The sequence below is a fragment of the Kitasatospora sp. NPDC002551 genome (assembly GCF_040296005.1).
Classification (GTDB): domain Bacteria; phylum Actinomycetota; class Actinomycetes; order Streptomycetales; family Streptomycetaceae; genus Kitasatospora.
The window spans coordinates 1-56,624 of sequence record NZ_JBEOWI010000046.1 but is presented as its reverse complement, the minus strand read 5'-3'; the positions used below and the strand labels follow the sequence as shown (position 1 = coordinate 56,624).

The following is a 56,624-nucleotide window of genomic DNA, read 5'->3' as shown; positions in this document are numbered from 1 at the left end:
CCCGGGCCGCCTGACGGCCCGGCCGGCCCGGGCCCGAGCACACCCTGCTGCCGGGCGCGGGATCCGATCCCTACGCCCAACCCGTCCGGAAGGACCGTGATGACGTCATCACCCGACCCGCTGACCAGCGCGAACGAGCTGTGGCGGAACCTGGTCGAGCACCGGCCCGCCGTCGCCGCCGCCCTCGCCCTGCAACTGCGCGAGCTGCCCGACACCTGGGCCCAGCGCGAACTCGGCGTCGCCCGCCCGCACGCCGCGCTGGACCTGCAGCCCGTCAGCCGCGTGCCGATCGAGGTCGCGCCGCACTCCCAGGACTGGGAGGAGTGCGCGGCCTGCGACGAGGCTGCGGGGCTGTGCCGCTACCACACGGGCCTCGCCACCGGCTACGAGGCGCTGCACCGCCCGCTCCGGGAGATCTCCGCGGCCGACCCGGCGGTGACCCTCGTGGATGTCCTGCAGCGCCTGGAGGAGGCGGACGAAGCCGCCGAGAACGGCGTGCTGGCCGCCGCCGTCGCGCGGCTGATCGAGGAGCAGGGATGACGGCGCCCAGCACACCGGACACCGCCGAAGCCGCGGCCGGCGTCCTGCCCCCGCCCGCGTGCCCGGACTGCTCGGCCCCCACCTCCCCGCTGTCCGTCGAGAGGGAGCAGCTGTGGGTGTGCCTGTCGTGCGGCCGCCGTACGTACGGCACCGGCGACGAGGACGACGACGCCGACCTGCCGCCGTACACCGAGACCGGCCCCGACGGCGCCGTGTTCGTCTACCACGGAACCGGTGAGGTCGACATCGAGGCGACCGCCGAATGGGCCACGCAGGACCGCGCGGACGAGGACGGCGACGAGGAGGAGGACCCGCACGCCGGGTGCTTCGAGCCGCACCGCACGACCGACGGCTACGCCGACTGCGACGGGAGGGAGCTGTGACCGAGCCCTCCGCACCGACGGGCCGCAGCGCGCCCGAAGGCCCCGCACCCGCACGACGGCCCGGTGACGGCCCGCCAGGCGGAAGCCCGGGCGTGAGCGCGGCGGACGGGCCGCCGCGCCTGGACCGGGCGCAGAAGTACGCCGAGGTCTCCCACCGTATCTACCGCGACCGCCGGGCCGCCCCGTCGGCGAAGGAACTGCTGCTCGCCGTGGCCTACGCCCTTTTCGTCGCCCCCGGCGTCGAGGAGGGCCGGGTGCTCAACCGGGCCGCCCAGGTGCTGGGCCGGGACGCGGTCGGACAGCCCCGCTACGACCGCCTGGTCGCCGACGACGCGCCCCGCTACGAGCCGCCCCGCGAGGCCGGCGACTGGGGCCCGAGCCAGGCCCCGGGCTGCGAGGCCCCGCGCATCCGCCCGTACGAGTACCGGCGGCGAACCGCCGCTCCGGTGGTCGACGAGGCGGTGGTGTTGCTGCGGCGCCCGCCCGCGCCGGTCCTGCACGTCCCTGCGGGCTACGTGCCGCCGGTCGACTTCCGCAACGAGCGCGGGATCTGCGGCGCCGACTCCCACCACCGGGTGCTGGAGCTGGACCCGCGCACCGGCTGGACGATCGCGCACTGGTACTGCAAGCGGCACGCCGACCACGCCGAGCGCGTCACCGAGCAGCTGCGCGAACAGAACGCCTCCGCACCCCCGCCGATTCCCAACACCGGCGGCCTGCTGCCCGCCTACTTCCGGGCCCCGTGGGAGGGCGTCTACCGGCGCCACGCCCCGGCCACCTGGAAGCCCCCGGTCTACGGCCTGTCGGCCGACGACTGGCCCGACCCGGGCAACCCGCCGCCGGCACGCCCCCGCCGCCTACGGGCCCTGTGAACTCCAGCACCGCCCTCGGGCCGGCCACCCCTCCGGCCCGAGGAGCCGACCGCCCGCTTCCCGCGACGAGGCCGCACACCTTCCCCAACCGATCCGACCGCCCAGGAGCCCCCGTGACCCTCTTCGCCACCAACCCGCTCACCCCCGACACCGGCGACCGCCAGACCGCCTACTCGGTGCGCGCCCTCGCCGCCGCCCGCCAGCCCATCGGCTTCGTCGTCACCGGCGCCCCGGGCGCCGAGCCCGACGTGGTCCGCTACCACCCGGAGAGCGACCCCGTCACCGAGGCGCTCGCCTGCGCCGCCGTCCGCGACGCCTACCCCGACCTGCCGTCGGTGGGCCGGCTCATGGTCCAGGCCGCCACCGAGTACCACCTGTGGCAGGACGCCCGCCGCGCCCCCGGCGCCGACCCGGCCCTGACCCGCCAGCACCACCGCACCCACCTGCTGCTGCACGCGGTGGCCCTGGACATCGTCGCTCTCCAGTCCCAGCGCGACATCCACAGCGCCGCCCAGTGCGCCCAGGCCGTCAACGAACTGCGCCACCTGGACGGCATCGGCGCGGCCGAGCGGGAGACCGCCCGCGCCTGGCTGCGGATCACCTACCGCACCTGGCAGACCGAAGGACCCCACCCCTGGAACTGCGAGGGAGGCTGCGCCGGGGAGGGGTTCGTGATGGCCTACATCCACGAGGACGGCGTCGCGGTCCACCAGGAGCCGGACACCTGCGACCGCGGCAACCCGGCCCCGCCCCACCCGCATGACTGCCCCGCCTGCGGGGGCACCGGATTCGCCGGCGACGGCAACGGCTGGTCCCACCCCTGCCTCGGCTACCTGGAGATCGAGGACGACACGGTCGCCGCCGACGATCCGTGGAACCGGCCCTGAACGGCGCCCGCCGGGTGCCCGCGGCCAACCGCCGCGGGCACCCGGCGGCGTGCCGGTCCGACCTCCGACCGCGACCGGATTGCCCTAACGTGATGGGCGAGCGCTCACCCGACGTCGAGGAGAACCCGTGACCGACACCGGCACTCCCGGGCTGGACCCCGTCCTGGGCGCCCTGTTCACCGCGAAGGGCTCTCTCGTGCGCTTCACCGCCGGCGAGACGCTCATCCACCAGGGCGGCCTCACCGACGACGTGCTGGCCCTGCGCACCGGAGCCGTCAAGGTGCTGCGGCACGGCGACAGCGAGGACACGGAGATCGTCGTCGCCCTGCGGGAGCCGCCCGAGATCGTCGGCCATCACGAGGCCATCGCGGGCGGCCCCCGGAGCAGTTCGGTGGTCGCACTGACCGAGGGGACCGCCCTGGCCGTCCCCGGCGCCGACTTCCGCGCCCTGGTCAACGCGGACTCGGCGGCGGCCCTGGCCGTCTACCAGATGGTCTCGAAGCAGCGGAGGGACGCGGACCAGGCCTACGTCGAGCAGCTCTCGTGCACCGTCACCGAGCGGGCAGCGGCCCGTCTGCTGGCCCTGATGCCCCGTGTTGGCGTCACCGACGAGGCGACGGGCGCCGTGAGCCTCCAGCTCGGCCAGCTGGAACTGGCCCAGTGGGTGGGGGCCTCCCGCGAGGCGATCGTCCGAACGCTGCGCCAGCTGCGCAAGCAGGGGGCCCTGACCACCAGCTACGGCACGATCGTCATCCACGACGTGGAGGCGCTGCGCGCCGCAGCGCCCGCCTGACAGGCCCGTAGCGGGGTTCCACCGCGTCAGCCCGTCGAGCGCCGGCCCTGCCCGGACGGTCGGCGGGCTTTCGTACGTCCCGGACCGGCTGCACGGAGGTCGGTCAGTCGGCCTCCAGGAACCGGCGCGTGCGCGCCTCCTTCTCCGAGTCTCCCGTTATCTGGGGCGGGGGCGGTAGTTCTACGGCTTGAAGCTGGGATCGTCATGTAGACACATGAGGCACGTCTGTACGCAAACGTTTCGACCGAAACGTTTGTGCACAGAAGGCAGGACCGCTGAGCAGCCCTGTTCAGACCAGGGTGAGAGCGCCGATCCGTACGGCGTGCGCGAGACGGCCCAGGGCGTGCGGCAGCCGGCCCCGGAGCTCGGCCATGTCGTGGACATCGCTCTCGGCACCGGCCGCCGTGGTGGCAAGCTCTGCGTCCCGGCCCCGCAAGCGGCGCAACAGGTAGGAGTGCCCGTTGATGTCCACCGCCGTCACCATCCGCACCTCGACCCGGTCGGCCCGCTCCTTGAAGGTCCGCTCACCGAGCGCGCGGCGAGCCCGATCCTGGGCCGACAGTTCGGTGCCATCCGGAGCGGCCCACCCCTCGTACATCATCGCCACCCCGGCGAACCCGTCCGGCGAGTCGGCGAAGGCCAGCGGCTCGACCGCCGCCGGCTCCGGGAAGCGCATCGCCCAGGCGCTCAGGCCGTCCGCCGGGTTGCGGTGACCGCCGGTCCACAGGCGCGGCGGGATCACCCGCAGCTCGATCGCCCCGGAGTCGATGTGCGCCAGGTGCAGCGCGAACAACCGCGCGGGCTGGTCCCAGCCCCGGCGCTCCCCTTCCCGGGCCTCGATCGCCTTCACCGCCGTCGCCAGCGCGTCCCGCTCCGCATCGCCTGTCGCCGCCACCGGCTCGCCGAACAACACCGTCCGCCGCTCCAACCCCATCGCCAACTCCCTCCGTCCGGCCGCAACCACCACGGCCCACCCTGCCAACGAATCACCCTGGCAAACCGGACGGCTCAGGCCGTGAGCGCCACCGCTGATGTGCCTCACGGCAGGTGGGCGCCCAAGATAGCCAGGGCCGCGACGATTCGCGGGTGCTGTGCGTCGAAGGTGCCCAGCCGCGCGAGGGCCTGCGCGAGCCGCGCCTCGTTGGCCGGCTGCTGCTCGCGGTAGTAGAGGCCCAGCTCACCGCTGTTCTCGGCGCGCTCCCGCTGCGCGTCGTCAGCAGCGGCAATCGCGTTGGCCGTCTCCTTCAGGCCTGCCCGCTCCCCGGCCCGGGCCCTTCCTTCGTGAGTCCGCAGGATCGCTGTCGCGGCGGCCTCCGCCGCCTGCAGCTCCTCCTGGGCCCGGCGCCAGGCGGCAAGCCGCTGCCCATCGGGGGAGGCCGTGAAGGCCTCCTCGGCCTTGGCGCCCAGCGCCGTCAGCCGCTCGGCCGCGGCGGCCGTGAACCACAACCGGAGCGGCCCGTCTCCCACCGGCCGCCCGGCCCGCCACCACTGGCGCCTGGAAGCCAACTGCCGATCTCCCCCAGGGAGAAGACCCCTCGCTGAAGAGGAAACGGGCAACACCGGGTTGGCCCTTCCCGGTGGTCCCCAGGTGCGGTGAAATGAGTGCGTTCCCACCCGATCCCGCCGGATCCCGGCGGTCGCAGCGACCCCCGATACCCGAAAGGCTGTGTACAAACATGCCCGTTCTCGCCGAGCGTGACCGCCTCCTCCTGAACCCGGAGGGCACCGAGGCCCGCTACGGGAAGGACTGGACCGTGGTGCGCGGCACTGTCGTGAGCTTCGGCTACGGCCACCGCCCGCTGTCCGGAGACCGCCTGGACCGCTGCGTTCCCGCCGAGTGCCGGCACGTCCCGCGGGCCGATGCGACCCTCGACGCCACCGTCCAGTACTACAACCCGCACCACGACCCCCGGATGCGCCACCTGACCGGCCTGGACGACCTGGTGCTGGAGCAGGTGCTGAACACCCCCGGCGCCGTGGGCACCATCGACCGCACCGTGTCGCTCGCCGTCGATCTGCTCAACGACGTCGCCAACCGCAAGTGCCGCCAGGTCCGGCTCGCCGTCGGCTGCGTCGGGGGCCGCCACCGATCGGTGGCGATGGCGGAGGAGATCGCGCACCGCCTGTGGACCCGGCACGAGATCACCTTCGACGTCGCCCACCTGGACGTCGGGAAGGAGCTCCTCCCTCCCCGGGACCACGGTCTTCGTTCCTGACGGTGGCCGAGCCCCTGAACGGATCCTGCTCGGGCGCCGGACAGGACGACCAGCACGGCCATAGCGTCGCCCGCGGCGGTCCCGCGCTCTCCGGGCCGCCGGGGTGCGTCTTCTGCGCCATCGTGGCCGGCACCTCCGCGGCCCGGATCGTCCGCCGGTGGCCGGATGCCCTGGCCCTGCACCCCCTCGGCCCGGTGACGCCCGGCCACCTCCTCGTGATCCCCCTGCTCCACGTCCAGGACGTCACGACCGATCCCGAGATCAGCGCGGCGGTGATGCGCCGGGTCGCGGAGATCGCAACGCCACCGTGCAACATCATCTCCAGCGCCGGAGCGGTCGCGACCCAGAGCGTCTTCCACGCGCACGTCCATCTCCTGCCGCGTTCCGCAGGCGACGGCCTGCTGCTGCCCTGGAGCCTCCGGCAGCCGCCGGAGGCGGGCGGCACCCGCACCGGCACAGGGCGGCGTGAGCGCCTGAAGAGGCGTCAACTGCGCTGTCTGGAGGCGTTGTTGCAGTTCAGAGGCCGTGGCAGAAGTGGATGAAATCTCGTACAGTTGACTGTACGAGATTTCATCAACGCCTGAGGGGGCGACATGGCGCTGCGCTACGACTACGGAACCGCCGCACAGCACGGCTTCGGCATGACGATCGACCTGCTCCCCACCGAGACCCGCGCCGTCGGCCGCGCCGACGCCGACGAAGTCGCCTCGATCCTCGGAACGGCCCTGTGGGCACTCACCCTCCTGCGCACCGGCAAGGACGGGCGCGCCGGCCGCGACAACGAGCCGCCGCAGGCCCGGCCCGTGACCGTCGAGAACTGGCACCAGGTCATCAGCACCCTGGAAACCGCCCGAACCACCCTCCTGTCCGGCATCACCGCCGCCGCCATCCGCACCCACCGCATGGCCGGCGGCAGCATCGCCGACCTGGCCCGGGCCATGGACGCCCCCCGCTCCACCGCCCAGGCCCGCCAGACCAAAGTGGTCAACTCCGCGGTCAGCGAGTGGGAGGCCTGGGCCACCGGGCTCCCGGACGAGAACCCGCCCGCCACCGAGACCTGGTCCTACACCGTCGGCGTCGGCCTGGAACGATCCGGATCCGTCGTCAGCGACGCCGGACTGCTGGCGGACTGGATTGACACCGTCCTGTGGGGACTGACCCTGCTGCGCACCGGCTACAGCCACCGGCACGGCCTGCGCCCGGCGGCCCTGGGGTCCTGGCAGGGTCTCATCAACGACCTCGTACACCGGCTGGAGCCGCGCATCAAGGGCATCATCGACGCCGCCGTGCGGACCCACGCCAGCATGCCCGGGGGAACCGTCGCCGACCTCGCCCTCGCCATGGGCGTCCCGGCCAAAACCGCGAAGTCCCGCCGCGACAAGATCCTCGGGGAATTCCCGGGCGGTTGGGAGCGATGGGCCATCGGCACCCTCCTGGAGCCCACCGACGACGACAGCGCCAACCCCGCTCTCAACGTACCGCTGCCCGAGCACCGCACCGAGGTCGGCGAAGTCGCCGCCCGCGACGGACGCCTCGGGACCACCTGCAACTGCGGCTGGACATCCCCGGAACGCACCACCGACAACGCCGAGGCCGAGCGCTGGGGCGAGGCCCACCGCCAGGAGCAGACCGTCAAGGACACCACCATCAAGCGCCACCCCCGGCGTCCGGCCGCCCAGCAGGTGACCGAGCCCGCGGTTGAGCCGGCCCACAAGACGGACGTCTATGACTGGCAGGACGGCCTTGTCATCTGCCGCTGCACCTGCGGCGAATGGGAAGGGACCCCGACCTCGAACATCGTCGGCGCGGCGCTCGAAGGCAAGCAGCACCGAGAGAACGCGGGATCCTGACCGGCCGCGCACCGACTTCCCCCTGGGGCGGCCGCTGTCCGGCCAAGGCGTCGCGGCCGCCCGGGACTCCACACCCGATCAGAGCTGGAAACCGGAACAGGAGCACCGCCATGCTGCACCAGCCTCCCCCCGCTGTCACCCAGTGGGACACCGCCGTCCGAGCCAGCGTCGTCTTCACCGTGCTGGGAGCCGTCTTCGAAGGCGTCCACGACACCGCCGACCAGTGGGGGCAGGCCTCCAGGGACGCCGTGAACAAAGGCCGCTACGGCGACGAGAAGGTCCTGCGCGACGGCTCGCTGGCCAGCCCCGAGGACATCGCCGACCCGCTCGTGTGGACGATGAGTGCAACCACCCTCGGCCGGATCAGCGCCGCCCGGCACGTCCTGTGCTACGGCGCGGTGCAGACGGTGGCCACCGTCGCGGTCACCCGCGCCCTCGGGCTGCGGATCAGGCCCGCGGCGCTGGCGGCCGGAGCGGCCATCAACCTCGGAACCCACCTCGTCATCGACCGGCGCCTCCCGCTGATGCGCAACCCAGCGGAATCGCATCGGATGCAAGGTGGCGACAGGGGGCGCGTCGTTGAGCTGCGCAGAGTCTAGCGCCAAGCCGACGGCTCCGTCCGCTCTCCTGGAAGGTCTCTGACCAGGGCATTTGATCGAGATCTCTCGTTAGATGCATGATTCTTCCGCTTGGCGAGAGGGGTGGAAGTGGCTGACGGTAGATCCGAGATCGAGGGTTCGGCCCGGCTGGAGCTGATAGCTGGAGTGCGCCTGCTGCATCCGGAGGATGCGGTACTGGAGGCGATGCTGAAGGGATGGGAACGCCAGCAACTGGGTGGGAAGGGGCTCCAGGACAAGACCGTTGGCGGCCGCCGTAGTGTCGTGCGGCAGTTCATGGCATTCACGGACAAGTACCCCTGGCACTGGCGGGCCGCCGACCTCGACGAGTGGATGGCCGAGCTGGTCAGCAAGCAGAATCGGGCGACCTCGACCCTCCGCACCTACCAGGGAGCCGTGGGCCTGTTCGTCGACTACCTGCTCAACCCGGTCTACGAATGGGTGCAGGTCTGTGAGGAGCACTTCGGTACCCACCCGGTGCCGATCCTGCACGACGGCAACCGGCGCGAGCACCTGGCGGACTACGAGGGGGACGAAGAGCGGCGCCCGATGACCCGGGATGAGTGCCAGCTGCTCTTCGACCACATCGACGAGCGGGTGGAGCGAGCCATCCGCCGGGGTAGGAAAGGGGCTCTGACCGCCTACCGGGACTCGACGCTGTTCAAGACGATCTACGGCTGGGGGCTGCGGGCCTCCGAGGCGTCGGGACTGAACGTCGCGGATCTCTACCGGAACGCGAAGGCGCCGGAGTTCGGCCGGTACGGCATGATGCACGTCCGCAAGGCGAAGGGCAGCAAAGGCACCGGTCCGAGACGGCGCAACGTCGCCAGCATCATGCCTTGGGCCGTTGAGGCTCTGGAGGACTACGTCGTCAACATCCGGCCCCGCTACGGCTTCGACAGTCACCCCGCGCTCTGGCTGACCGAACGCGGAGGCCGGCTGAAGCCCAGGGACATCGACGACCGGTTCGCCATCTACCGCAAGGAGCTCAAGCTCCCGGAGGAGCTCGTCCCGCACTGCCTGCGGCATTCGTACGTCACGCACAACATCGAGGACGGCGTTGACCCTAAGTTCATCCAGGACCAGGTCGGCCACCTCTACGCCTCGACGACCGCTCTCTACACCGCGGTCAGTAGCGACTTCGCGAACACCATGATGCGCAAGGCCATCGACCTGGCTTTCGACAACGAAACCGCCCGCACGGGCACGGCAAGGAGCGGACGACGATGACGGCCAAGCTGGACTACCGCTGGCACCTGCGCGAGGTCATGGCGACCCGGGGCATGTTCTCCACCACCGACCTGCGGCCGCTCCTGGCCGAACGGGGTATCGACCTGTCCGCCAGCCAGATCTACCGCCTCGTGGTCGAGACGCCCGAGCGGCTGAACCTGAAGGTTCTGATGGCACTGCTGGACATCCTGGGGTGCTCGATGGACGAGCTCATCGAACCGGTCTCCACCGGACGGGCCCGGGCCAAGAAGACCGCTGACGGGACCGAGGCCATCGGCGTCGGCGAGTTCCGGCCCAAGCGGGCCCGGATCACCGGGCCGTGAGCGCGTGGGCCGAGCGGATAGCCGCCGATCCGCACGCCGTGCTCGTCGAACTGGTCGCCGCGATCGAACCGGGCCTGGCCGCAGCCAGCGTCCGGGCCGCCATCGAGGAGGTGACCAGCTCGAAGGTGTCGGTGGTTCGTCTGGCCCAGGCCGCGGACCGCGGCCTGCTGACGTCTGGCCGGGGTGAGGGGCCGCCGACCGTCGAGCGGTTCATCCGGGCCCTGCAGACGATCGGCGCCGCCAACGTGGTCCTGCCGTTCTGCGGCGACTGCGGCCATCAGCGGCCCCTGGTGACCACCAACCCGGCAGGCCGCCGGATCTGCGAACTGTGCCAATCCAGCCGTCACCGGGACGGCCGGTGCGAAGCCTGCGGGACGACCGCGAAAATCCACTGGAGGCTGGACCGGGCCGGGCGCCGGGTCTGCCCCACCTGCTACAAAGCCGAAGGTTCCCCAGATCCCGGTCCCGAGCTCCTCGACTACCTGGGCGGCCTTGGGCTGGGGCTCGACCGCGCCGTCCTCCAGGGCCTGATCACCGAGATCACCAAGGACCGCGACGCCGTCACCCGCAGGCTCCTCTGGGACCTCCAGAACCAGCCGGGCCTGCTCGGCGGCACCGGCCAGCACCGTTCGACCAAGACCGCGATCCTCGCCGAGAAGCTCCTCCAGGCCGGCGCCCAGGGCGTCCCGCCACTGGAGTGCCCGCGCTGCCAACGTCAGAGGCGCCTGACCCACACCATCAAGCGCGTTCGCGTCTGCGGGACCTGCTACAACCGCTCCACCGCCGAGCCCTGCAAGTGGTGCGGCAAGTCCCGGCCCGTCGCGGGCCGTGACGACGCTGGGACCGCGATCTGCATGAACTGCCGGACCAAGGAACCGGCCTACCAGCGTGCCTGCTCCGGTTGTGGCGAGATCCGAGCCATCCACCGCACCGGCAAGGACGGACCGCTGTGTCAGAGCTGCACCAAGCCGCCGGTCACCACCTGTGGCTACTGCGGCACGGTCCGCCCCTGTTACATCCGGACCACCGGCAAGCCGCGTTGCCGGCCCTGCTCGCGGGTCCTGGAGCCATGCATCAACTGTCAACGGCCCAAGGTCGTCGTCGCCCGCACACCGGACGGACCGATGTGTGAGAACTGCTGGGACAAGGACCCCCAGTCCCACAAGGCCTGCCGGAACTGCGGCACCGTCGAGCGCCTGTTCCACCGAGGACTCTGCAACCGATGCGCCTGTGACCAACAACTGGACCAGGTCCTGACGCCGCCTGATGGAGCCCTTCGCCCTGAACTTGCACGTGTCAAAGCCGCGTTGATGGACCGCGACCATGTCCGGACCCTGCTCTGGCTGCGGGAGTCCAAGGCCGCCAGCTTCCTTGACGACCTCGCCGACGGAACCTGCGACCTGACCCACGAAGCCCTTGATCAGCGCGTCGAAGAGGACGGGCACCTGGCCATCGACTACCTGCGGGCCGTCCTGGTCGCCGCCGGCGTTCTACCGCTCCGGGACGAATACGTCGCCCAGGCGGAGAGGTGGACCACCCGCAAGATCGCAACCATCGAGGACCCGGAGCATCGACACCTCATCGCCGCGTTCGTTCGCTGGGAACTGATCAAGGGGCTCCGCCGACGCGCCCGCAATCGACCCGCCCGGTCCACCCAGGTCGACTTCGTGCGCACTGCGACTCAGAAGGCGCTGGACTTCCTGGCCTTCCTGAAGACTCACGGAGAGACCCTGGCGTCCTGCAAGCAGGCGCTGGTCGACCTCTGGCTAACCGATCGAGACGATCAGGGAAACTACGGAGCCCAGCCGTTCGTGACTTGGGCAGTCCGAAACAACCACGCCATCGGAATCACAATTCCAAAGCGCCCCAAGCTAGTTCACGAGGTTCCGCTCGATGCCGACGAGCGATGGGCCATCGCGCGACGACTCCTGAACGACGGCTCGATCGAGCTCAAGGACCGGGTCGCCGGCCTGCTGGTCCTGCTCTACGCCCAGAAGGCCCCCATGATCTGCCAGCTCACCACCGCGCACGTGATCCAGAGCGAGCGAGGCGTCGCCCTGAAGCTCCAACAGCTTCCCCTTGAGCTACCCGAACCCCTCGACAGCCTTGTTCTCCAACTCGTCGACCAGTGCCGGGACCATCCGGCCGTCGGCAACGAGCACGACGCTCCCTGGCTCTTCCCGAGCCAGCGGCCGGCACGACCGTTGACCGCGCGCCGCCTCGGCGCCCGGCTTCGAACGATCGGCCTTCCACCTGGGGTCGGTCGGAAGGCAGCTCTGCTTGATCTCTCCGCTCAGATGCCTCCCGCCGTCCTCCATCGGCTCCTGGGGATCAGCATCGCCAGCGGTCAGTTCTGGTCGGCAGGAGCCAACAGGAACGAGTACGCAGCTGAGCTGGCTCGGCGACTATGAGCATTCCCAGAAGAAGCGTCCTTCGCGGTGATCAGGGCTGACGAAAGCGAATCCGTAGCCGTAGCCGAAGTTGAGGAAGTACGGATCGTCCTCAGCTTCGCCAGCGTCGCTGATCTTGAAGAGGAATTGCCAGGGGGACTCGACCCGCGCGTCGCAGTTGGGGTAGCAGGCGGAACCGCCGAAGTAGTCGTGCAGATCTTCGCCGCCAGGAAGCTCGACGTCAGGACCCTCGCCACGCATGCTCCGCTCCCATGCGGCCTGCTCATCAATCGAACGGTCGACCTCTGGCGATACCAGTTGCAGGTCGACGTGCCACTCGACAGGGATCTCCGACTCGTCAGGCCCCCAGCGCCAGAGCGTCCGACCGTGCGTTCCCGGCGGCCCGATGACGGCGAAGGAGGGGATACGGCCGCCCGGCTGAATCAGCAGCACGCCGTCTCCGGCCTCCGGGTTCATCCCACCCATGATCTGGTCCTCCTCGTCGAGGAAGAGGTAGGCCAGACGGAGCTCGTCGCCGGGGATGGGGAACTGACCGATGAACACCAAGGGGACCTTGGTGCGCGGGTCCACGGGCCAGGTTGGTTCGGAGAGCCAGACAGGCTCTCCGCCGAGCTTCGCCACTGGATCAGTGATCGGTCGCTCGGGCGCCCGAAGGACTATCTGCTGGCGCGGTAGGAAGGCGGCGTCGTACGGCCCATCCGCCTGCCCTGTGGGACGCGTGATCATGCCGTGGACCTTACGACATGGTGCTGACGAACCTTCGCCGACCACTGCATCCGAGCGCCTGGTGCTGACCTATTCAGCACCACCGAATATCGGAGACCACCAGTACTGGCCGCCGTCCTGGGCAAGGGCGAATACGTCAAGACCTGCACGGTGGTGCGCGGCGAAGGGAAGGGAGCCGACCAGGCGGGACCCGGGACCGCCCTGTTCGCGCTCGACCAGGCCCTCCACCGGGGGATCGGCGTGGCCGCCGCCGCCGTGAGTGCCGTACTGGCGGCCCGTGCCTCCCGCTAGCCGCACCACCTCCGGCGCCCCGGCCGGCGCCGGCGTCCACCCGCACAACCCGAACCAGCGGCCGAAGGCGCAGCAGACCTCCGGCCGGGCAAGGAGACCCTAGTGTTCAGCGTCCACGCCTACCCCTCACCGACCGACCCCCTGGAAGGGCAGAGCCTGACCTTCGAGATCCTCGACGGCAACGGTGCCGTCGTCCTCGACGACTACGAGGTCTGCGACCACCCGGAGGTTCCCCTGACGCAGGAGCACCGCGATGCCGTCCTGGCCCGGCTGCAGTACCGGCGCACCGGACCGTGGACGCAGGACGGCGCGTCCTTCGACGCCCCGGTCGAGCCGGTCGGCCGATCCGGAGCGGCAGCGAGCGGCTGAACCGCCGCGTGCGCGGAACGGGCCCGTAGGATTCGTGCGGCGGCCGGAGGCAGAGCAGCAGCCTCCGGCCGCCGGCGCGTCAGCAGCCGTGGACGCGCAGGATCTCGGCCGAACCCGCATCGGCGGCGGCCAGGTGCTCCAAGCCTCCCCGGACCGCGTGGTCGAGCACCAGCGGCGGCACGCCGCGCTCCAGCGGGGTGACCACCATCCGGCCGGGCCCCGGGTAGGTGACCTGGGCGGCCCGGGGGAACGCGCGGTCGGAGGCGTACGGGCTGGAGCTCAGGCACCGGCCCGGACCGCCGAGTTCGCGCTCGAAACGCTCCATCGGGTCCGGGAAGACGTAGCGTGCGGCCCCCGGAGCGGCCGTCACCAGCCAGAGCATGCCGGCCACCGCGAGGGCGACATGCCACCAGCGCACCCTGAACCGCCTCAGCGCCCACCGGGCCGGGAAGAACGTCACCACGGCCGCCAGGCCACCCGCCACGACCTCCGCCGCGATCGCGGCGCCACGGTGGTCGTCCCAGAGCCGCGACTCCCAGACGAAGGCGAAGACGCCCACGCCCGCGAGCATCGCGGCCGTCCCCGCGAACGACAGGGCCAGCATGCCGTTCTCGTCCCGCCTGTCGACGTACAGCCCCCGTGTCACCGCGCCGTGCTCCACCGAACTCTCCTTGCTTCCCACCTGCTGACAGGCCCGCACTCTAGACCGCACTACCCCTTCGAGCCCTCCCCTTATCCCGAAGGCCCGCGCCGGGCGGCACCGCCATGGAGTCGAACGGTCCCCGGTCAGCCGACCGCCCGGAGGGCTGCTCGCCGCGCCCGGCCAGGGCGGGTACCGGGTACTGGTCCCACCTCCACGGCACGTGCCGGCTGTGCCGCCGGTGGTACCCGCAGGCCCGGCAGCGGGAGGGCGCGATCCGCTGCGGCCTGAAGGCGTGCACCGGGTCGAGCCACTGGCCCTCGGCCTGGAAGTGATCGGACCGGTGCCGCCCGCACCCCCGGTACGCACAGATCCAGTAGCCCGAGGCCGGATCGGGTCCCTCGCGGAACCAGTGGTCGAGGATCAGAGGGAGGCGGGAGCTCATGACCGCAAGCGTACGGCGTACACCGAAACGCACCCGCAGCGCCTTGCCGTCAACTCCACTGATACTCAAGGGCGTTGATGCAGCCACGCTGCACAGCCCCGTCCGGAACGGCCGCGCCGGATGAGCACAGTATGAGGTCATTAGTGCGATGTTCAGAGAGAATAGGATGAGGCGTTCTTGGAGCGCTTTCGTGATACTGTTTCAGGTAGGAGGTATGAGATGTCCGAGATTTTCGAGGCGGTGGATGCGCTGTTGGCCAAGGCTCGCGACGGCGGCGACCTGCCGGAGCCGGCCGAGCGGGAGCGACTGCGCAAGGCCGCCGGCCTGACCCGGGTCGAGGTGGCCGCAGCCCTGGACACCCGTCGGGAGACGTTCGCGAAGTGGGAGTCCGGTGCCGCGCAGCCGCGGGCGCCCAGGCGCGGCGCGTACGCGTTCCTGCTCGCGGGACTGGCCGACATCCACGGCACCCAGGGCCCGGACGGCTGGCTCACCCGTGCCCGCCGCGCCCGCCCCCTTGACACCGACACCGACACCACCACCGAGGGGGAGTGACCCGCTGATGGATCGCAAGACGTACAACGCCGAACTCGCCAGCCTGCGCGAGCTGCGCGCCGAGATCACGGCCGCCGAGAAGGCCGTCGCCACCGCGCAGAAGGCGCTGGACAAGCTCACCGCCCAGCGCGCGCGCCGGGTGTCCGGGCTCGCGGCACACGAGGACGCGAAGGCCGACGCCGTCGCGAAGGCGTCCGGGCTGCCGATCGGCGACGTCGTCCGGATCGCCCCGCTGCTGGACCCGACCCCGCCCGCCGTCCGTGCCGCCCAGACCAAGGCCCAGGTTGTGCCCGCCCAGGCGCCGAAGGCCGCGCCGGCGTCCGAGCCGGCCACCGCGGTCGCCCCGGCGCTGACCCGCCCCGCCGTCGTCGTCGAGCAGCCGGCCCCGGCCGTCGAGGCGCCCACCGAGACCGAGGCACAGCCCACCCCGGCTGCGCCCGTCGCCGCCGCGCCGGTCGTCCCGACAGCTCCGGCGGCTCCGGCCGCAGCGATGGTTCGTTCGGCCGCGGCATCCGGTCCGCGCGAGCTGCCCACCCTCCCCGAGGGCCCGGCCGGTGACCGGTTCGAAGCCGTGACCACCGGCCTGGTCTCCAAGCGGCCGAACTTCGTCCAGCAGGCCCGCAGCACGGTCTTCCTCGACGCGGCGACCGGCGAACTCACCGTGCGCGACCGCGTGGTGCGCCTCGACCTCGGCGCCCGCACCCCCGGGGAGATCCTGGACGCTGCCCTGCACGCCGCCCCCGGCACCGAGCGGATCTACATCACCGCCGGTGCCCCCTGGCACGACGGCGCCGAGCGCTACTCCACGCTCAAGGACGCCGTCGCCGCCTGGCTCAACACCCCGAGCGAGCGGTGGACCACGGCCGTCGGGAGCGGCCGGGACAAGCTCGCCGGCCACTTCGTCCACCAGCGCCAGCCCGTCGGCCGCTACGCCCCCGCCGCCGCGCCGGACAGCGCCACCACCGAGATCCGCTCCGTGGGGGAGTGGTTCGACCCGGACGGCGCCGACGTCGTCACCTGCCGCCAGGCGTTCACCCTGCTGTGGCAGGCGCTGCGCCGCCACTGGGACGACGCCGTACTCCTCGGCTCCCCGTCGCAGACCGGCCGGGACCTGTGGTCGCGCACCATCCCCACCACCGGCAAGTGGGCCGGCGGCTATCCGGTCCTCAGCGAGGAACTGCGGAGCCTGCTGCACGTCACCGGCGGCCAGGGCCGCACCGAGCTGATCCTGCCCCCGCGCGTGCCGGAGCAACTGCCCGCCCTGGTCGAGTACGACCGCACGTTCGCCTACGCCAAGCACCTGTGGAAGAGCCCGGTGGGCACGCCGCGCCGGATCACCGCGGCCATGTTCGCCGCGATGACCGAGCAGGAGCAGGCGAAGGCGCTGATGTCCTGCTCGCACTGGAACATCAAGGTGACCGTCCCGCAGGGATGGAACCACGTCGGCCTGCTCCCGGCCCCGGTGACCGGTGACCGCGCATGGGTCTACCCGTCGGAGCCCGGTACGACCTTCACCACGTGGGCGGGCGGGGCAGAGGTCCACCTCGCGCTGTCGAACCACATCGCACCGTGGCGGATCGAGATCCTCGGCGGCCTGCTCTTCGAGGACGGCAAGCCGCTCGACGAGTGGGGCAAGCGCCTCAAGGCCGCCTGGGCCGACCTGACCAACCTCTCCCGCATCCACGCCGACGAGCGGCAGCGCACCGCCGCCTACCTCGCCAGCCGCGCCGTCCGCTCGGTGCTGCTGTTCGGCCTCGGCGGCTTCGCGCAGCGCCCCCGCCTGGTCTCCGGCACCACCCCGCTCGGCGAGGCACTCCCGGACGGCGTTGAGATCCTCGGCCAGGACGAGACGGTGGTCACCTGGCAGCGGCAGGCCGGCTTCCGCCGCGACCCCTACGCGCACCCCGAGTGGGCCGCCTACGTGTGGTCCGGGGCCAGGGCGGCGCTGCTGGACGTGAAGTACCGCGAGGGCAAGGAGGTCATCGGCTACGCCGGCGCCCTGCACGCGAAGCCTGGCAGCGTCGTGTACTTCGGCACCGACGGCATGGGCCTGACCGAGCGCCAGCCCTGGCCCTACCGGGGGGAGCCCGGCGACTACCTCCTCAAGGGACACCTGACCGGCCCCATCGAGCACCCGAAGTCCCAGGAGGAGTACCTGAAGCTGCGCGGCCTGGGCCGCGCCGAACTCGCGGCCGGAGGTGAGCGGTGAGCCCTGCCGACCCGAACCGGCCGAACGAGGCCGCCCGTCTCACCCAGGAACTCGTCGACCAGGGCTACACCAAGCGCCAGGTCGCCGCGATGCTCGGTCGTGACGCCTCCCTGGTCTCCCAGTTCTTCACGAAGGGCAAGGGAGCCAGCATGGTCGCCGCGCTGCGCCAGGTCGTGCGCGCGGTACGCGGGGGCGAGCGCGACCCCGAGGCGCTGTCGGCCGTCGCGCGGGAGAACGTGCAGCGCCGCCGCACGAGGACCGGGCAGAAGGCGCGGGTGCGGGGCAAGGACGTGATCGGCAAGCCGGGCGGGAGCATGGCCGGCCGGGCCGGGAGGCAGGCGATCAGGTCCGGCGCGGCGCACCTGGCCGGCGTCATCCATGCCGCCGCGGCCGCGGACGGCCGGGTCGCCCTGACCGTGCGCATGCTGTCCCGCTACTTCACCCTGCCGGCCGGCTCCCGGGAGGACTCGCCCGGCGTCCGGCGCGGCGTGGTCCCGCGCGCGGACGGCACCCAGGAGCGCAGCTACGGCTCCTCCGCCACCGGCGGCTTCCTGGCCACCGAGTGGTCCCGACGGGTCGCGGCCTCGCACGGCGACGTCGTCCATGCCGTGAAGACCTGGCTGGTGGAGACCGGCCGAGCCACCGAGGACGCCGAGATCGTCTACCTGGAGATCCGCACCTGGACTCCCACCGGCCACCAGAGCACCGAAGTCCCCATCGTCTGACGACCAGCCGGCCGTCGGGCGCCCGCCCGCCCCGGGCCACCTGGATCCGACGCAGAGCAGGCCGGTTGGCTGCGCGCCCACACCGGTGGGCTTCCGGCGCAGCCCTTCACCGCCGACACGGCGAAGGAGCACCCGGTGGGGACGTGCCGCACCGTCGGGGACACCACCATCCAGTGACTTCAGATCCGCGGGAGGGTCGCGGCGCCCCCGCCCTTCCCGCGGCCGCCGCTGACTCTGTTGCACCGTCCCAGGAGGCACCCCGATGCGCAGGAAGTTCGACTTCGACGCCGAGACCCGCACCACCACCTGCCGGACCTGCTGGCGCTCCGGCTCGGACACGGCCACCGAGGAGGAGGCCAAGGTCTGGCACGCCGGCCACCGCTGCCCGCCCCCGGCCCCGGAGGGCGACGCGAAGATCCTCCCGCTGCGCCCCAGGCAGCCGCGATAGACCGATGATCACACTAAGTGCCGCCCATGCTGCTCAGGGTTGCACCCCCGGGGGTCGGCTTGCCATAATTGGCAAGCCAGTTGCTATCCATGGCAAGGAGTATGAGCCGTGCTTCCCTCGCATCTGCCCTACGTCGAAGGCCTCGTCCCCAGCCCCTCCACGGACCAGAAGACCCCGGCCTTCCACCTCGGGCTGACCCCCCTGCAGACGTTCTGCCAGGTCCCCGTCCTCAAGACCCTCGACGGTCACCTGCCCGCCGACGCCGACCCCGCCGACGCCCGCCCCGGCCTGTGCACCCACTGCCTCGACGCCCTGGAGGAGTACCGCCGGCTGACCTCCACCACCAAGCGGGCCTCACTGACCTGGAACGAGGCGCTCAACCCCGGCGGCCGCCGCACGGCCGAGCTCGTACGCGCAGCCCTCGACGCCCGCGAGCACCTCTCCCTGATCAACCACCGGCTGTACGCCGCCCCCGAGGACCAGCGCGCCGACACCCTGCTCGCCCTGCTCGGCCACGTCTCCGACGCCCAGAAGGAGTTCGACGCCCTGGCCGACGAACTCGTCCTCGCCCTGCGCGACGTCTGCACCCCCGCCCCCTCCTGGGCCCGCATGGGCCAGCGCCTCGGCGTCACGGACAGCGCCGTCCGCAACCGCTATGCCCGCGGCTCCCTCGCCCACCCCGAGCGCCTCCAGCTGTGCACCATCGGCGGCACCGGCTGCGGCGAGCTCCGCCCGGCCACCCGACCCGGCGGCTTCGACCCATGGAAGCACCACGACCTCGACCACGAAGGCAACCCCGAGCTGCCGCAGGGCGACGACGACAACGACAACCCCCGAACCCATTCCGTCGACAGCGTCCGGCTCCTGGGGGAGGGCGTCGACATCGAGGCCGCGGACGAGCGCCCCTTCACCAGCCCCGGGAACACCCCCGGCGACGAGAACAACGGCTGACCCCGTACGGAAGAGGAACCCTGACCGTGGACACGTCCTCCACCACCGCGCAGACCCCCGAGCGAGAGCTGGGCGAGCCGGCCCGCGCACTGCCGGGGCCGGCCCGCCGCCGCGGCGTCCCGCGGATCACCGTCACCCCGCTGCGGGACTACCAGAAGCGCCTCGCTACCGAGGCGTGCCGGGAGGTCAAGAACGGCGGCCGCGCCACGGTCGAGATGACCTGCGGCTCCGGCAAGACCGCCGTGTCGGCCGAGTGCGCCCGCCGCCTCGCCCGCTACGGCCGTGTCCTCGTCCTCGTGCCGACCATCGAACTGCTGGAGCAGACGGCCAACGCCTGGAGCACCCGCTTCGGCCGCCGCGGCCTGGCCGTCGCGGCGTGCTCGCGCGACGAGGCCCTGGAACGCGCAGAGGCCGGCGGCCACATCGAGGCCGAGGTCACCACCGACGCCGCACGCCTCGCCGACCTCCTCGCCTCCGTCCGCGGAAGCGGCGGCAACGAGGCGCTGATCGTCTCGGACAAGCCCGACCAGCCGATGACCGTCTACGCGACCTACGCCTCCCTGGAACGCCTCGTCCGCGCCCACCGGGACTTCGGCCTGCCCGCCTGGGACCTGGTCGTCATCGACGAGGCCCACCGCACCGCGGGCGCCGTCGACAAGCCGTGGGCGGCCATCCACGAGGACGACAAGGTCCCGGCCCTGCGCCGCCTCTACTTCACCGCCACCCCCCGCATCGCCGCCCCGCGCTCCGGCTCCGACGACCTGAACGACCTGGTCGTCGGCACGGCGACGCCCGCCCTGTACTCCATGGACGACCAGCGGGTCTTCGGCCGGCCCATCACCCCCTACACCTACGTCCAGGCCCAGGACGAGGGCTGGGTCGCGGACTACCGGGTGCTGGTGCCCGTCGTCACCGACGAGGACCTGGCGAACCTGCTGATGCTGCCGGCCGTCGCGGACCTGCGCTCCCAGCGGACCAACGAGGACCTCCAGCGCCTCGCCCTCCAGGTCGCCGTGCTGCGCGCGGTCGCCGACCTCGGGCTGCGGCGCGTCATCACCTTCCACTCCCGCATCAGCGCCGCCCGGAAGTTCTCCGACACCCTCCTGGAGACCGCGGACCTGCTCGTCGACAAGGCGCGCCAGGCCGCCGGCGACCCGCTCGCCGACTGGGCCCGGCCCGAGCGGCTGTGGACCGCGGCCATCGCCGGCAACGACCGCCTCAAGGACCGCCGTGCGGCGTTCAGCCGGTTCTCCGCCCACACCGGCGAGGACGGCGAGGAGTGCGGCATCCTCTGCAACGCGAGGCTCCTGGGCGAGGGCATCGACATCGAGGCCGTCGACGCCGTGGTCTTCGCGGACCCCAAGTCGAGCGAGATCGACATCGTGCAGGCCTTCGGCCGGGCCGTGCGGCAGAAGCCGAAGCAGGGCAAGATCGCCTACATCATCGTGCCCGTCTACCTGCCAACGCCGGACGCCGAGACCGACGGCAGCGAGGCGGACGACCTCGCCACCTCCGACCCCGCCGACGTCATCGAGGCCGGCGCGGCCGTCCAGGCCGAGGCCGAGGATGCGATCACCGCCAGCCCGTTCAGGCCGATCCTTCAGGTGCTGCGCGCCCTGGCCTCCGTGGACTCCCGGGTGGTCGGCCGGATCACCGAACTGCGCACCCGCCGCGCCGGCACGAGCGGCCTGCACACCCTGCCGAAGGCCGGAGCCACCCCGCAGGCCGCCACGGGCGGCGCTGACGGCGACCTCCCGGACGAGGCGCTTGAGGAATCGCCGGTCAGCTGGCTGCGGATCGACGCCGGAGACCACGAGGACGAGATCCTGCGCGCCCTGAAGCTGCGCGCGTTCTCGCCCCGCGCCCAGGAGTGGGAGCGCCTGTACAGGATCGCCGCCTCCTTCCACACCGAACACGGCCACCTCGACGTCACCGACAAGGAGAAGCACCGCGAGCTCATCACCTGGCTCGACCAGCAGCGCTACCTCAACGCCTCCGGCACCATGGCCCCCGCCCGGAGGACAGAGCTCGACGCGATCGGCATGATCTGGTCCAAGCACGCCAACGCCTGGGAACGCGGCCTCGCCTACGCCCTCGCCTTCCACCGCCAGGAAGGACACCTGGCGATCCCGAGCACCCGCACCATCGACGGCTACAAGGTGGGTGCCTGGATGGGACGCCAGCGGCTCAGCCCTGACGCACTCACCGCCGACCAGCGCGCCCGCCTGGACGAGCTGGACCCGCTGTGGCGCCAGGACCTGGACTGGAACCGCTCCGCCCGCCGCTACGCCGCCTACCTCGCCGCCGGCGGGACCGTCGAAGGCCCCGTCAACCGCCCCGGCCTCGGCGACGACCCGAAGTTCCGCCCCGGAAAATGGCAGGCCAAGCAGGTCGCCGCAGCGAAGGACGGCACGCTCGACGCCCAGCAGATCGCCGTCCTGCGGTTCCTCGGCATCCTGCCGGCCAGCACCGGCACGGCGCCGATCAACCCGCTCGCCCTCGCGCCCGCGACCGCCGGGCGCACCGAAAACGAGGCCGGGGGAGCGGGGGAGTGAACCGCGACCTCGACGCCAGCGACTCCAAGGCGTGGCGGGCCATGGCCCGGGAAGTGCTCCGGGCCTTCGACCTCGACATGACCCCGCCCTGCGGCATGGGCGCCGAGCAGCGGAGCAAGGCCATGGCGGCGCACATCGAGCGCGGCCGTGAACTCCTGGACGAGATCATCGACCAGCACGTCGCCGCCGCGCGCACCGCCGTGGGCCGGGCCTCGCGCCGTCGCCGGGCGCAGCGCGGCATCTACGCGGCGGCCTTCGACGAGGCCGCCGCGTACGCCCGGGCCGTCCGGGACGGCCAGGACAGGGTTCTCCCGGCCCCGGCCCTGTTCAGCCGGGGCCGGCTGCCGCTTCTCGACCGTCACACCCACGACCGCACCGTGCTCTCGGAGGGGGCTCGGTGACCAGGCAGGAGAACGACGCCGAGCAGCGCCGGGACCTTGGCGCGCGCATCCGCTCTGCGCGCCGAGCGGCCGGCCACTCCCAGGGCCGGATCGCCGCCGTCCTGCGCGTACCCCGGTCCGCCGTCAGCGACATCGAGCACGGGCGGCGCGGCCTGGACGCGGTCGAACTGCGTCGGCTCGCCGCCGAGCTAGGCGTCACCGCGGACTGGCTCCTCGGCTGCGACGACCCCGGACCCTTCGCCGCACTCCACCCGGCCGACCAGCGCTCCGCCGAGCTGTACGCCGGCTACCTGCTCTGGCGCCGTACACCGACGACCTGACCGGCTTCCCGCCAGAGGACAAGCATCCCGGTCCGGGGGGAGACCGTCACCCGCCCACCTGCGTCAGGGGAGACATCCAGTGGACAGCCCGAACCCGACCCTCGAATCCGCCGAGAAGCGGCGGCTGGTCGAGGGTGCCACCACCGCGCTGGGCCTGGAGCCGCGACTGCTGCGCCTGCTCAGCGCCGTACACGAGGCCGGGCACGCCATCGTCGCCCACACCGTCGGCCTGTCCGTCACTGGTGCCGCCGTGACCAGCTACGAGCTGATCGGCCTCGGCGGCGACCACATCGCCCTGGACTACTCCGCCTACGGCAACCGCATTCCGCTGCCCAGCCTGCTGGCCATGCGCGTCGGCGGCTTCCAGGCGTCCTTCCTGTGGATGGAAGGCCGCGGCATCGACGGAACCACCGAGCCGTACCAGGAGGTCCTGAACGGCCTGGCCGGCGGTGACCTCAACTGGTGCGCCGACGCCTGCCGGAACCTTCTGCCCCACGCGCACGCCCAGGACACGATCGAGATCGCGGGCCGCATCCTCCTCTACCGCTGGCGCTCGACGCTGCGTCTCGCCTACGACCTCGCCAAGGCCGGCTCGATGGGCGAGTCCACCCTCCGGCCGTACCTCGAAGCCGATCCGTTGCAGGCGCTCAAAGCGATGGATTCCTACCAGACCTGGCGGAAGGAGACCGCCGCCCACTGGACGGCCGCGACACAGCAAGGAGATACGCGATGACGGACCTGCCCCGACACCCGCCCAGGGAGAAGTCCATGACGGTACCCGCCGACCCGCCCGCCACGTCCCCTGCCTGGCCTGCCGTGTGGGGCGAGGGCCTGTACAGCAGAACCGCCCTGCTGTTCTGGCTTGTGCTGAAGGCACAGAACGACCAGGACGCCCAGGCCCTCGTCGCCGCGTTCGAGGCCGACATCCTGGACATCGCCCACCACCTCAACGACGTGATGCTCGGCATGGACCGAGTCCACGGCGAGGACTACGCCCGCGGCTGGAACGCCGCGAACAAGGCCCTGTACGACAAGCTGGGACCGCGCATCGACGAACTCCGCGACCAGGTCCGCGACTGGCAGCAGGGCCGCGGTACCCGCCTGGCTGACCAGACGTCCCACACCTGGACCCGGAACGGCATCACCGCCAGCGAACTGCTGCACACCGCCCTGCCCCTGTACGCCGAACTCGCCGGAGCCCGGCCCTTCGACCTGGAGCTGACCACCACCATCGCGGACACCCTGGCCGCAGCGATCGCCGACGACGCCACCGCCTACACCGCCCGGCTGTGCGCCTTCACGGCCGCCCACCGCAGCCGGATCGAGGCGCTGCTGGCCGACTACGGCCCCGGCAGCAGCCACGACCGGCCCGGCGGCCGGTTCCAGCTCGCCCGGCAGCCCGAGCTCCTGCCTGTGCTGGAGCGGCTGCACACCGAACCGCTGAGCCTGCTCGGGGCGTTCGAGGACGTCCTACCCTCCACCTTGCTGCTGGACCTGGCCGCCGCCTGGGGCGTCTACCTGCCCGAACGTCCCTGACTCCCTGCCTGAACCCTCACCCGGAGCCCACCGTGACCACCCAGCCGTCCGCCGTACCGACCACCGCGACCACCGTCACCGTCCAGCCCCGCCCCCTGCTGCTGGTCGACATCGACGGCGTCCTGTCGCCCTACGGCGCCGCCGCGAACCTCCCCGGCTACACCGCCCACCCGGTCAGCCCCCAGGCCTGGAAGGACTACCCGGCCTACCCCAAGCCCAAGTACCACTGGGTGCACCTCAATCCCGAGATCGGCGCCCGCCTGGAGGCTCTGCCGCTGGACCTCGCGATGGTCGGTCCCTGGCAGCCGAAGGAGCTCGAAGAGCTGCTCCCGGCGGCCGGTCTGACCCGTCTTCCCGGCTTCATCCCTGTGCAGGACCGGTCCTTCTTCGCCCGCCCGGACGACCCGGGCAGGTCCCTGTGGGACCCGAAGGCCACGATCCGCGACCGGAGTCAGGACGTGGTCGCCGCCACCTGCCTGGAACGCACCGGCGCCGACCTGCCGTTCGCATGGCTCGCGGCCGGCTTCCCCGAGAACCTGCAGCGCGAACTGTCCCGCAACCACGGCGCACCGGTGCTCCTCCACGTGGTGAACCCGCGCACCGGACTCACCGATGCCGACTTCGCGGCGCTCACCCAGTGGGCCGCCGCGGTGGCCGCCCGCCCGCCGGCGCCCGAGCTGAAACTGCTCCGGTGCCGAGATTGCGGCGGTCGCTCGTCCATCGTGGTCGACGGCCGTCGCGAGGACCGGACCCACGAGGTGTGCAGGAGCTGCTGCGAGTGCTACTGCCCCGACCCGCAGTCGGACGGAGGTGACCGCTTCCAGCCCTGCGGTGACCTGGAGCGCGAGCGCTGCGAGGACTGCGGCGGGTGCGCGAACTGCGGCTGCGGCTGCTGAAGCCGAAACGGCGGGGCCTCCCGGGAGCCGGGAGGCCCCGCCGCTGCTTTCTCGGAGCCTGCACACCCTACCGTCGCTTCAGTGCCCGCCCGGACCGGCCGGGGTGATGGTGACCAGGCCCCTACCCTCGGCGATCGAGAGCAGGACGTCGCGTGCCGCCTGCGCGTCGCCCAGGGCGCGGTGGGGACCGTAGAGCTTGTAGTCCCGGTGGACCTCCCACACCGACCGGGCGTTCATCAGGCACCACCAGGAGGCCTTCTCCCCGAGGCGGCCCGGGCGGCGGCCGACCGCGCGGGTGTGGTCGCCGATCACGCCCATGTCGAAGGAGCTGTTGTAGGCCAGCAGCCGCCGGCCGCGGGTGATCCGGCGCAGCTTCGGCAGGATCTCCTCCCAGGTAGGGCAATCGGCGACCATCGCGTCGGTGATGCCGTGGATGTGGGTGGCGCGATTCGGCACCTGCGGGTTGATCAGCTGGTTCAGCCGGGTCTTGCCGGTGTGGGCGTCGATCACCGCGATCTCGCACACCCGTGCGTCGTAGAGGTCGGTGGTCTCGGTGTCGATCACCAGCCCGGCGCCCGGAGCCGACACCTCCCGGGCCGTCAGCAGCGTCTTCAGCCGGGCGTCCTTCAGGCGCAGCCCGCGGGCGAGGGTCTCCAGCTCGGCGCTGCCGTCCGCGGCGTCCAGGAGCAGTTGCCGGGTCAGCGGCAGTTCGCTCTGCGGGGAGCAGGCGATGCTCCAGGTGTCCTGCACGTTGTCGTGCAGCAGGTGCACCGGCACCTGGTGCTGCTCGGCCACCACGGTCGCGAGGCGGCGGGCGAGCTCGGCCCGGCTGGGCTTCTTCCTGGTGTGGGCGCGCAAGGCGGAGGTCCGGCCCGCCGGGACGGCCCGCACGGCCTCCCAGTCCACCCCGGCGCGCTCGCGCAGCGCGAGGACGTCCGCGGTCCGGTAGAGCTTGACCTCCACGGTGCGCACCGTGCCCGTCCGCTTGACCCACGCGCCCGCCGGCTCCAGCCAGCCCGCGGCGAGGACGTACGGGAAGTCCCGGGTGTAGCTGATGTCGAGGAGGTCCGCCGCCCGTTCCCCGGGAATCAGGCGCCGGCCCTCCACCATCTCGGCGAGGTCGGAGTCGGCCGCCAGGGCTTCGACGTCGGCCATGGCCCAGCGGCCGAGGCGCCCGGGCACCACGGCGCGCTGCTCGGCGGCCCACGTGAACTCGCCCTCGGTCTCCGCCCAGGGGCAGGCCCCCGCCGCGCCGGCGGTGGACAGCGAGGCCTCGATCCAGGCGGCGCGCTCGGCGACGACGGCGGCCAGGGCGGCGGCGTCCGTCCACTGCTCGGCCTCCAGCGCACCGTAGGTGGGGTGACCCTCGAAGGTGCCCAGGCACCGCAGCAGGCCCCGGTCGGCCAGGACCGGGACGTCCTCGGCGGCGACGGCCGCGATGCCCGTCACCTGGCGCAGCGTCTCGGCGATCCTGCGGGCGCCGAGCGGCCGCAGAGCGTCGAGCCGGGGCAGCAGCTCGGGCAGTTCGGTCCGCAACTGGTGGACGACGGCCGCCGACCAGCGGCCGCGGTCGGTGTCGGCGGCCGGGATGAGTCCGGCGCCGCGTCCAAGGTCCCAGAGGTAGCGGCTGATGCCGGCGGCGTCGGCGGCCTGGTAGGGACCGTGGTCGTCGCGCTCGCGCGCGGGGGTGGTCTGGGTGGGCGCGGGCATGGTCGGTGGTCCTCCCGTACGGCGACGTGGCACACGGCACAAACTAAGAACATTTGACCTATTAGCCATCAAATGCCTTCGAATACACGTTAATTGGCCGCACTGACAGCATGGGTCACTACGGAACCGGGCCACGCGGGTGACGACGGCCCCTAAAGTGGGCCCAGCAGCGCACCAGGGGATTCGGGGAGGCGCAGTGAGCCGCCGCAAGATGGACGACGGACGCCACGGCATCCGGCATCGGGAGGACGTCGGCGCGTCCGTCCTCGCCGACGAGCAGCGCACCGAGATCGTCTGCGAGTGCGGCGTCGTCACCGGCGACTTCGCCGGCCACCTCGCCCACGCCTGCGCCGTCGAGCACATCCCGGGCCCGGCCTGGTTCCCCGTCGGCGCACGCCTGGCCGCCATGCTCCTCGGCGGCGTCGCGCTGCTCCTCGGGCTGCTGGCCCTCGCCGACTCCACGCTCTCCGGAACCGCGCGCACCGTCGTCCTCGGGCTCTCGCCCGTGACCGTCTTCGCCCTGATGATGGGCGCCGCCCGCGCGCTGCGCCGCTTCATCGTCCCGCTCGCGCCGGACGGCCGGTAGCGGGACACGGCAGTGCCCGGCGGCCTCGGCCGCCGGGCACCCTTGCTGCAGGCCCCTCCCGAACCCCGCTCCTACACCTCCAGCCCGGCGGCCCACGAGCGGAACCGGAGCCAGGACTCCACGGGGAAGACGAGCGTCGGGCCTTCCGGGTCCTTGGAGTCCCCGATCTCGATCCTCTGTCCCGGCGTCCCGCCCGCTGGGCTGCGCCACCGGACGCACTGGCCGCTGTCGCCGGAGTAGGACTCCCACTCGCCCGGCGGGATGAACGGTGCTGCTGGCATAGTGCCTCTCTCGCTGTGTTGCTACGCCGCGTGTGCGGCGCGTTCGAGGAACGCCTTGGACTCGTCGATGTCCAGGGCGAGGCCGCGGATCTGGTCGAACGCGGAGGCGTAGGTGGCCAGGGAGTACTCGTCCTCCAGGTAGAAGGAGTTGAGCAGGGCCTCCAGCGCGACGAGCCGGCCGCCGTCGGGGAAGTCGAAGAGCGTGAACGGGCCGTCGAGGCCGAGGTGCGGACCGCGGTTGCGGGGCAGGATCCGCAGCTCGATCTCCTTGCGATCGGCCTGCTCGCGCAGGTGCGCGCTCTGGCGGCGCATGACCTCGGGGTCGCCGATGTGGTTGTCCAGGACGGCACTCTCGCTGAGCACCACTTCGTAAGGGTGTGCGTGCAGCCGGTTCTGGCGTTCGAGCCGGACGGCAACGCGTGAGTCGAGCTGCTCGCGCGTCGGGTGGACGATGCCGAGGCCCGCTTCCAGGAGGCAGCGGGTGTAGTCCTCCAGCTGCAGGCGGCCGGGGACCAGCGTCTGGTAGGTCCGGGTGCGCTCGGCTTCGCCTTCCAGCCCCAGGAAGTCCTGGAAGTTGAGGGTCAGGAAGCTGTTGTAGGAGTGCCACCAGCCGCGCTTGCCGATGTTGCGCGCCATGTCCTCCAGGGTCTGGCGCAGGCCCTGGTCGGCGACGTCGTACTCGGTCAGCAGGGCGCGCAGCAGCGGGATGTCGATCTTTGTCCGTCCGAGCTCGGCGCGGCTGATCCGGTCGATCTGGATGCCCAGGGCGTCGGCGACCTGTTGCTGGGTGAGACCGCGTTGCTCCCGCAGCCTGCGCAGGGCCTGCCCGAGTCGGCGCTTGCGGAAGGTCGGCGGAGGGGTTGGTGCCATGGGCTGCCTCCCGAGGTGATGGTGGGTCACAGTCTGCCCCCTGTACTGGATTGCGCCAATCGACGATATGCGAATTCGCAGTTTCTCGTCTTGACGCTCTGCGAACGGGGTAGGACAGTGGAGCATGCTTGCGGCGAGTCTCCGCATGATCACTCACCGCGACGTGAACCAGCGCGCCCCCGCACGCCCGGGCGCGGATCAGCCAGCACGGACGGAGCGTTCGTCGTGGAGAGCACCACCAGCACCCTCGCCGCAGAATCCCCTCGCCACCCGGCCGCGCTGCCGGACACCGGGCCCGCCCACGCCACCGCGGACGGCATCGCCTGCACGTTCACGGCCGTCACCCCGAAGACGGTCCACCAGGCCCGACGGGCCGTTACCGCCCACTGCCGCGCGGACTTGCCCGCAGCGGACCACGAGACCGAAGCGGCCAGCGACCTCGCCCTCATCGCGGACGAGCTGATGGCCAACGTCCAGCGCCACGCCCCCGGCCCCGCCGTCCTGGTCGTGACGTCCGAGCCCGGCTGCTGGGCGGTGCTGGTCTTCGACACCAGCCGCCAGGAGCCGGTCCCCGACACCGCGGAGCCGGGGAAGAAGGAGTGCGGACTCGGGCTGCACCTGGTCTCCCGGCTCAGCGAGAGCTGGGGCTCGTTCCCCACCGCCAGCGGCAAGGCCGTATGGGCCCGCTGCCCGAAGCCGGCACCCGCCACCGCCCCCCAGCACCTGGAGCAGCCGTGACCCCGCCCGTCCCCAGACGCCAGCTCTACGACTTCGCGCCGCCGGCCCCCGAGCCGCCACCGACCACGATATGGCTGGACGACGGCACCATGCTGGCCAACCCGAGGCCCGCCGGCCCCCGCCAGCTCGCGCTCAGCCAGTGGCTCCTGATCGACGGGCAGGCCTGCCGGATCCTAGACCTGCGCTGGGGCGACGGCGGCGGCCGGATCGTCCGCGTCGCCGGCCGGGCCCCTTTCTCCGTCCCGCACGCCGGATCCGTTCAGCGGTTCGACCTCGTCACCCCTCCCGCCGGGCCCCGGCGCCGCCCCGCGGGCCCGCCCGCCGCAGGGAACCCCCGGTGAGCGGCATCGGCGTACGGCTCGTTCCGCACCGCGAGCTGACGGACGGAGGGAGCCCGGCCCGCTGCGTGGAGGTCGACCTGGGCCCGGCCGGCGGGGAGCCACTGCGGATCACGCCGACCCAGCTGGTCGCTCTCGCGATGGAGACGGACACGGTGCTCGCGCAGATCCGGGCGCACGCCAGGCAGGCGGAAGCCCACTGGCGTGCGTCGCTCGGCCACTGGTTCGAGGAGGCCAGGGCGGCGGTCCAGGCCCAGACTCCGGAGACCGCCCTGCTCCAACGCGTGCTGGACGCCCTGCGACGGCCGGACCGCGATCCGGCCGCCTCACTGCCGTAGGGCGAGGCAGTCCCGTGGACCAGGGGCTTGGAGGTGCGCCGGACTCCGGCCCACCCCCATGCCCCTAGGCTTGACGCAGTCCACCCCGCAGGGGACGCAGTCACTACCAGGGAGCACGATGGCACCGCACGCGACCTCGACCGGCACGCGGGTGGACCCCGCACAGCTCTCGCTGGAGCTCCGGCACCAGCACCGCCTCACCGACCGGTCCGGGGACGGCCTGCAGGTCTGGACCGCCCGGATCGACGCCGACGGCGAACCCATCGGAACCCTGCGCGCCGCACGCTGCGGCTACTGGCGCAGCGGCAACCTCTACGAGCGCATGACCGACGAAGGCGGCTTCCTCGCCCACGTGGCCGCCCAGGCACTCACCCCCGACGGCCAGTTCAGCTCCGAGTTCGAACAAGCCGTCGAGATGCCCAACAGCCTGCTGGTGGTCGACCACCTGGACCTGCCCTCCCCCTGGCAGCACCCCATCGTCGCCGCCGCGCTGGTCGCCGCCCTGATCGACCGGTTCACCGACAACCACTACGCCGTCGTCCTCCCCACCGCCGGCACCGCCGCGGTTCCGGGCGCCGCGCTCCTCCACCAGGCCGCAGAACACCTCGCCGCCGACGAGTACGGCGAGGGCATGCTCATCATCGACACCTGCATGGCGGCGCCCGAACACGCCGCCGACCAGGTCCGGCAGAGGCTCCAGGACCTCTCCCAGCACGGCATGGACTACCCCGACGACGAGACCGACGAAGACCACGACTGGGAGCCGACCCCGCGCACCAGGGCGGTGCTGCGCCTGGCACTGGAGGACCTGAGCCGGACGGCTTGGGCCGAGGTGGCCGCGTTGGGGGACGAACAGCTCACCGCCAGGAGCGCGGGCCTGTTCGCGAGTCTGCCGAGACTGACCTTCGGCCAGGACGGCGGGTGGCGCCGGCAGATGGCTCGGACGTTCGACGACCTCGCGGCCGATCTGACGGAAGGGCGGCAGCTGGAGCCTGGCTGCACCGGGGAGGAGATGGCCCTGCACCTGGCGATCAGCCGGGCAGGGGAGATCACCACGGACCGCCCCAGGATGGTTGCGGTCGCCGTAGGGGGCCTTCCTGTTCACCGGGACGACCTGGACTGGGAGGCCTGCTCCGACCTGCTTTTCCAGGACCATGATGTCCTGATGCTGTTCGACTCCTCGATGGACGGCATCGATGCTCCCGGAAATCAGGTCAACCAGGCGCTCGGCATGGTCAACCTCAGCCCGGGGGACTGGTTCGCCCCCTTTGATCCGGACGCAGCGCGCGATGCCGCGCGGGGCTTCCGGCACTAGCGTTCTCCGGCCTGGCGCCGCGGTCCCGGGGCCGCAGATACACCTCAGCTGTCCGCCGGGGCACGCCGCGGCGGTCTACCGCGTCGGAGCCTGGACCTCGAATTCGTCCGCGTTCGGGGGGAGCTCTGGGGGCGGCCACCCGGGGTCGGGCGTCCAGGCCGGCCAGTCCGCGGAGAACGGCAGGGCCCGTTCCCGGACGAGGGCGAGCGCCCGCTCGCGCGCCTCGTCGACAACGGCGTGCAGGGGGTCGCTGATCAGGCCGAGACGGCGGGCCTGGTCGTATTCGTCGAGGTCCTTCCACCGGTGAGCGCTCAAGTCGGGCTCGACGACCAGGTCGACGAAGAGGTCGAGGGTGTCCAGCCCGATCGGGGTCCGGACGTAGGGCAGCTCGAAGTTGACGTACCAACGCTGCGGCTCGCCGGTCGCGGCGTCCTGGAAGGTGTGAACGCTGAAATACTCGCCCTCCTCGAACCGCGAGAGCAGCGTGGTGCCCTGCCACTGCCAGGCCGCGAGCTGCCACTGGCCGGCCGCGAGGTCCTCCAGGCCGGACCTGCGAACGGCTTCGTCGCCGGTGCGTATCGCCGCCGACCAGGTGGCGGGGGCGAGGCTGGTGAGGCCGGGCCAGTAGGCCAGTTCGATGACGGCTCCGTCGTCGGCGACGGTGCGGTAGGGCTGGGCTGGGCTGACCAGACTCGCCCCTTGTGGACATCGCGGCGAACGGCGGTGCTGCCGGGCGTGAACCGGGTGATGGCGGTGGTCATGTCGCTCCGGGGGATCGGCCGACGCCGACCCGGCCCGGTGCGGCGCGGGTCAGAACGGCGTGCGGAGCAGGAGGAGGTCGAGCACCGGCCCGTCGGGGCCGGTGTGGTAGGGACCGGCGTACCGGTACCCCAGTCGATCGTAGAGCTGGCGGGCCGGTGTATCGCCCGGCATCGCGAGAAGCGACACCCACCGGGTGCGCAGCGCCTCCAGCAGCGCGCGGTGCAGGCCGTAGCCGATCCCTTGCCCTTGCCAGCCGGTGCGGACCGCGAGCTCGCAGATTCCGGCCAGCGAGTCGGTCCGGCGGGCTTCCGGGGTGACGGAGGGGAGGAGCTGTTCGCCGAACCAGTACAGCGGGGTGCAGGGGAAGCCGTAGCCGAAGCCGACGATCCGGCCCTCGGCGTAGGCGGCGACGAGGACAAAGCCCTCGTGCCGGGCGTGGCCGGTGATCTGGCGGCGCAGGGCCTCGGGGGTGAAGCCGGCGCGCGCGACGTCGTCGTGGCCGGTGTGGGCCTCGGCCCACACGCCGGTGAGGGCGTCGAGGAGATCGGCGGTGTCACCGGCGCCGTGGCGCCGCAGGGCGAGTGCGCTCATGAAGTACCTCGGGTGACGGGAAGGGGGAGGCAGGCGGTGTGGGCGTCCAGGTAGTCCGCGACGCAGGGCACCGCGCGGTGCGCCCGTAGGGCGCCGGCGATGTCGTGCAATGAGCGGACGAGCCGCTCGGAGCCGACGTCCGGGAGGTGAGCGAGGGCGCGTCGGGCGGCGTCGGTTGCGGCGTCGAGGTCGGGCCGGGGCCGGTGGGCGTGGTGCAGGGCGATGTCGGCGGTGTAGAGGGATCGGTTGCGCGGGCTGCCGTCGGCGAACAGCATCACGCTCTGCTCCGCGCCTGCCGCAGCGCGGTCGTGCTGACCGAGGTCGGCGCGGCACAGCGATTCCAGCCCGGCCAGCTCTCCGGGGACGAAGAAGGCGAGCCAGTCGGGATCGGCAGCCCGCGGCCCCTTCTCGTAGAGGCGGTACGCCCGCACGATGGCGTCTTCCGTGAGCGCGCCGTCTCCTTTCAGGGCCCAGCCGCGGGCCTCGCGCATTGCCAGCAGCGCCAGCCAGCGCGGTGAACCGAGGCCCGCGGCCGCGAGCTGCGCGACCTGGGCGGTGCTGACGGCCTCCTGTGGGCGGCCGGTGGCATGGGCCAGCAGGGACATGCAGGCGAAGGCGTGCGCCTCCAGGCCCGGGTCGTCGGCCTGGCGGGCGTGGGCCAGGGCCTCGGTGTAGAGGGACCGGGCGTCGGCGGTGCGCCCGGCGTCGAGGGCGAGCCAGCCGGCGGCGACCGACAGCATGCCGGTGGCGGTGTGGAGCCGGCGGCCCAGGTGATCGCCGTAGCGTGCGTGGGCGAGCCAGGAGTGGGCGGTGCGGAGGGCGGCGGAGGCCTGGTGACCGAGGTCGGCCGAGCCGTGGTCACGGTCCTGGGCGTACAGCTGCTGTTCGACCTCGACCAGAAGTTGGAGGTGGTCCGCGCCCAGGGCCGGACCGGCGCCCGGGGTCGGGAGGGCTGCGGTGAGCAGGGTCGCCCCGGTGCCGAAGACGAAGGTGCGGCGGATCATGGGGGCGGCTCCTGCCTGGTCCTGTTCTGCGTCAACCGGTCTTCTGGGTCTTGCCTGGGCAGGCGGGGCCGTGAATCCGAGTTCGACCGCCTGGCGGCCGGTCACCTTGTACAGCAGGCGCCGGTACTTCGCCCGCGGCCACTGGGAGACGCCGTCCTCCCAGGTGGCGAGGGTGCGAACCCCCAAGTCGACCGGTTCGCCGAACTCGATCGACTTCTTCACCAGGAACTCGACGGCCTCGGTGCGGCTCATCTGCCACTCGTCCTCGCGGAGCTGGCGGAACGTCGTGTTCGGTCTTCCCATGGCCGCCCCCTGAGAGCGTCATGCTGCCCTTCGCTGATGCGACGGTAGCGAAACCGACACGGGCAGCAACAGTGGCGCGGCGTCGGAAAGTCCCGGGCGGGCCCGGTCTTTCATCGGAATTTCCGGCGGTCTGACATCGCAGCACCGCTCGCCGTAGCGCTTCCCTGGAATGGCAAGGAATGACGCTCAGCGATCTTTCATGCGCATCCGGTAGCTGTTCCCGCCTTCCCTGCTGAACCGCCACGGTCGAGCCGTGTCCGGAAGGCCACCTGCATCCCACGGCCATGATGGAGGCCCCGCACATGACGAACCATCGTCACCCCAACGCGCCCATCGCTCGGGCCGCAGGCCCGCGCACCGAGATCCCCGTCCCGCTGCAGGCCTGCGGGCACTGGGACGTGGTCATCGCCGGGTCCGGCCCGGGCGGCCTCGCCTGCGCCCGGGCGCTCACCGCGCACCGCCCTGGCCTGCGGGTCCTCCTCCTGGAAGCCGGGCGCGCCTACCGGCGCCGCCCCTGCCCGGTCGACAAGGGCTTCTCCTGCACCGGCTGCGCCGGGATCTGCAACGTCGTCTCCGGGTTCGGCGGCAGCATGCACTACGGCGACGGCGCCAAGCTCAGCCTCCTGCCCTCCGGCCGCCGCCTGATCGACCACTTCGGCGTCACCACCGCCCAGGACCTCTGCGCCACCGCCTACACCTGGCTCACCGAGCCCCTGGCCGCCGCGCCCGAACTCCTCGGCCAGGACCTCTCCGACCGCGCGATCCAGGCCTTCGACGCCAACCGGCTCGCCATCCGGGAGTACCCGGTGGCCGTCCTCGGCGAGAGCGCACTCGGCCGCGTCATCGAGGGCTTCCACCAGCACCTCGCCGGCCGCATCGCCCTGCGGCACACCACCGAGCTCACCGCCGCCGAACCCGACGGAACCCGCCTGCTGCTCACCGTCCGCTCCGGGCGCATCCACGACCGGATCACGGCCGACCACCTGGTCCTCGCCACCGGCCGCCGCGGCGTCACCTCCACCACCGCCCTGCTGCGCTCCCTCGGCGTGCCGACCGAGCTGCCGGACATCTCGCTCGGCGTGCGCTTCGAGATGGCCGCCTCGCTCCTCGCCCCGATCGGCGAGGAGCACCCGGACCTGAAGATCACCCAGCTCGACGCCGGGGCCCGCAAAGTCAAGACGTTCTGCTTCTGCGGCGGGACCAACGGCGGCCGGCTCAAGTTCACCCACTACCAGGGGGCCTTCGGCGATCCGGTCATCACCCTGGACGGACACGAGACCACCGAGCGCCCCGCCCCCGTCGACGGCCGCGACCTGGCCGCGAACTTCGGCCTGCTGTGCCAGTCCTCCGGGCGCGGCAACGCCCTCCAGGCCCGCGACTCCTTCCTCGCCGCCTACCGCGAGCTCGCCAGCGGACGCCCCTTCACCCAGCGCCTCGGCGCGTTCCTCGACCGCCGCGACGAGACCGCCGACTGGACCGAACTGGCCGCGGCCCTGCCGTTCCAGCCCTCGGTGGCCGACCTCGCCACCGGCCGCGTCGACCTTCTCTTCACCGACGACGAGCACGCCAGCCTCACCGCCGGGGTGCGCCGCCTGCTCGCCTCGATCCTCGACCACGCCGGCCACCCCGCCACCTTGACCGCGCTCGCCGACCAGGTCTTGGTCGTCGGCCCCGAGCTGGAGTTCCTATGGGACAAACCCGCCGTCGACACCACCTGCCGGGTGCCGGGCCTGCCGGTGTACGTGGTCGGCGACAGCGCCGGCATCGCCCAGGGCATCGTCCAGGCCGCCATGATGGGCATCGCCGCCGGACGCGACATCGCCACCCGACAACCGGGCGCCGTCCCCACCCGGAGCGGCGCCCAGGCCGCGCTGCGCGCCGGAGGCCGGCCGTGAGCGCGACCCTGGACGACCTTTACCCGCCCGGGGCCATGCTGCTGCCGGTCAACCCCGCCCTGATCGCCCCGCGCCTGGCGGCCCCGCCCGCCGAACTAGAGAACCACGGCCGCTACCGCGACCACTACGGCCCGTTCCTGATCGGCGAGAAGGCAGTGGGCACCGAGCCCGAGCGCATCGCCCTCATCGACAAGGCCTTCCCCCACACCCTGTACGACCTGATGCTGCTCGTCGGCCGCGACGACATCCTGCGCACCTGCGTAGGCGAGCTGCCCGACACCGTCCTGGCCGCCCTGCTCGACCTGGTCGCCGTCTTCGTCGACCACGTCTCCGACCCGGCCACCGTGCGCACCTTCAGTCTGGAGCGCGGCCGGCTGTCCATCAGCTGGAACTACGACCCGACAACCGACCGCGACAACGGCCAGTGGTGGGACAAGCGCCTGCACCTGCACCTCAACTGCTGGAGCCCGCGCACCTGCCGCACCGTCCACCCCGTCCCCCTCGCCGACGTCCCCGACCCGGCGCTGCGCCGCTCCCTGGTCGACCCGACCGCCTACCTCGCCCACCGCGTGATGATCGACGCCGTCCGCGCCGACCGGCTGCCTGCCGCCTGCCGCCTCCTGGAGCCCGACCCGGCCCGCGACGCCGGCCAGCACCTGCCGGTCGGCCTCAAGGTCCGCCTGCCCGGCTTCGACTACCTCGCCACCGCTGAGTTCCGGGACCTGCTGCGCCTGCTCCACGGCACCGCGGCCGCCGCCTACCGGCTGCTGCGCGCCGCCTTCACCGACGACCAGGCGCCCACCGGGCCCTGGCGCCGGCCCCCGCTGCGCCCGCCCGCCGGCGTCGAGGCCGCCCTCGCCGCGATGAGCTGGCTCAGCCCCGCCTCACGCACCCTGCTGCTCAAGCTCCGCACCGTCCTGCGCGACCTGCCCGAGCGGCAGGTGCTGCTGCTGCGCGACCGCTCCGACCTGGCCAGGCGCTGCCTGGCCCTGGACGGCCTCAGCTACAACCTCCAGCTGTTCACCCCCGACCAGCTCTCCACCCGCCACCCGATCAACCACACCGGCGAGCTCTACCTGGTCCAGCAGTTCAAGACCGTCAGCTCCATCGGCTCCAGCCCGGCCCTCGGTGGCGCCGTCGCCACCGCCGCCGACCGCACCCACGGCCCCGCCATGACCACCGGCGACCGCAGCCTGCGCCACGCCTTCCAGCACGCCTACGCCCACCGCGCCGGCTTCACCACCAGGAGGAGCGCATGACTCCCCTCGACCCGGACATCCTCGCCTTCTACAACCTCGGCCACGAGCAGCAGCGCCTGGCCGACCCCCGCCGCTCCATCGAGTACCTGCGCACCATGGACATTCTGACCCGCCACCTGCCGCCCGCCCCCGCCACCGTGCTGGACATCGGCGGCGGCCCCGGCCGCTACGCCCTGCCCCTCGCCGCGGCCGGCTACCAGGTCACCCTCCTCGACCCGGTGCCGCTCCACGTCCAGCAGGCCACCGACGCCTCCCGCACCGCCGAACAGCCCCTGGCCGCCGCCCACCTCGGCGACGCCCGAACCCTGCCCCACCCGGACGGCGCCTTCGACGCGGTCCTGCTGCTCGGCCCGCTCTACCACCTGCCCGACCCCGACGACCGCCACCGCGCCCTCACCGAGGCCGCCCGCGTCCTGCGCCCCGGCGGCCTCACCGTCGCCGCCGGCTGCTCCCGCTACTACACCGCCTGGGAGATGCTCGCCGCCGGCAAGCTGGACCTGCCCGGCGCCCTGGAGACCGTCACCGGCCACCTGAGCACCGGCCGCCACCACAACCCGCACGGCGACCCGCGGCTGTGGACCACCGCCTACTTCCACGACCCCCACGAACTCGCGGCCGAAGCCGCCGCCGCCGGCCTCACCGTCCGCACCCTGCTCCCCGTCGAAGGCCCCGCCAAGCTGATCCCCGGCATCGGCGCCATGCTCCAGAACCACCAGCGCCGCGAGGAGATCCTCCACCTGCTGCGCCTCCTGGAAGACCGGCCCGGCGCCCTCGGCACCACCGAGCACGTCCTGGTCGTGGCCGCCCGCCAGGGGCACTCGTGACCGGCCCCCGCCCGCACCCTGGCACGGGGCAGCTGCTGCACCAGATCTCCGCCTGGATCGACGCCGCGCCCGCCAACCGGGACCGCGACCCGGAAGCGCTGCTGTGGAGCCGGGTGGCCAAGGTCGGCGAGGAGGCCGGGGAAGCGGTGGCGGCGCTGATCGGCGCGACCGGCGCCAACCCCCGCAAGGGCACGAACGCGACCCTCGCCGACGTCGAACGCGAGCTCCTGGACACCGCCGGCGCCGCGCTGCTCGCCGTCGAGCACCTGCGCACCCGCGACGGCCGGCCCGGCACCGCCGTGGACGCGTTCACCCGCCACGTGCGTGCCGTCGCCGAACGGGCCGGGCGGGCGTAGGCGACCACCCGAAGCAGCGCGGCCCCCGGCGAAACCTCTCGCCGGGGGCCGCGCTGCGGGCAGGACCGGGTCACGGCCGGCCGACCGACAGGTAGGCGAAGCCCGCCGCCCGCATCCGCGCCGGGTCCAGCAGGTTGCGGCCGTCGAAGAGCACCGCGGCGCGCATCTCCCCGGCCACCTCCTCCCACGGCAGGCCGGCCAGCTCCGGCCACTCGGTGACCACGATCGCCGCATCCGCCCCCGCCAGCGCCTCCCGCACGTCCTCGAAGCGGACCGTGTGCGACCACGGCTGCTCCTCGGTCACCCGCGCCAGCGGGTCCCAGCAGCACACCTCCGCGCCCTCGGCCAGCAGCCGGGACGCCACCACCGTGCTGGGCGCCTGCCGCATGTCGTCCGTCCCGGCCTTGAACGCCATGCCCAACACGGCCACCCGCTTGCCGCCGAAGCCCCCCAGCTGCTCCTTGAGACGCTGCAGCGCGCGGCGGGCCTGGAGGTTGTTGACGTCGATGACCGCGCCGAGCAGCTGGAGGTGCTGCCCGGTGTCGGAGGCCATCTGCTTGAGCGCGACGCCGTCCTTCGGGAAGCACGAGCCGCCCCAGCCCAGGCCGGCGCGCAGGAAGTGCGGACCGATGCGCGGGTCCATGCCGACCGCGGCCATGACCTGTTCGACGTCGGCGCCGGTGCCCTCGCACAAAGTGGCGATCTCGTTCGCGAAGGAGATCCGGGTCATCAGCAGGGCGTTCGCGGTCAGCTTCGCCAGTTCCGCCGAGCGGACGTCCATCCGCACCACCGGCCCGTCGACGCCGCGGTGCAGGTCCGCCACCAGTCGGCCGGTCGCCTCGTCGGCGCTGCCGATCACGATCCGGTCCGGGCGCATGAAGTCGGAGACCGCCTTGCCCTCGGCGGTGAACTCCGGATTCGCCGCGTAGCCGACGTGCGCGAGGCCGGCCCGGTCGAGGGCCTGGCGGATCCGGTCGCCGGTGCCGACCGGCACCGTGCTCTTGACGACCACGGCGGCCAGGTCCGGCGCGGATGTGAGTTCCTCCACGACCGCCCACACCCGGGACAGGTCCGCGTCCCCGGCCGGGCCCGGCGGAGTGTCGACGCACACGTACGCCACTTCCGCCCCGGCCAGCGCGGTGGCCGCCTCCAGCGTGAACGCCAGCCGGCCGCGATTGCGCGCGATCAGCTCGCCGAGCCCGGGTTCGTGGAATGGCACCTCGCCGGCGGTGAGGGCCGCCACCTTGGCCGGCACGATGTCGCGCACCACGACTCCGTGGCCGAGTTCGGCCAGGCACGCGCCGGTCACCAGGCCGATGTAGCCGGCGCCGAACACGGCGATCCGGCGGGAGGCGGGGACGAGTGATTGGTCCAAGGCGCTGATCCGTTCTCGAAGGGGCGGATTCCCGGGCTCTCCCAGCACTCTAGACCAGACGGGCGATGTCCCTCGCACAGTCCGATGATCACGCAACTCCCTTGCGCTGTCGGGAAGTTGATCGCGATAGGCTCATCCGGAGACGACCGAAGGGAGCCACCCGCTTGACCACCCAACCGACCCTCGACCCCCACGACTTCGCCGCCGCCCTGCCGCCCCACGCGGTCTCCGCGAGCGTCCTGATCACCGACACCTCCGGCCGCATCCTCATGCTCCACCAGGCCCGCGCCTACCCCGGCCACCCCGCCTGGTGGCAACTGCCCGGCGGACTCGGCGACCTCGGCGAGAACCCCCTCGACACCGCGTACCGGGAAGTCACGGAGGAGACCGGCATCCGCCTCACCGGCCCCCTGCGCCCGCTCGTGATCGACTACCGCTCGGCCGCCGACGGCTGGCCACCCGTGATCGACTTCGCCTTCGAAGCCACCCCCCTCCCCAGCCACCAGCCCGTCCGGCTCAGCTCCGAGCACGACACCTACGCCTGGCGTGCCTACGACCAGTGGCTGCCCGATCTCCAGCCCGAGCAGCGCCACTGGTTCGCCTCCGTCTGGCAGGCCCACGCCACCGGTACCACCGCGCTGCTCAGCGATGGCCAGGACGTCACCGGCCGGCCTCCCACCGACGGCAGCTGAAGCTGGCGGGTCGGCGCCGCTCCCGGCTGGCGCCCGCGGCCGCGCCATCGGGACGGACCGGACCAGCCGTGAGGGCCTGGACCGCCAGCGGAGGGGCGACGTCGGCCGGGGGTTCTTCGCGCACTGGCCCGGGACCGCGCGTCAGCGCACCGTACTTCTGTGCCAGCATGGCGGTCACCGCCTACACGCCGCCGCTCGCGGAAACCATCAGGTCCTGGAGAGGGAGTACATGCCGGACGACCGGGGGAGCGATACCGGCCTGCGGATCTGGTCACCGCCGCCGATGTCGAGGAGGCCGCTGGTCGATCCCAACCCGTGGCTGGTGCCCAGCGCGCACCTGTTGGTGCTCGAAGCACAGCGGTACTTGCCTCCGCCGTCGGGTGATCTTCCGCGTCGGCCCGGCACCCTGCACCCGTACACGTCGGAGCGGTTCGACAAGGGACTGTGGGAGATGGCACGGCACTACCGTGGCCGCTACGTCCGCCCCGAGGACCTGGAGCGCAACTGCGCGAAACTCCTCGCTCGGGCCCGCACGGCGGCCGAAGCCGTCCTGGAGGCACCCAGTTGGAGGAGGATCAACGGCGAGCACAGCGAAACGGTCACGCGGAGCCTGCCGGACCAGATCTGGCGCATGGCCTTGACCCTCGGCACGGTCCGGCACGACGACGTCATCGATGTCGGCGCCGCCTACTGGCCGTTCCTCAGCACGCTGGAGCGGGCCGCGGCCAAGGCGTTCGACTATGCATTCGACGACGCCGAGACCATCGAGGTCGCGGTGATCAACAGCCTCACGGTGCGCTCCGCCCTGCCGCCGGCGCTCCTGAAGACACCGCCTGCGGAGGACTGGCCGGTCACGGCGCGCCGCGTGACCTGCGAGTGCGGTCGCGACGAACAGTGGTTCGTCGTCTTCGCCGACGACAGGGCCGCGGTCGGGTGCAAGTGCGGACGCATGTGGTGGGAGAACGGGCTGCCCCGTGACGCACTCAGGCAGATCCCCGGATATGCGGAGAACAACCTTCGTACGGGGTTCCACGTGGACTCCCTGGCGGCCGAGTTCGGATTCGGTCCCTTCCAGCATGCGTGGTGACCGGGCGCCCCGGCCGTGTCGTCAGGGTGGCCAGCCGGACGTAGACGTCGCGAACTCGTCGCAGCAAGGGTGACCTCGTCGGCTGCGTGCCCAGGGGTGGCCGCGGCGCCGATCTGAGTAGGGATGCTCAGGAGTCGCCCCCGGCGCCGGGCGTACGGTGATGCTACGAAGCGCAGCGGGGGGTGGGGATTGTCCGGCAAGGTGTGGGTGAAGGCGGCCCTGGTCGCGGTGGCGGGTGTCGCCGGCGCGGTCGGGTTGATGTTCGTGCTCCTGATCGGTGTGTGGTGGTCCCTCGGGTCTGAGGACTACTACTCCAAGCCCGGGCCCGAGATCGTCCGCCGTACCCCGGAGCAGTTCCAGGCGCTCAGCGAGATCGCCGCCCAGGACACGCTGGGGACTCTGAGCCCTGCCCTGGAGCTGAGCGACACGGGCTGCACGGTCGACCGCTACGCGCCGCGCTCGGATGGAACGCTGAGCAAGCTGTCCACCGTCGACCGGCGGTACACGGCCCGTACCCGGATCAGCGCATCCCACCGGCAAGAGCTCAAGGACCGCATCAAGGCCGCGTGGAGGCTGGGCGGCTACCAGCAGGAGACACCGATCTGGACTCCCAGCACCCCGGCCGACCGCCCGGAATTCCTCAGCGCCGAGACCTCGGAGGGGATCCGCGTGACGGTCGCGCTCTACTCGGAGCCGGACGGGACTATCACCCTCACCATGTCCGTCAGCGGCAGCGCCATCGCGTGGGCTCCGGAGTACGCCCGCCCGCTCTCGCCCGTGCGACCGGACGTCGAGGACTCCTACTGGTCGCACTGAGCAGGGGGAGCCGGGCCTCCCGGCACAGGCGGCCAGACCCGCTGGCCCCCGGATCCACCGGCCGACGTCAGTAGAGCCAGCGGTCCAGGAGCCCTGGCCACAGAAACCCCTCGTAGCCGCCGAAGGCCGCCGGATCGATCGTCCTGAGTTCTTCTGCCAGCCGGTTCAGCTCGGCAACAGCCAGCTCTTCATCCTCTCCATAGATGGACCCCTCAGAGCTGTCCGGTTCGCCGAGAAGGCGTGAGGCTGAGACGCGGCTGCCATACCGGTGAAGGACATCGAGCCACACGGCGACATGCGAGTTGGCGAACCACGCCTCCCCGTCCGGCATGACGAAGTACACCGCGGCGGTCTCCGGCTCGATGCCGAAGAACGACCGCTCGGCCTGATCATCAGGGTCCGCCTGCTCGGTGAGACGATAGAGCGGCCCCCGGGACGTGAGCAGAGCCGGCTCAGCCTCACCCTGCACCACAACCCGATCGACAAGACGCGGCGCCAGCGGGATACCCACATCGACGAGCTGCGCCTTCACGAAGCTCGGGACGCGCCAGCTGGCCACGGCGTCCCAATCAGCTCGTGTGACATTCCCCAGACCGGCCCACCCGACCAGCTGGTCGTACGTCGTCATCGAACGAACCTCCTCCGCCGCGCATGCTGCCGACCCTATCGAGCCCCGCTCAGGCCAAAGCACGGGCCGCACGTCCGAAGCATCAGAGGGCGGGGCGCGGCCGGACAACAGATCCGGGCACGCGTACGATTCCCTGCCGTGGGCAAGCAGCAGAAGACCTTCGAGTACCCCGACCGCCTGATCGAGGCGCAGCGGGCGCTGGCCGCCGTGCAGGCCGAGCGCCGGGCGCACCTGGCCGACTTGCCTGCCTGGCATGGTGATCTGGAGGCGGCCCGTGCCGGGCTCGGCGACGAGGCGCTGGCGGAGTCGGCGTGCCTGGAAGAGGCCGAACGCCAGGCCGCCCACCGGGTATGGGCGGACGAGTTCTGGGCAGGCCTGTCCGGCGAGGACCGGGTCGCCGCCGCAGCCGGTTCAAGCACGTCGGTGAGCAGGTGGAACCCGAGGGCGCGTAGCCCGTCCCCGGCCTCCCACCGCTGTCGGTCGTTGCAGGGCCGTGCGCTGGGTGGCCCGAGCACGAGCTGGCAGGAGCGGTTTGGAGAGCCGGAGCAAAGGGTTCCCGGCGGCCGTTTCCGGAGGTCCGGCTGAGGTGTCCCGCAGGTCCAGGAACGCGTGGCATTGCGACAGCTCGTCGCCCGCGAGCCCGGCAGACCACGTGCAGGAGCCACCGGGCCCCACCTTCGTCGACTCCCACCCGTATGCTTCCTTGATCGCTGTGCATCACGTACGACACTAGCCCGTTCCACTCGCCGCCAATCCCTCGTCGAGTCCATCGCTACGGTCGCCGACCGGAGCGCCCCGCCCGAGACTGGAACCGTGCTTCTCCACACCCCGACCTGCGGCGAGCTGGACCTGATCGTGGCCGCCCGCACCACGACCGATCCGGACGACGGGGCCGCGGCCAGGATCGTCCTCGCCCAGGGCCGGCTGTTCACCCCCAGGCCCTGGCCTGCCACCGGCGCACCCCGCCGCGGAGCGCCCGCCCACTGCTTCGCGAACGCCTTGCGGGTGGCCCGCCGTGTCGGCGGCGGGTACGTCGAGGGCTTCGTCCTCGCGGCCGGGAGGCTGCGCCACCATGCGTGGTGCGTGCGGGCGGACGGGGCTGTACTCGACCCCACGTGGCCGCGGGGCGAAGCACCGCAGGCGTACCTCGGCGTGCCGATGGCGGTCTGGTTCGTGGAGGCCTTCCAACAGCGGACGCTCACCAAGACGCGCTTCGCGGGCCTGCTGGACGCCAGGGTGCAGGCCGAACGGGATGCGGGGCGCATCCACCGGGCTGGCGTACCGTCCGCCGCGCTCCTGGACCTCGGCGCCGAGGTGCCCCGGACGAACGGATCCTGACTGCCCGACTCTATCCCCGCTCCCGCTGCCCGCTGAGTCACCAGCTCGCCGTCAGCGCCAGACCGTGCCCTGCGCGGAGAGGCGGTGCAGTGCCTGCTCGGCGGCCGGATCTCCGGCCGACTCGGAGCGGGGGCGGCTGATCGCAGCCCTGTGCACCGGCTCGGCCTTGGCGAGAAGGCCGTCGAGCATCCCGCCGGCCCGCTTGGCCGTGCGCAGCGCCAGCAGGGTGAGGGCGTCCATGTCGATGCCCGGCATCGGGGTGAGGGAGACCTTCGCGCCGGCGCCCCCGGGCGCCGGCGAGGACGGCAGCGGCGGCCGGGCGGAGGGGTGGCGGCGGGCGTAGGCGTCGTCGGCGGACACCTGGGGCAGCGCGACGGGGGCACCGGGCCGGAAGCTTCGTGTGAGGCTGTGGTGGTCGGGATCGGCGACGCCGGCCAGGAAGTCCGCGGCGGCCCGGCCGCGCAGGAGCAGCAGTGCGAGGGGATCAGTGTCCAGCACCCTGGCCACCTGGAGAACCAGGGTGACCGCGTGCTTGCACGGTCCGCTGCGGGAGCCGCAGTGGCAGTTCACGTGCAGGTCGCGCGGAGTCGGCAGCAACGGCAGGTCATGGCGCCGGGCTTCGGCGAGCAGCCGCTCGGTGATCCCGGTGCCGTCCAGCTGCGCCCAGCGCGCCGGGACGGCGCGGGCGATGTGGGTCAGGAGCCGCCAGGCTGTGTCCGGCATGGCGGGGATGGCCACCGAGATGCGGGTCGCGAGGCTTCTGTAGGACCAGTGCGAGGTGTCGTCGTCCTCGGACAGGGAGCAGCTGACGATGGTGGCCTTGTTGGTGATGTTCGGGTGGTGCCGGGAGATGTCGAAGGTCAGATCGGTGATCCGGATGCTGCGGGCGTAGGAGCGTGCGCGGGCGATCCGGCTCCGGGTCTTCTGGTCGGCGGCAAGGGCGTCGATCCAGGCCAGGCCGGTCGGGGTGACGGCGTCCGTCTTGCCCTCGGGTGCGGCGGCCGGGGGATAGGCCCGGTGGTAGGAGGCGGGGGTGGCGAGGTTCACGGGTGCCTGCGCAGGGTGACGAGGTCGGCCAGCTGCTGGTCGTTCAGCTCGCTGAACCCGGCCTCTTGGTCGGGCAGGACGAGGTGGGCCAGCCAGCGTTTGTCGGAGAGTACCTCCATGACGTTCTCCTCCATCGTGCCGGCGGCGATCGGCCGGTGAATCTGAACCGTCTGGGTCTGGCCGATCCGGTGGGCTCGGTCTGCGGCCTGGTCCATGACGGCGGGGTTGTACCACTGGTCGAGCTGGACGACGTGTCCGGCCCGGGTGAGGGTCAGGCCGGTCCCTGCGGCGCGCAGCGACAGCAGGAACACCGGGAAGTCGCCGGCCTGGAAACGGGCGACCATTTTGGTGCGCTGGCGGGCTGTCAGCTGGCCGTGCAGCAGATCGTGGGAGATGCCGCGGGCCTCCAGGTGCCCTGACAGCAGCTTGGCCATCCGCACGTACTGGGTGAACACGAGGGCGGCCTGGCCCTCGGGGACGATCACGTCCAGGAGCTCGTCGAGCAGCGCGACCTTGCCGGAGCGCTCAGCGAAGGAGCGGCCGGCCGGATTGTCCTCGTCCTGGAGGTACAGGGCGGGGTGCAGGCAGATCTGCCGCAGCGCCGTCAGCAGCTTGAAGACCAGGCCCTTGCGGGCGATGCCCTCGCTGGAGGCGATCAGCGCCAGGTGCTCGCGGACGACGGCCTCGTAGAGGGCGGCCTGCTCCGTCGTCAGCTCGACCTGATGGTTGGTCTCGATCTTCGGTGGCAGGTCGGGAGCGATCGCCGGGTCGGACTTGAGACGGCGAAGGATGAACGGACCGGTCAGATCCCGGAGCCGGGATGCGGCCGTCTCGTCTCCCTCGGCCTCGATCGGCCGGGCGTAGCGGGTGCGGAAGTCGGTGTCGGAGCCGAGCAGGCCGGGGACGGCGAAGTCCAGGACCGACTTCAGGTCGGCGAGCTTGTTCTCCACCGGCGTTCCTGTCAGCGCGACCCTCGCGTCCGCCGGGATCGCCCGGACGGCCCTGGCGATGGAGGTGTGCGGGTTCTTGGCGTGCTGGGCCTCGTCCAGGACGGCCAGGGACCACCGGCGGGCGGTCAGCTGCTCCAGGCGGCGGTGCAACGTGGTGTACGTGGTCAGGGCGACCGCGTCGCCGGGCAGGTCGTCGGGGAGGTTCTCGGGGCCGTGGACCCGGTGGACCGGGATGTGCGGGGCGAAGCGGGCCAGCTCGCCGGCCCACGAACCCAGCAGGGTGGCGGGGCAGACGATCAGAGCCGGTCCGGCCGTGGCCGGCTGCTCCTGCCGGGACAGGTGCAGCGCGATGACCTGCAATGTCTTACCCAAGCCCATATCGTCACACAACGCACATCCCAGGCCGACCGACGTCAGCTGCTGCATCCACGCCAGGCCCACCTCCTGGTACGGGCGCAGGGTGGCGTTCAGCTTCGCGGGTACGGCGGCCGGGCGCTCGCGGGCACCGGCCACCGCCTGGCGCAGGTCGGCGAGCCGGCCGCTCACCGGTGCGAGGTCGACCGCCTCGCCGTCGGGCCCGTCGATTGTCCCGGTGATCGCGGCGGCCAGGCCCTGGATACCGGTCAGGTCGCCGATGCGGCGCCGGCGGAGCTTGGCGACCAGCGCGGCGTCGACCCGCACCCACTGGTCGCGCAGCCGCACGAAGGGCCGCCGTGCCTCCGCCAGCCGGTTCATCTCCGCCTGGCTGAGCTCCCTGCCGCCCAGGGCGATGCGCCACCTGAACTCCAGCAGCTTCTCCTGGCCCAGCAGCCGGCCGGCCAGCGCCGAGCCCGGGCTCTTCGCCGACACCTGGGCGCGCACCGTCAGCGCCCGGACCACGTCGCGCGGCAGCAGTACGTCGCAGCCGGCGGCCGCGAGGTCGCCAGCGCTCGGACCGAGCAGGTCGTCCACCTCCTCGGGGGACAGGTCCAGAGCCGGAAGGCCGGGGAAGTCCAGGAACTCCTTCATCGGCACCCACGCCTCGGCGGCGGCGTGCAGCGCGACCTCGGCGTGCACACGGACCGGGTCGAGCGCCGGATCCCCGTTCTCGGCCCACAGCCGCGCCGGACTGAGCAGGACTTCGTCGACGCCGGTGCGGCGCACCTGCAGCACCGCGCGCACGCCGGACGGCCCGTCCTCGTCGATCTCCACGAGCAGCGAGATCCGCGCCAGCGGGACCGGGGCGGGCACGTCACGCAGGGCCAGCTGCGGCACGTGCTGAACCGGAAGGGCCGTGAACACCGGCGTCCCGGCCCGCTCGGGACCTTCGGGCGTACGAGCGACGGTGTCCGCGACCGCGTCCAGGTAGGCCTGGAGCAGGAACGCCGGCTCGGGCAGCATCGGCCGCCCGCCGTGCAGCGCCTGAAAGGGGATCGCGTGCGCGGTCGGCGGCATCGAGCGCGCGAACGCGGCCAGCTGCGCCCGCTCCTGGTCGGTCTGCGGTACGCACCGCCAGGTGTCGAAGCCCGCCTCGGTCACGTCCACGTCCAGCCGGCCCCGCGAGATCAGCTCAAGGGCGAACAGCGAGACGCCGCCCCAGAACCGGCAGGCCTCGTCGCCGCTCCCCCGGAGCCGGGCCCGGCTGAGCAGGGGCAGGGCCAAGTCGACCGGCATCGACCAGCACGGGACCCGCGAGCTGCGCACGCCGTTGGCCTGGTGACGTACCACCGCCGTCTCCTGCCCGGCGGATTCCTCGACGCCCTCCGGCAGTTCGTCGGGGAAGGCCACCGTCACGTTCGGCCGCCAGAACCGCATCCGGCCGTTGCGCGGCGGGTCCGCTGGCTCGAAGGCGGCCGGCAGGGCCGTCAAGTCCGTGCTGCTCACCGCTTCTCGCTTTCTGCGCCGGGGGACGACGCCATGGTGTCCTGGCTGCTCGCCGACGGGCCCGGGGAACGGGAGGTTCACTCCATCGGGTGAATCCGAGACGGGTTCGCCGGAAAAGGACCGCCCACCAGGCCCGTGTCGGCGCTGGCAGGCCGGAGCCGTGGAAGCCCCCGGTCCGCCCGCCATAGCCCGTTGCGGTCAACGCTAGTGCCTGGGACGGCCTGCCCATTCCAGGTCCGGGTCCGGTGCGACGGCACCCGACCCGGACCCGGTCGGGTCGGACGTCCTTGTGCGGGTCAGCGGACGGTGTCGGGAAGTGCGGGACGGCCCAGGAAGTACCGGTCCCCGGTCAGCCGGGTGAAGCCGGGGTGCTCGCGCATCGCGGCCCTCAGCCGGGTCGCGGGGACGCGGACGCCGTCGGCGGCCAGCGCGTCCCGCAGCTGCCCGAGGGTCAGGGCGGAGCGGGTACGGGCGAGGTGGCGGGCGGCGAGCTGCTCGGTGGTCGCCTCACCGGAGGCCTGAACCACCACCAGGCGGTCGCGGGTGAGGGCGTGGTCCTCGCTGGCCGCGGCGAACCGCTCCAGCAGGGGCCCGGCCGTCTCCCGGAGGGAGACCGCGCCGGCCCGCCACCGGGCGCCGTCCAGCAGGCCTTGGTGGCGGCAGACCAGAACGGCCAGGGCGACCACCGCGCCCGCGAGGACCGGGTGGCGCGCCGCGGCGCGCCCTGCCCAGGCCGCCGTCTGCCAGGCGAGGCGGGCGGCGACATCGGCGACGCGCACCGACACGTCCAGGTTCGCCTCGAAGCCGGCCGCGCGCAGCAGCCCGTGGGCCATCCCGACCCACCGGTCCACCGGAACGGCCAGGCCGAAGCGGGCGAACACGCTGTCCTGGGTCAGGATGACGGCGGGGGCGAGGAACTGCGCGAGGGCCGCGGTAGGGGCGTCGTCGGCGTCGCCGCGGGCGATCGCCGGCAGCGACGGGTCGTCGCGCAGCAGCAGCCGGGCGGCGGGGGAGAGGTGGTCGCCGATGGCGAGGTCGACGATCGGCACCCCGGGCAGCATCCGCTTCCACAGCTGCGCCTGCGCCTGGTCGAGCGGTACGCCGGTGTCCGCCGCGATCCTCGGGAGGTGCCGCTGCAGTTCCTCCACGATGTGCGCGGCGCCGAAGGGGTTCGAGCGGCCGGTGCCGGACAGGGCGCTGATCAGATCGACCGGCTCGGCGTCGCGCACCGCACGCCACCTGGGCCAGGGCGCAGGCGTCCACGACGGTGACCACGGTGGGGCAGGTCAGGGCGGAGGTCAGCGGGGCGGAGAGGACGGCCGGCGGTCCGGCGGGCGGGGAGACCATGGCGCTCAGTGTCGGGCCGCCGAAGCCAGCCCGTCGAGGGATTTGCGGAAGAGGCGAGCCTGAGGAAGGGGTGGCCCGGGCTAGCGTCCGGTCAGGGTGACGATCCGGGAGTCCCGGTCCGGGCCGCCGTCGACGATTGCGCTCAGCACGACGTCGGTGTGGTGGGTCCAGGCGTCCACGGGCGCGCGCACTTTGGTCTCGCAGGTCTTGGTGATCTGGTCTCCGCCCAGGTAGGAGCCCCAGTGCATATTCACGGCCTTCAGCTCCACGCACCCCCTGTCCGATTCCACCCATCCCTTGAGGCGGTAGCCGTTGTTCTCCGCGGTGGCCGTCAGCCGGGCGCTCCCGGACACCGAGCCGTCGCCCGCGCTCGCGTCCAGCCCGATGGTCTGCACGCTGCGTTGCCCGCCCGCCGCTGCGGGGGACGCCACCAGCAGCACGACGGCCGCCGCCGCCCAAACGCACGTCCGCACAGGTCGTTCCCTTCGTCTCGCTGCTCCTGCTGTCCCAGCAACGGGCGCGCGGACGGCGGGTTACGACGTGTTGGCCCGTTGGTGGTTCCGTGCTGTCGTGGAGCCCGTCACCCGTGTCCGCCCGGCTCGATACCTTGGGGTATGACCATCTTTCACCCACCGTCCGCCCCGCAGGCCCCGTCTGCCGTCAGGGCGGAGGGCCAGGGCCCCGGCAGCACCGGCGACCGGGCCGGGGCCGTTCTGCTGCGGGCCCGCCGAGCGGGAGAGGAGTGTGCGCGGTGGGTACGCGGACTCGCCGACAGCCAGGACCACGACGTGCACCGCTCCTGCCTGGAGACGACGGCCGCCGCCATCGAGGAGGCAAGCGGACGGGTGCTTGCCGCCGGCGCCAGCGGGTACCTCCCCGAGGATCTCGCCCACGCGCTCGGTGCCGGCATGCTCGGACCCGCCGCCGACGGCAGCGTGCCGCATCTCGCCCCGGGGGAGCGTCTCGCGCTGGCCGCCGCGTGCGCGGTCGCCGCCGCGATGCCTGTCTGCTTCTCCAGCAACCCCATCTGGAAGCGGGAGATCGCCGTCCTCACCGAGGACCTGGCGGCGGCCACCACCGCCGGGCAGCTCGCCACCCGGACCGCTGGGGCCGCCACCTGCGAGCCGCGCACCTTCCCTCTTCTGGGCGGCGCCTTCCCGGACCCCCTCGACGGGCTCGCCTGGCGGGGGGTCACGGCCCGTGCGACCGAAGCGTTCGAGATCGCCCTGCACTACCAGGACGGCACCGGACCGAAGGCCTGCGCCGAGGCCCTGCTGAACGCCCTGCACGCGGCGTCCCCGGGCATCGTCGCCGCCGCCCTCGTCCGGGTCGCCGACGATCCCGCGCTCGGCCTGGACGCGGACCAGTGGGAGTACCTGCACAACCTGGCTGGCACCATCGACCTGGACACGCTGGAGGACCTCACCGGTGCCAACGGCCCCGGCACCACCGACGAGCACTAGCAGTCCTGCCGCCCGGCGGCTCCCGCGAAGGCGTCGGTCTCTCCCGGGTCGCTGGCCGCACCAGCGGACGCACAGACCAACCAGCCGAACGGTTCCTCGTCCAGCTCTTCATCCTCCTGGTCGCACGCGGTTCCTCCACGTCGACCACGGTGACCGTCATTGGCCGCCCGCCCGGGGTCACCAGGATGCGGGGGAGAGCCGCGCGTAGCCCAGCGCGTCCGAGGGGACCGGTCTGCCGGCGGACAGCCGCAGGGAAGTCGAGTGCTGACTGAGGCATCGCCGATGGACCGCATCAAGGTGGCGTCGGCGCAGCTGGGAGCGAAGGCCGGCCACGTTGCGGCAGCCGAGGGCGGTGGTCGGGTGCGCGGCCGCCGACTCACAGCTTCGTTTCGCCTGGGGCGCTCGCCCGTCGGCGGGTCATCGGCACGCCTAGGGCAAGCAGTTGCTCGACGCGGGTGGCCGGTAGTTGACCTGTGCCTGCGCGGTGGCGGTAGTAGCCCAGGCGTTGGGCGAACGGGTACCCAGTGGTGTCGATGTATCCCCGTGGTGGCAGCTGGCCGGGTTCATGGTCGGCGTACCAACGGCGCGCCGCGTCCAGGAAGTCGGGCCAGGGGTCGGACGGCCGGAGAGGGAGACCGAGTTCTTCGAGGTCGCGCTGCACTTCGGGCAGGAGGGTGCCCTTGCGGTACCAGCCGCGCAAACGGTCCAGGAGGGGGTAGAGCAGGGCGCCGTCGGCGGTGCGGTAGGTGGAGGGGACGCGCAGGTGGCCGTGCTCGGCGTGGAAGCGGCGCATGGCAGCGGCAGCGTCATTCTGTGCGGTGGCGGTGGTGCGGGTGGGGGCGAGTTCGGCGAGCAGGGCTCGCTGTTCGTCGGTGAGGTCGGCGGCCCGCTGGCGGTATGTGGCGAGCTTGGCCGCAAGGGGGTAGTCGTCCTCAGGGTCGCACCAGCCGCGGGGCAGTTGCAGGTTTCGCACTCCGGGGCGGGCGAGGTGACGGCGGGCTGCATGGACGAAGCGGTCCCATTCGGCGGCGGCGCGCTCCTGCTGGGGTTCCCAGACCATCCCGAGCTGGTCGAGGGCGGCGGCCCGATCGACGGCGATGGTGCCCTTGCGTCGGCCGATGCGGAGGTTGGACAGGGTCCGGCCGAGCGGGGTGCCGTCGGGGGCCGTGTAGTCCTCGGGGACGGCGAGGTGGCCGTGCCGCTCCCGGTAGGTCCGGGCGGCGGCGAGGCAGTTCTGCCAGTCGGCGTCAAGGACGTTCCAGACCATGCCGAGCTTGCCGAGTCGCTCGGCGCGGTCGGCGCTGAGTCGGCCGGCGCGCTGCTGAGCGCGCTGGCGGTTGATCCACCTGCCGAGCTGGAAGCCGCAGGAGTCGGTGTAGTCCTGGGGGATGCGCAGGTGGCCGTTGGCCGCGTGGTAGTCGGCGGCGGCTTGGTAGGCGTTCTCCCATGCCTGCTGATGGGGTTCCCAGACCATGCCGAGCTTGTCGAGGGCTTCGATCCGGTCGGGGCTGAGCCAGCCGCGGCGGCGGTGCTTGGTGGCGTCTTGCATCCAGCGCCACAGCCGGTAGCCGTCGGGGGTGAGGTAGTCGGTGGGCACGCGCAGGTGGCCGTGGGTGGCGTAGAAGGTTGCGGCGTGGCCGTAGCCCTCCCACCAGGGAGAGGTGGTTTGTCGTACCAGCAGGGTGGTGAGGGTGGCGAGGACGCGTTGGGTGGTGCCCTGCGGCAGGACGACGGTGATCTTCTGGGGAAGGCCGGGATTGTCGACGTGGCCGTGGGAACGCTGGACGTCCAGGTCCGTGCCCAGTGGTTCGTCGTGGGCGCGCAGAGCCCGCACGACCTGCCACAGGATGTCGTAGTCGCCGGGGTCGAGGTCGCCGACCTCGCCGTCTTCTTCGGGGAGCACCAGCGGCACGATGATGGTCGAGGGGCCGGCGGCGTCGGCGTGGGGGCGCAGTGCGCGGCCGACGGCCTGCACGATGTCGACCGCCGAGCGCTTGGGGTGCGCGAAGAGGATGGCGTCCACGGCTGGCACGTCCACGCCCTCGCCCAGACAGCGAGCGTTGGACACCACGGTCCAGCCGTCCTCTGGCGGATGGCGCAGGTGGTCAAGGACGCGGTCGCGAACGGCGTGGCTCATCTCGCCGTGGACGTGGCTGAAGATCGGGGCGATGGCGCCCAGGCGGGCGGCGGTCCCCGGCAAGGTGCGGGCGAAGTCGGCAGCCTGGGCGACGCGGTGGTGGAACGTCAGGACTCGGCGGGCGCGGTGCAGGGAGTTGGCCTTGATGAGGGCGGCCTGGGCTACGAGGGTCTGCAAGGAGGGCGCGCCGATCTCTTCGACGTACTCGTGCTGCTCGTCGGCGAGCAGCGAGCGGGCCTCGCGGTCGCTGATGCCGACGACCACGAGCCGGTAGTCCTCCAGGTAGCCCTCCGCGATGCCGCGGGCGAAGGAGTAGTTGTACAGGACGGGGCCGAACACGTCGGGGTCGTCCATGGACAGGTGGCCGTGGCGTTCGGCGCCCGAGCGGTTGATGCGCGGGGTCGCGGTCATGTAGAGGCGTCGCTGCGCGGGCAGGAAGGCGCGGTCGACCACGCGGCGGGTGGTGGCGTCGGGGCGGCCTGCCAGGTGGTGGGCCTCGTCCAGGATGAGCAGGTCCAGCGGCGCGGTGGCGCGCACGGCCTCGGCGAGGCGTTCGGCGGAGGCGTAGGTGCCCACGATCAGGCGCAGCCCGTCGGCGGGTTCGGGCAGCCAGGCTGCGATGGCGGTGGGGTCGGTGGTGACCGGGATGTGCAGGTCCGGCAGGTGGGCGGGTGCGTCGGCCACGGTGTCGTCGAAGCAGACTGCGAGCGCCGCATGGATCGGCGTGGCGGCGTTGCGCTGCCAGGAGGAGAGGGTCTGCGCGGTGAGCGCCAGCGACGGGGTGAGGACGGCGACGGTTCCGCCGGCGGGCAGCAGCCGTTCGGTGGCGCGCTGTGCCATCAGCGTCTTGCCTGATCCGCAGGCGGCGTGCAGTTGGCCTAGGGGCGACTCCCGTAGACCGGCGGCCAGCGCCGCCACTGCTTCTGTCTGGTAGGGGCGTTCCTGCTCGTTCACGGGCCGTCCTTCTGCGGGTGATGCTGGCCGCCCGCCGGGCAGGGGATCTGCCAAATCCCCTGCCCGGCGAAGTGCTCAACGAGACTGGCGCGAAACGGTGCTGGAGCCGGTGACATCCTCGCCACTGTCGTCGCTTCGGACGGGGTCGGGAACCACGGTGAGTCCGACCGCGGCCCATCCTTCGCGGGTGCCCTCGTGGTCTGCGGCCCACCAGCGGCTGACCGCGTCGTGCAGGGCGTGGTCGGCCGTCGGCCCCAGGGACCGCAGGTAGGTGAGCAGGGCCTGCTCATCGATCTCCCACTTGGCGCCGTAGGTGCTCTCCTCGTAGGGCAGCGGCGAGTCGCGGACCAGCTGGAAGGCGTCGGTCACCTCGTAGTAGACCAGGGGGGCGCTACCGGCGAGGGCGGGGGTGATGATGGTGCCGTTGAGGACGTCGGCGATGCAGTTCGCCTGGTTCACCGTCAGCCGGATGCGGCGCAGTTCGGCGGCCAGGGCCCCGCGCCACATGCTCAGTTCGAGCTTGGCCTGGATGTGGATGGTGCCGGTCATCATGCGCTGGTCGCGGTCGTCCAGCCAGGCGGCGAGTTCTTCGCTCACCCGGGTCTGGAGGCGGGTGTCGGCCATCGAGGTGTCTCCGTTCAGGGGCGGGGTGGGGCGGCCGGGCGGCCGCCCCGAGGGGGGGGGGGGACGTTCAGTCGCCGAAGGCGCGGGCGCCGCTGCGGCCCATCTCCAGCACCCGCTGGCGCACGAACCGCACCGGCGGGGTCAGCTTGAGCGGCCGGTGGCGACGGCCGTCCTGCGGCCGGTGGACCAGGTAGCGGGTTCCCGGACGCCACTCGTGAGCATCGGGCAGCAGGTCGACGCCGCGCCCGTCGTGGGCCGCCATCGTCTCGATCGCGTACACGTCGCCCTGGCGCCACACGCGGCGGCCGGCGGCGCGGGCCTTGGTGACCTCAGCCGGTTCCATCCACGCCAGAGCGTCCCGGAGCGTGGTCATCGTGCCCGGCACCCTCACCGCCCACGGCCCCGCGTCGTCACGCCCGACCACGTACGCCAGCTCCGCCCGCCGGTGCCCGAACCGACGGGAGTAGTAACGCCACCCCTCGGCCCGCAGCAGCATCATGCCGGTGCTCACGTCGCGAACGGCGATGTGCAGGCGGACCGTCGTGTTCTCGGAGACGATCTCGGTCTCACCACCACGTCGCTCGATCTCCGCCACGGCGGCGGCCAGCACCCGGCGCTGCGCCCGGACCTCCACCGACTCCGGCACCACGGGCAGCGGGCTCAGCTTGGCGCGCTCGCGACGCAGCCGGGTGATCGCCGTCATCGAGCGGCGGCCGGGCATCCCGTGGGCGGTGAGGAAGTCGGCCAGGCTGCGGGGGTCGCGGATGACGGCGAGCGGTACGGTGACACTCATTGGAGGGTTCCTCTCCAGTCATGGGGCGGTCGGTGGCGGGTCGCAATCGACGCCGACCGCCCCTTCGTAGTGTCTCCACTGTAGCCAATCCGGAGACAGGTGTCTCCAGAATGGGCAATCTGTCTCCGTGTGGGGCGGGCCGAGGCCATGCACGCGCTTTCGGGGCTGCAGCCGAGGTGCCTGCACAATTTCGCTGATGGCATCCGGTACCGTTGGCCCGCCGTGTCTCGTAGGGCCGAACTGATTGAAGGCGCCCTGATCTTCACTCCGATCACCTCTGGGAGGAACGGGACATCGAATCCGCGCGCCGCACCTGCCCCTGCCACCTCCTTGAGGTGGCAGGCGACACCCTCGTGGTCCGACCCTGCGGCGTGCGGACCTCCTGCCTCTAGCAGACGAGCAACGACTGCCCGCGGGCCAGGATCAGCCCGACCGGCACCTACGCGTTCTTCACGCCGTCATGCTGGCGCACCACCAGCCCAATTCAGCGGCAGTTCACCCGATAGTGGACAGTGCAAGGCCACCGCTGGTGACCCAACGCCAGCAGGGCAAGCTGTCCTCATGTCCTCCACCACGCGATCCACCGGGCACACCGCCGCCCGGGCCACCGCGGCGATCCTCGCGGCCCTGCTGCTCACCTCCTGCGGGAAGCCGGCGGCATCCGACCACGTCACACCGAACGCCGCCCCACCGGCCGCCTCCACCGTGGCCTGGCCGGGACCGCCGCCGTCGGACTCCGCCACGGCCCGCGCACAGTTGGTCGCGCTGACGGTCGCTGCGGCGCGTCCGATGACCGGCTACTCCCGCGACCGCTTCCCCCACTGGGCCTCCCAAGGGACGGGCTGCGACACCCGCGAAAGTGTCCTGAAGAGGGACGGGCAATCCGTCGTGACGGACGCCCAGTGCCGTGCCACCTCGGGCACGTGGACATCGGTCTACGACAACCTGAAGTTCAACGACGCCTCGAAAGTCGACATCGACCACCTGGTGCCCCTCGCGGCGGGCTGGAGAGCCGGAGCGGACAGCTGGACGGACGACCAGCGCAAAGCCTTCGCCAATGTAATCTCTGGCTCTACCCAACCGTCTGGCATGTGAGCCAACTACGCTGATGCTCACATGCCTAATGAGTATCAGCAGGGACTCCAGTGACGTCA

60 protein-coding genes (1 of these 60 running past the window's edge) are annotated in these 56,624 nt (G+C 72.3%); 41 read left to right on the top strand and 19 right to left on the bottom strand.

Annotation, left to right across the window (positions count from 1 at the left end; all coding sequences use genetic code 11):
• The 6 genes from ABT093_RS30615 to ABT093_RS30590 form a co-directional block, all read left to right on the top strand.
• A protein-coding gene (locus ABT093_RS30615) for a hypothetical protein (protein WP_350569988.1) crosses the window boundary here: on the top strand, nt 1–14 show its end. 733 nt of this gene lie to the left of the window's left edge; the window shows 14 of its 747 coding nt (coding positions 734–747); its start codon lies beyond the left edge, outside the window; it ends in the stop codon at nt 12–14.
• An 85-nt stretch (nt 15–99) separates the two neighbouring features.
• On the top strand, nt 100–540 hold the full coding sequence (locus tag ABT093_RS30610) for a hypothetical protein (RefSeq protein ID WP_350569986.1): 441 nt from the start codon (nt 100–102) through the stop codon (nt 538–540).
• Nucleotides 537–923: a hypothetical protein gene (locus tag ABT093_RS30605; RefSeq protein ID WP_350569985.1), complete on the top strand. Its 387-nt coding sequence runs from the start codon at nt 537–539 to the stop codon at nt 921–923. The genes ABT093_RS30610 and ABT093_RS30605 overlap by 4 nt, the downstream gene beginning before the upstream one ends.
• A gap of 92 nt (nt 924–1,015) precedes the next feature.
• Nucleotides 1,016–1,795: a hypothetical protein gene (locus tag ABT093_RS30600; protein ID WP_350569983.1), complete on the top strand. Its 780-nt coding sequence runs from the start codon at nt 1,016–1,018 to the stop codon at nt 1,793–1,795.
• Nucleotides 1,796–1,908: 113 nt separating this feature from the next.
• Nucleotides 1,909–2,682, top strand: coding sequence for a hypothetical protein (locus tag ABT093_RS30595; protein WP_350569981.1), 774 nt, complete (start codon nt 1,909–1,911; stop codon nt 2,680–2,682).
• A 127-nt stretch (nt 2,683–2,809) separates the two neighbouring features.
• Nucleotides 2,810–3,475, top strand: coding sequence for a Crp/Fnr family transcriptional regulator (locus tag ABT093_RS30590; RefSeq protein ID WP_350569979.1), 666 nt, complete (start codon nt 2,810–2,812; stop codon nt 3,473–3,475).
• 289 nt (nt 3,476–3,764) lie between these two features.
• Here the strand turns inward: ABT093_RS30590 and ABT093_RS30585 are convergent, their stop codons facing one another.
• Both ABT093_RS30585 and ABT093_RS30580 read right to left on the bottom strand, forming a co-directional pair.
• Entirely contained in the window at nt 3,765–4,409 is a 645-nt protein-coding gene (locus ABT093_RS30585) for a hypothetical protein (RefSeq protein ID WP_350569978.1), read from the bottom strand.
• A gap of 104 nt (nt 4,410–4,513) precedes the next feature.
• Complete coding sequence (locus ABT093_RS30580; RefSeq protein WP_350569976.1) at nt 4,514–4,981, bottom strand: hypothetical protein; 468 nt, start codon at nt 4,979–4,981, stop codon at nt 4,514–4,516.
• 170 nt (nt 4,982–5,151) lie between these two features.
• Between ABT093_RS30580 and ABT093_RS30575 the strand changes: the two genes are divergently transcribed.
• From ABT093_RS30575 to ABT093_RS30545, 7 genes are all read left to right on the top strand, one after another.
• On the top strand, nt 5,152–5,691 hold the full coding sequence (locus tag ABT093_RS30575) for a RapZ C-terminal domain-containing protein (RefSeq protein WP_350569975.1): 540 nt from the start codon (nt 5,152–5,154) through the stop codon (nt 5,689–5,691).
• 2 nt (nt 5,692–5,693) lie between these two features.
• Nucleotides 5,694–6,233, top strand: a complete 540-nt coding sequence (locus ABT093_RS30570) for an HIT family protein (protein WP_350569973.1) — start codon at nt 5,694–5,696, stop codon at nt 6,231–6,233.
• Nucleotides 6,234–6,284: 51 nt separating this feature from the next.
• The gene (locus ABT093_RS30565) at nt 6,285–7,541 is read left to right on the top strand and encodes a DUF1120 domain-containing protein (protein ID WP_350569972.1); all 1,257 of its coding nucleotides are present in this window, start codon (nt 6,285–6,287) and stop codon (nt 7,539–7,541) included.
• Between the two features lie 110 nt (nt 7,542–7,651).
• Nucleotides 7,652–8,140, top strand: a complete 489-nt coding sequence (locus ABT093_RS30560) for a hypothetical protein (RefSeq protein WP_350569970.1) — start codon at nt 7,652–7,654, stop codon at nt 8,138–8,140.
• Nucleotides 8,141–8,248: 108 nt separating this feature from the next.
• Entirely contained in the window at nt 8,249–9,388 is a 1,140-nt protein-coding gene (locus tag ABT093_RS30555; protein WP_350569968.1) for a tyrosine-type recombinase/integrase, read from the top strand.
• Nucleotides 9,385–9,711 carry a helix-turn-helix domain-containing protein gene (locus tag ABT093_RS30550; RefSeq protein WP_350569966.1) on the top strand — a complete coding sequence of 109 codons (327 nt, stop codon included), beginning with the start codon at nt 9,385–9,387 and terminating at the stop codon, nt 9,709–9,711. The genes ABT093_RS30555 and ABT093_RS30550 overlap by 4 nt, the downstream gene beginning before the upstream one ends.
• Entirely contained in the window at nt 9,708–12,122 is a 2,415-nt protein-coding gene (locus tag ABT093_RS30545) for a site-specific integrase (RefSeq protein WP_350569965.1), read from the top strand. Before ABT093_RS30550 ends, ABT093_RS30545 begins: the two co-directional genes overlap by 4 nt.
• Here ABT093_RS30545 and ABT093_RS30540 read toward each other — a convergent pair.
• Nucleotides 12,117–12,848, bottom strand: a complete 732-nt coding sequence (locus ABT093_RS30540) for a hypothetical protein (RefSeq protein WP_350569963.1) — start codon at nt 12,846–12,848, stop codon at nt 12,117–12,119. The genes ABT093_RS30545 and ABT093_RS30540 overlap by 6 nt on opposite strands.
• A 393-nt stretch (nt 12,849–13,241) precedes the next feature.
• Here ABT093_RS30540 and ABT093_RS30535 point away from each other — a divergent pair, with 393 nt between their 5' ends.
• Nucleotides 13,242–13,508, top strand: a complete 267-nt coding sequence (locus ABT093_RS30535) for a hypothetical protein (protein WP_350569961.1) — start codon at nt 13,242–13,244, stop codon at nt 13,506–13,508.
• 79 nt (nt 13,509–13,587) lie between these two features.
• Here ABT093_RS30535 and ABT093_RS30530 read toward each other — a convergent pair whose 3' ends face one another.
• Nucleotides 13,588–14,190 (bottom strand): hypothetical protein, encoded by a 603-nt coding sequence (locus ABT093_RS30530; RefSeq protein WP_350569960.1) that lies wholly within the window; start codon nt 14,188–14,190, stop codon nt 13,588–13,590.
• Nucleotides 14,191–14,812: 622 nt separating this feature from the next.
• Here ABT093_RS30530 and ABT093_RS30525 point away from each other — a divergent pair.
• The 11 genes from ABT093_RS30525 (at nt 14,813) to ABT093_RS30475 (ending at nt 25,186) form a co-directional block, all read left to right on the top strand.
• Nucleotides 14,813–15,145 (top strand): helix-turn-helix domain-containing protein, encoded by a 333-nt coding sequence (locus tag ABT093_RS30525; protein ID WP_350569959.1) that lies wholly within the window; start codon nt 14,813–14,815, stop codon nt 15,143–15,145.
• 7 nt (nt 15,146–15,152) lie between these two features.
• The gene (locus tag ABT093_RS30520; protein ID WP_350569957.1) at nt 15,153–17,354 is read left to right on the top strand and encodes a hypothetical protein; all 2,202 of its coding nucleotides are present in this window, start codon (nt 15,153–15,155) and stop codon (nt 17,352–17,354) included.
• Complete coding sequence (locus ABT093_RS30515) at nt 17,351–18,079, top strand: helix-turn-helix domain containing protein (RefSeq protein WP_350569955.1); 729 nt, start codon at nt 17,351–17,353, stop codon at nt 18,077–18,079. Before ABT093_RS30520 ends, ABT093_RS30515 begins: the two co-directional genes overlap by 4 nt.
• A 262-nt stretch (nt 18,080–18,341) precedes the next feature.
• Entirely contained in the window at nt 18,342–18,527 is a 186-nt protein-coding gene (locus ABT093_RS30510) for a hypothetical protein (RefSeq protein ID WP_350569953.1), read from the top strand.
• A 108-nt stretch (nt 18,528–18,635) separates the two neighbouring features.
• Nucleotides 18,636–19,478, top strand: coding sequence for a hypothetical protein (locus ABT093_RS30505; protein WP_350569951.1), 843 nt, complete (start codon nt 18,636–18,638; stop codon nt 19,476–19,478).
• A 26-nt stretch (nt 19,479–19,504) separates the two neighbouring features.
• Nucleotides 19,505–22,033 (top strand): DEAD/DEAH box helicase, encoded by a 2,529-nt coding sequence (locus tag ABT093_RS30500; protein ID WP_350569949.1) that lies wholly within the window; start codon nt 19,505–19,507, stop codon nt 22,031–22,033.
• Entirely contained in the window at nt 22,030–22,434 is a 405-nt protein-coding gene (locus ABT093_RS30495) for a hypothetical protein (protein WP_350569948.1), read from the top strand. The genes ABT093_RS30500 and ABT093_RS30495 overlap by 4 nt, the downstream gene beginning before the upstream one ends.
• Nucleotides 22,431–22,754 (top strand): helix-turn-helix transcriptional regulator, encoded by a 324-nt coding sequence (locus tag ABT093_RS30490; protein ID WP_350569946.1) that lies wholly within the window; start codon nt 22,431–22,433, stop codon nt 22,752–22,754. Before ABT093_RS30495 ends, ABT093_RS30490 begins: the two co-directional genes overlap by 4 nt.
• A 79-nt stretch (nt 22,755–22,833) precedes the next feature.
• A complete protein-coding gene (locus ABT093_RS30485; RefSeq protein ID WP_350569945.1) occupies nt 22,834–23,487 on the top strand; it encodes a hypothetical protein in 654 nt (217 codons plus the stop codon).
• Nucleotides 23,484–24,290, top strand: a complete 807-nt coding sequence (locus ABT093_RS30480) for a hypothetical protein (protein ID WP_350569943.1) — start codon at nt 23,484–23,486, stop codon at nt 24,288–24,290. The genes ABT093_RS30485 and ABT093_RS30480 overlap by 4 nt, the downstream gene beginning before the upstream one ends.
• A gap of 32 nt (nt 24,291–24,322) precedes the next feature.
• Complete coding sequence (locus ABT093_RS30475) at nt 24,323–25,186, top strand: hypothetical protein (RefSeq protein ID WP_350569942.1); 864 nt, start codon at nt 24,323–24,325, stop codon at nt 25,184–25,186.
• Between the two features lie 78 nt (nt 25,187–25,264).
• On the opposite strand, the gene ABT093_RS30470 is transcribed toward ABT093_RS30475, so the two are convergent.
• Nucleotides 25,265–26,896 carry a 3'-5' exonuclease gene (locus ABT093_RS30470; RefSeq protein ID WP_350569940.1) on the bottom strand — a complete coding sequence of 544 codons (1,632 nt, stop codon included), beginning with the start codon at nt 26,894–26,896 and terminating at the stop codon, nt 25,265–25,267.
• A gap of 196 nt (nt 26,897–27,092) precedes the next feature.
• Between ABT093_RS30470 and ABT093_RS30465 the strand changes: the two genes are divergently transcribed.
• On the top strand, nt 27,093–27,482 hold the full coding sequence (locus tag ABT093_RS30465) for a hypothetical protein (protein WP_350569938.1): 390 nt from the start codon (nt 27,093–27,095) through the stop codon (nt 27,480–27,482).
• A 71-nt stretch (nt 27,483–27,553) separates the two neighbouring features.
• Here the strand turns inward: ABT093_RS30465 and ABT093_RS30460 are convergent, their stop codons facing one another.
• Both ABT093_RS30460 and ABT093_RS30455 read right to left on the bottom strand, forming a co-directional pair.
• Nucleotides 27,554–27,763: a DUF397 domain-containing protein gene (locus tag ABT093_RS30460; protein WP_350569936.1), complete on the bottom strand. Its 210-nt coding sequence runs from the start codon at nt 27,761–27,763 to the stop codon at nt 27,554–27,556.
• Between the two features lie 21 nt (nt 27,764–27,784).
• Nucleotides 27,785–28,633 carry a helix-turn-helix domain-containing protein gene (locus tag ABT093_RS30455; protein WP_350569934.1) on the bottom strand — a complete coding sequence of 283 codons (849 nt, stop codon included), beginning with the start codon at nt 28,631–28,633 and terminating at the stop codon, nt 27,785–27,787.
• Between the two features lie 225 nt (nt 28,634–28,858).
• On the opposite strand from ABT093_RS30455, the gene ABT093_RS30450 reads away from it, so the two are divergent.
• The 4 genes from ABT093_RS30450 (at nt 28,859) to ABT093_RS30435 (ending at nt 31,362) form a co-directional block, all read left to right on the top strand.
• Nucleotides 28,859–29,371: an ATP-binding protein gene (locus ABT093_RS30450; protein WP_350569933.1), complete on the top strand. Its 513-nt coding sequence runs from the start codon at nt 28,859–28,861 to the stop codon at nt 29,369–29,371.
• Nucleotides 29,368–29,712, top strand: a complete 345-nt coding sequence (locus ABT093_RS30445) for a hypothetical protein (protein WP_350569931.1) — start codon at nt 29,368–29,370, stop codon at nt 29,710–29,712. Before ABT093_RS30450 ends, ABT093_RS30445 begins: the two co-directional genes overlap by 4 nt.
• A complete protein-coding gene (locus ABT093_RS30440; protein WP_350569930.1) occupies nt 29,709–30,047 on the top strand; it encodes a hypothetical protein in 339 nt (112 codons plus the stop codon). Before ABT093_RS30445 ends, ABT093_RS30440 begins: the two co-directional genes overlap by 4 nt.
• 118 nt (nt 30,048–30,165) lie before the next feature.
• Nucleotides 30,166–31,362 (top strand): hypothetical protein, encoded by a 1,197-nt coding sequence (locus ABT093_RS30435; RefSeq protein ID WP_350569929.1) that lies wholly within the window; start codon nt 30,166–30,168, stop codon nt 31,360–31,362.
• Nucleotides 31,363–31,437: 75 nt separating this feature from the next.
• On the opposite strand, the gene ABT093_RS41060 is transcribed toward ABT093_RS30435, so the two are convergent.
• The 3 genes from ABT093_RS41060 to ABT093_RS30415 all read right to left on the bottom strand — a co-directional run bounded on the left by ABT093_RS41060 (nt 31,438) and on the right by ABT093_RS30415 (nt 34,022).
• A complete protein-coding gene (locus ABT093_RS41060) occupies nt 31,438–31,905 on the bottom strand; it encodes a ribonuclease FAU-1 family protein (protein ID WP_502884349.1) in 468 nt (155 codons plus the stop codon).
• Nucleotides 31,906–32,172: 267 nt separating this feature from the next.
• Nucleotides 32,173–32,715, bottom strand: a complete 543-nt coding sequence (locus ABT093_RS30420) for a GNAT family N-acetyltransferase (RefSeq protein WP_350569927.1) — start codon at nt 32,713–32,715, stop codon at nt 32,173–32,175.
• Nucleotides 32,712–34,022, bottom strand: a complete 1,311-nt coding sequence (locus tag ABT093_RS30415; RefSeq protein WP_350569926.1) for an NsdA family TPR-like regulatory protein — start codon at nt 34,020–34,022, stop codon at nt 32,712–32,714. Before ABT093_RS30415 ends, ABT093_RS30420 begins: the two co-directional genes overlap by 4 nt.
• 302 nt (nt 34,023–34,324) lie before the next feature.
• On the opposite strand from ABT093_RS30415, the gene ABT093_RS30410 reads away from it, so the two are divergent.
• Genes ABT093_RS30410 through ABT093_RS30395 form a run of 4 tightly spaced genes read left to right on the top strand, consistent with a single transcriptional unit; the run spans nt 34,325 to nt 38,356 of the window.
• Complete coding sequence (locus ABT093_RS30410; protein WP_350569925.1) at nt 34,325–35,917, top strand: FAD-dependent oxidoreductase; 1,593 nt, start codon at nt 34,325–34,327, stop codon at nt 35,915–35,917.
• Entirely contained in the window at nt 35,914–37,176 is a 1,263-nt protein-coding gene (locus ABT093_RS30405; RefSeq protein ID WP_350569924.1) for a hypothetical protein, read from the top strand. Before ABT093_RS30410 ends, ABT093_RS30405 begins: the two co-directional genes overlap by 4 nt.
• Entirely contained in the window at nt 37,173–38,000 is an 828-nt protein-coding gene (locus ABT093_RS30400) for a class I SAM-dependent methyltransferase (RefSeq protein WP_350569923.1), read from the top strand. The genes ABT093_RS30405 and ABT093_RS30400 overlap by 4 nt, the downstream gene beginning before the upstream one ends.
• A complete protein-coding gene (locus ABT093_RS30395) occupies nt 37,997–38,356 on the top strand; it encodes a MazG-like family protein (protein WP_350569922.1) in 360 nt (119 codons plus the stop codon). The genes ABT093_RS30400 and ABT093_RS30395 overlap by 4 nt, the downstream gene beginning before the upstream one ends.
• 70 nt (nt 38,357–38,426) lie before the next feature.
• Here the strand turns inward: ABT093_RS30395 and ABT093_RS30390 are convergent, their stop codons facing one another.
• Nucleotides 38,427–39,731, bottom strand: a complete 1,305-nt coding sequence (locus ABT093_RS30390) for a UDP-glucose dehydrogenase family protein (protein ID WP_350569920.1) — start codon at nt 39,729–39,731, stop codon at nt 38,427–38,429.
• A gap of 164 nt (nt 39,732–39,895) precedes the next feature.
• Between ABT093_RS30390 and ABT093_RS30385 the strand changes: the two genes are divergently transcribed.
• From ABT093_RS30385 to ABT093_RS30375, 3 genes are all read left to right on the top strand, one after another.
• Entirely contained in the window at nt 39,896–40,423 is a 528-nt protein-coding gene (locus ABT093_RS30385; RefSeq protein ID WP_350569919.1) for an NUDIX hydrolase, read from the top strand.
• Between the two features lie 229 nt (nt 40,424–40,652).
• Nucleotides 40,653–41,510: a hypothetical protein gene (locus ABT093_RS30380; protein WP_350569917.1), complete on the top strand. Its 858-nt coding sequence runs from the start codon at nt 40,653–40,655 to the stop codon at nt 41,508–41,510.
• A gap of 189 nt (nt 41,511–41,699) precedes the next feature.
• Complete coding sequence (locus ABT093_RS30375) at nt 41,700–42,326, top strand: hypothetical protein (protein ID WP_350569915.1); 627 nt, start codon at nt 41,700–41,702, stop codon at nt 42,324–42,326.
• 67 nt (nt 42,327–42,393) lie between these two features.
• Here ABT093_RS30375 and ABT093_RS30370 read toward each other — a convergent pair whose 3' ends face one another.
• On the bottom strand, nt 42,394–42,954 hold the full coding sequence (locus ABT093_RS30370) for an SUKH-4 family immunity protein (RefSeq protein WP_350569913.1): 561 nt from the start codon (nt 42,952–42,954) through the stop codon (nt 42,394–42,396).
• A 138-nt stretch (nt 42,955–43,092) separates the two neighbouring features.
• Here ABT093_RS30370 and ABT093_RS30365 point away from each other — a divergent pair, with 138 nt between their 5' ends.
• Together ABT093_RS30365 and ABT093_RS30360 are read left to right on the top strand one after the other, a co-directional pair.
• On the top strand, nt 43,093–43,539 hold the full coding sequence (locus tag ABT093_RS30365; RefSeq protein WP_350569912.1) for a DUF8825 domain-containing protein: 447 nt from the start codon (nt 43,093–43,095) through the stop codon (nt 43,537–43,539).
• A gap of 228 nt (nt 43,540–43,767) precedes the next feature.
• On the top strand, nt 43,768–44,292 hold the full coding sequence (locus tag ABT093_RS30360) for a hypothetical protein (RefSeq protein WP_350569910.1): 525 nt from the start codon (nt 43,768–43,770) through the stop codon (nt 44,290–44,292).
• Nucleotides 44,293–44,343: 51 nt separating this feature from the next.
• On the opposite strand, the gene ABT093_RS30355 is transcribed toward ABT093_RS30360, so the two are convergent.
• From ABT093_RS30355 to ABT093_RS30340, 4 genes are all read right to left on the bottom strand, one after another.
• On the bottom strand, nt 44,344–45,339 hold the full coding sequence (locus ABT093_RS30355; protein WP_350569908.1) for a hypothetical protein: 996 nt from the start codon (nt 45,337–45,339) through the stop codon (nt 44,344–44,346).
• Nucleotides 45,336–48,152: a DEAD/DEAH box helicase gene (locus ABT093_RS30350; protein ID WP_350569907.1), complete on the bottom strand. Its 2,817-nt coding sequence runs from the start codon at nt 48,150–48,152 to the stop codon at nt 45,336–45,338. The genes ABT093_RS30355 and ABT093_RS30350 overlap by 4 nt, the downstream gene beginning before the upstream one ends.
• A gap of 296 nt (nt 48,153–48,448) precedes the next feature.
• Nucleotides 48,449–49,381 carry a PIN domain-containing protein gene (locus ABT093_RS30345; protein WP_350569906.1) on the bottom strand — a complete coding sequence of 311 codons (933 nt, stop codon included), beginning with the start codon at nt 49,379–49,381 and terminating at the stop codon, nt 48,449–48,451.
• Nucleotides 49,382–49,579: 198 nt separating this feature from the next.
• Complete coding sequence (locus tag ABT093_RS30340) at nt 49,580–49,972, bottom strand: hypothetical protein (RefSeq protein ID WP_350569904.1); 393 nt, start codon at nt 49,970–49,972, stop codon at nt 49,580–49,582.
• Between the two features lie 141 nt (nt 49,973–50,113).
• Here ABT093_RS30340 and ABT093_RS30335 point away from each other — a divergent pair, with 141 nt between their 5' ends.
• Nucleotides 50,114–50,962, top strand: a complete 849-nt coding sequence (locus tag ABT093_RS30335) for a hypothetical protein (RefSeq protein ID WP_350569902.1) — start codon at nt 50,114–50,116, stop codon at nt 50,960–50,962.
• 376 nt (nt 50,963–51,338) lie between these two features.
• Here ABT093_RS30335 and ABT093_RS30330 read toward each other — a convergent pair whose 3' ends face one another.
• From ABT093_RS30330 to ABT093_RS30320, 3 genes are all read right to left on the bottom strand, one after another.
• A complete protein-coding gene (locus ABT093_RS30330) occupies nt 51,339–54,053 on the bottom strand; it encodes a DEAD/DEAH box helicase (RefSeq protein WP_350569900.1) in 2,715 nt (904 codons plus the stop codon).
• Between the two features lie 75 nt (nt 54,054–54,128).
• Nucleotides 54,129–54,677 carry a hypothetical protein gene (locus ABT093_RS30325; RefSeq protein WP_350569898.1) on the bottom strand — a complete coding sequence of 183 codons (549 nt, stop codon included), beginning with the start codon at nt 54,675–54,677 and terminating at the stop codon, nt 54,129–54,131.
• 67 nt (nt 54,678–54,744) lie between these two features.
• Entirely contained in the window at nt 54,745–55,470 is a 726-nt protein-coding gene (locus tag ABT093_RS30320; protein ID WP_350569896.1) for a hypothetical protein, read from the bottom strand.
• 561 nt (nt 55,471–56,031) lie between these two features.
• On the opposite strand from ABT093_RS30320, the gene ABT093_RS30315 reads away from it, so the two are divergent.
• A complete protein-coding gene (locus tag ABT093_RS30315; protein ID WP_350569894.1) occupies nt 56,032–56,565 on the top strand; it encodes a hypothetical protein in 534 nt (177 codons plus the stop codon).
• Nucleotides 56,566–56,624: the final 59 nt, after the last annotated feature.

Coding starts and splice junctions, on each gene's coding strand:
- ABT093_RS30480 (WP_350569943.1), top strand. CDS start 23,484: ATGACGGACCTGCCCCGACACCCGCCCAGGGAGAAGTCCATGACGGTA.
- ABT093_RS30610 (WP_350569986.1), top strand. CDS start 100: ATGACGTCATCACCCGACCCGCTGACCAGCGCGAACGAGCTGTGGCGG.
- ABT093_RS30585 (WP_350569978.1), bottom strand. CDS start 4,409: ATGGGGTTGGAGCGGCGGACGGTGTTGTTCGGCGAGCCGGTGGCGGCG.
- ABT093_RS30455 (WP_350569934.1), bottom strand. CDS start 28,633: ATGGCACCAACCCCTCCGCCGACCTTCCGCAAGCGCCGACTCGGGCAG.
- ABT093_RS30335 (WP_350569902.1), top strand. CDS start 50,114: ATGACCATCTTTCACCCACCGTCCGCCCCGCAGGCCCCGTCTGCCGTC.
- ABT093_RS30605 (WP_350569985.1), top strand. CDS start 537: ATGACGGCGCCCAGCACACCGGACACCGCCGAAGCCGCGGCCGGCGTC.
- ABT093_RS30315 (WP_350569894.1), top strand. CDS start 56,032: ATGTCCTCCACCACGCGATCCACCGGGCACACCGCCGCCCGGGCCACC.
- ABT093_RS30400 (WP_350569923.1), top strand. CDS start 37,173: ATGACTCCCCTCGACCCGGACATCCTCGCCTTCTACAACCTCGGCCAC.
- ABT093_RS30415 (WP_350569926.1), bottom strand. CDS start 34,022: ATGGGAAGACCGAACACGACGTTCCGCCAGCTCCGCGAGGACGAGTGG.
- ABT093_RS30380 (WP_350569917.1), top strand. CDS start 40,653: ATGCCGGACGACCGGGGGAGCGATACCGGCCTGCGGATCTGGTCACCG.
- ABT093_RS30525 (WP_350569959.1), top strand. CDS start 14,813: ATGTCCGAGATTTTCGAGGCGGTGGATGCGCTGTTGGCCAAGGCTCGC.
- ABT093_RS30435 (WP_350569929.1), top strand. CDS start 30,166: ATGGCACCGCACGCGACCTCGACCGGCACGCGGGTGGACCCCGCACAG.
- ABT093_RS30470 (WP_350569940.1), bottom strand. CDS start 26,896: ATGCCCGCGCCCACCCAGACCACCCCCGCGCGCGAGCGCGACGACCAC.
- ABT093_RS30565 (WP_350569972.1), top strand. CDS start 6,285: ATGGCGCTGCGCTACGACTACGGAACCGCCGCACAGCACGGCTTCGGC.
- ABT093_RS30575 (WP_350569975.1), top strand. CDS start 5,152: ATGCCCGTTCTCGCCGAGCGTGACCGCCTCCTCCTGAACCCGGAGGGC.
- ABT093_RS30540 (WP_350569963.1), bottom strand. CDS start 12,848: ATGATCACGCGTCCCACAGGGCAGGCGGATGGGCCGTACGACGCCGCC.
- ABT093_RS30370 (WP_350569913.1), bottom strand. CDS start 42,954: ATGACGACGTACGACCAGCTGGTCGGGTGGGCCGGTCTGGGGAATGTC.
- ABT093_RS30520 (WP_350569957.1), top strand. CDS start 15,153: ATGGATCGCAAGACGTACAACGCCGAACTCGCCAGCCTGCGCGAGCTG.
- ABT093_RS30550 (WP_350569966.1), top strand. CDS start 9,385: ATGACGGCCAAGCTGGACTACCGCTGGCACCTGCGCGAGGTCATGGCG.
- ABT093_RS30325 (WP_350569898.1), bottom strand. CDS start 54,677: ATGGCCGACACCCGCCTCCAGACCCGGGTGAGCGAAGAACTCGCCGCC.
- ABT093_RS30410 (WP_350569925.1), top strand. CDS start 34,325: ATGACGAACCATCGTCACCCCAACGCGCCCATCGCTCGGGCCGCAGGC.
- ABT093_RS30320 (WP_350569896.1), bottom strand. CDS start 55,470: ATGAGTGTCACCGTACCGCTCGCCGTCATCCGCGACCCCCGCAGCCTG.
- ABT093_RS30460 (WP_350569936.1), bottom strand. CDS start 27,763: ATGCCAGCAGCACCGTTCATCCCGCCGGGCGAGTGGGAGTCCTACTCC.
- ABT093_RS30560 (WP_350569970.1), top strand. CDS start 7,652: ATGCTGCACCAGCCTCCCCCCGCTGTCACCCAGTGGGACACCGCCGTC.
- ABT093_RS30420 (WP_350569927.1), bottom strand. CDS start 32,715: ATGAGCGCACTCGCCCTGCGGCGCCACGGCGCCGGTGACACCGCCGAT.
- ABT093_RS30510 (WP_350569953.1), top strand. CDS start 18,342: ATGCGCAGGAAGTTCGACTTCGACGCCGAGACCCGCACCACCACCTGC.